At 69.5% G+C, this 57,671-nt stretch carries 38 protein-coding genes and 2 pseudogenes (2 of these 40 cut by a window edge); 20 read left to right on the top strand and 20 right to left on the bottom strand.

The annotated features are described in order from the left end of the window. From ACIQFZ_RS04380 to ACIQFZ_RS04355, 6 genes and pseudogenes are all read left to right on the top strand, one after another. Positions 1-1,064, top strand: a pseudogene (locus tag ACIQFZ_RS04380) (ComEC/Rec2 family competence protein) (its annotated part extends 796 nt beyond the left edge of the window); the annotation flags it as partial. 197 nt (positions 1,065-1,261) lie between these two features. After that, positions 1,262-2,686, top strand: coding sequence for an integrase (locus tag ACIQFZ_RS04375; protein WP_402690585.1), 1,425 nt, complete (start codon positions 1,262-1,264; stop codon positions 2,684-2,686). Between the two features lie 236 nt (positions 2,687-2,922). After that, positions 2,923-4,431, top strand: coding sequence for a hypothetical protein (locus tag ACIQFZ_RS04370; RefSeq protein WP_402690584.1), 1,509 nt, complete (start codon positions 2,923-2,925; stop codon positions 4,429-4,431). Then, a complete protein-coding gene (locus ACIQFZ_RS04365) occupies positions 4,428-6,524 on the top strand; it encodes an integrase (RefSeq protein ID WP_402690583.1) in 2,097 nt (698 codons plus the stop codon). Before ACIQFZ_RS04370 ends, ACIQFZ_RS04365 begins: the two co-directional genes overlap by 4 nt. Beyond that, positions 6,521-6,940 carry a hypothetical protein gene (locus ACIQFZ_RS04360; protein WP_402690582.1) on the top strand — a complete coding sequence of 140 codons (420 nt, stop codon included), beginning with the start codon at positions 6,521-6,523 and terminating at the stop codon, positions 6,938-6,940. Before ACIQFZ_RS04365 ends, ACIQFZ_RS04360 begins: the two co-directional genes overlap by 4 nt. 72 nt (positions 6,941-7,012) lie before the next feature. Beyond that, positions 7,013-7,333 carry a hypothetical protein gene (locus ACIQFZ_RS04355; RefSeq protein WP_402690622.1) on the top strand — a complete coding sequence of 107 codons (321 nt, stop codon included), beginning with the start codon at positions 7,013-7,015 and terminating at the stop codon, positions 7,331-7,333. Between the two features lie 28 nt (positions 7,334-7,361). Here ACIQFZ_RS04355 and ACIQFZ_RS04350 read toward each other — a convergent pair whose 3' ends face one another. Further along, on the bottom strand, positions 7,362-7,916 hold the full coding sequence (locus ACIQFZ_RS04350) for a hypothetical protein (protein ID WP_402690581.1): 555 nt from the start codon (positions 7,914-7,916) through the stop codon (positions 7,362-7,364). Between the two features lie 588 nt (positions 7,917-8,504). Here ACIQFZ_RS04350 and ACIQFZ_RS04345 point away from each other — a divergent pair. Both ACIQFZ_RS04345 and ACIQFZ_RS04340 read left to right on the top strand, forming a co-directional pair. Next, a complete protein-coding gene (locus ACIQFZ_RS04345) occupies positions 8,505-9,047 on the top strand; it encodes a hypothetical protein (RefSeq protein ID WP_402690580.1) in 543 nt (180 codons plus the stop codon). A gap of 125 nt (positions 9,048-9,172) precedes the next feature. Next, the gene (locus tag ACIQFZ_RS04340) at positions 9,173-9,646 is read left to right on the top strand and encodes a hypothetical protein (protein ID WP_402690579.1); all 474 of its coding nucleotides are present in this window, start codon (positions 9,173-9,175) and stop codon (positions 9,644-9,646) included. Between the two features lie 307 nt (positions 9,647-9,953). Here ACIQFZ_RS04340 and ACIQFZ_RS04335 read toward each other — a convergent pair whose 3' ends face one another. The 10 genes from ACIQFZ_RS04335 to pglW form a co-directional block, all read right to left on the bottom strand. Then, a complete protein-coding gene (locus ACIQFZ_RS04335) occupies positions 9,954-12,128 on the bottom strand; it encodes a DEAD/DEAH box helicase (RefSeq protein WP_402690578.1) in 2,175 nt (724 codons plus the stop codon). Further along, positions 12,125-13,468 carry a BREX system ATP-binding protein BrxD gene (gene brxD / locus ACIQFZ_RS04330; protein ID WP_402690577.1) on the bottom strand — a complete coding sequence of 448 codons (1,344 nt, stop codon included), beginning with the start codon at positions 13,466-13,468 and terminating at the stop codon, positions 12,125-12,127. The genes ACIQFZ_RS04335 and brxD overlap by 4 nt, the downstream gene beginning before the upstream one ends. Then, positions 13,465-16,245, bottom strand: coding sequence for a BREX-2 system phosphatase PglZ (gene pglZ / locus ACIQFZ_RS04325; protein WP_402690576.1), 2,781 nt, complete (start codon positions 16,243-16,245; stop codon positions 13,465-13,467). The genes brxD and pglZ overlap by 4 nt, the downstream gene beginning before the upstream one ends. Further along, a complete protein-coding gene (locus tag ACIQFZ_RS04320; RefSeq protein ID WP_402690575.1) occupies positions 16,242-20,159 on the bottom strand; it encodes a hypothetical protein in 3,918 nt (1,305 codons plus the stop codon). The genes pglZ and ACIQFZ_RS04320 overlap by 4 nt, the downstream gene beginning before the upstream one ends. Before the next feature lie 172 nt (positions 20,160-20,331). Next, a complete protein-coding gene (locus ACIQFZ_RS04315; RefSeq protein WP_402690574.1) occupies positions 20,332-20,781 on the bottom strand; it encodes an ATP-binding protein in 450 nt (149 codons plus the stop codon). Positions 20,782-20,812: 31 nt separating this feature from the next. Beyond that, entirely contained in the window at positions 20,813-24,646 is a 3,834-nt protein-coding gene (pglX, locus tag ACIQFZ_RS04310; protein WP_402690573.1) for a BREX-2 system adenine-specific DNA-methyltransferase PglX, read from the bottom strand. Positions 24,647-24,762: 116 nt separating this feature from the next. Then, positions 24,763-26,253, bottom strand: a complete 1,491-nt coding sequence (locus tag ACIQFZ_RS04305; RefSeq protein ID WP_402690572.1) for a hypothetical protein — start codon at positions 26,251-26,253, stop codon at positions 24,763-24,765. After that, the gene (locus ACIQFZ_RS04300) at positions 26,250-27,665 is read right to left on the bottom strand and encodes a KGGVGR-motif variant AAA ATPase (RefSeq protein WP_402690571.1); all 1,416 of its coding nucleotides are present in this window, start codon (positions 27,663-27,665) and stop codon (positions 26,250-26,252) included. The genes ACIQFZ_RS04305 and ACIQFZ_RS04300 overlap by 4 nt, the downstream gene beginning before the upstream one ends. Beyond that, on the bottom strand, positions 27,662-28,183 hold the full coding sequence (locus ACIQFZ_RS04295) for a hypothetical protein (protein WP_402690570.1): 522 nt from the start codon (positions 28,181-28,183) through the stop codon (positions 27,662-27,664). The genes ACIQFZ_RS04300 and ACIQFZ_RS04295 overlap by 4 nt, the downstream gene beginning before the upstream one ends. A 79-nt stretch (positions 28,184-28,262) precedes the next feature. Further along, positions 28,263-32,687, bottom strand: a complete 4,425-nt coding sequence (gene pglW / locus ACIQFZ_RS04290; protein ID WP_402690569.1) for a BREX system serine/threonine kinase PglW — start codon at positions 32,685-32,687, stop codon at positions 28,263-28,265. Positions 32,688-33,996: 1,309 nt separating this feature from the next. Here pglW and ACIQFZ_RS04285 point away from each other — a divergent pair. Then, the gene (locus tag ACIQFZ_RS04285; protein WP_402690568.1) at positions 33,997-34,305 is read left to right on the top strand and encodes a hypothetical protein; all 309 of its coding nucleotides are present in this window, start codon (positions 33,997-33,999) and stop codon (positions 34,303-34,305) included. 512 nt (positions 34,306-34,817) lie between these two features. Here the strand turns inward: ACIQFZ_RS04285 and ACIQFZ_RS04280 are convergent. The 4 genes from ACIQFZ_RS04280 to ACIQFZ_RS04265 all read right to left on the bottom strand — a co-directional run bounded on the left by ACIQFZ_RS04280 (position 34,818) and on the right by ACIQFZ_RS04265 (position 39,324). Next, the gene (locus ACIQFZ_RS04280; protein WP_402690567.1) at positions 34,818-35,357 is read right to left on the bottom strand and encodes a hypothetical protein; all 540 of its coding nucleotides are present in this window, start codon (positions 35,355-35,357) and stop codon (positions 34,818-34,820) included. Positions 35,358-35,437: 80 nt separating this feature from the next. Next, entirely contained in the window at positions 35,438-37,420 is a 1,983-nt protein-coding gene (locus ACIQFZ_RS04275; RefSeq protein ID WP_402690566.1) for a hypothetical protein, read from the bottom strand. Further along, positions 37,417-38,580: a purine phosphorylase gene (locus ACIQFZ_RS04270; protein ID WP_402690565.1), complete on the bottom strand. Its 1,164-nt coding sequence runs from the start codon at positions 38,578-38,580 to the stop codon at positions 37,417-37,419. The genes ACIQFZ_RS04275 and ACIQFZ_RS04270 overlap by 4 nt, the downstream gene beginning before the upstream one ends. Continuing rightward, the gene (locus tag ACIQFZ_RS04265) at positions 38,581-39,324 is read right to left on the bottom strand and encodes an NrtR DNA-binding winged helix domain-containing protein (protein WP_402690564.1); all 744 of its coding nucleotides are present in this window, start codon (positions 39,322-39,324) and stop codon (positions 38,581-38,583) included. A 145-nt stretch (positions 39,325-39,469) separates the two neighbouring features. On the opposite strand from ACIQFZ_RS04265, the gene ACIQFZ_RS04260 reads away from it, so the two are divergent. Beyond that, a complete protein-coding gene (locus ACIQFZ_RS04260) occupies positions 39,470-40,225 on the top strand; it encodes a hypothetical protein (protein ID WP_402690563.1) in 756 nt (251 codons plus the stop codon). A gap of 20 nt (positions 40,226-40,245) precedes the next feature. Here the strand turns inward: ACIQFZ_RS04260 and ACIQFZ_RS04255 are convergent, their stop codons facing one another. Beyond that, positions 40,246-41,727 (bottom strand): UvrD-helicase domain-containing protein, encoded by a 1,482-nt coding sequence (locus ACIQFZ_RS04255; protein ID WP_402690562.1) that lies wholly within the window; start codon positions 41,725-41,727, stop codon positions 40,246-40,248. Positions 41,728-41,951: 224 nt separating this feature from the next. Next, positions 41,952-42,215: a helix-turn-helix transcriptional regulator gene (locus ACIQFZ_RS04250; RefSeq protein ID WP_402690561.1), complete on the bottom strand. Its 264-nt coding sequence runs from the start codon at positions 42,213-42,215 to the stop codon at positions 41,952-41,954. 410 nt (positions 42,216-42,625) lie between these two features. Between ACIQFZ_RS04250 and ACIQFZ_RS04245 the strand changes: the two genes are divergently transcribed. From ACIQFZ_RS04245 to holA, 5 genes and pseudogenes are all read left to right on the top strand, one after another. After that, complete coding sequence (locus tag ACIQFZ_RS04245; protein WP_402690560.1) at positions 42,626-42,823, top strand: hypothetical protein; 198 nt, start codon at positions 42,626-42,628, stop codon at positions 42,821-42,823. A 501-nt stretch (positions 42,824-43,324) separates the two neighbouring features. Beyond that, positions 43,325-44,065 (top strand): annotated as a pseudogene (locus tag ACIQFZ_RS04240) (ComEC/Rec2 family competence protein); the annotation flags it as partial. A gap of 207 nt (positions 44,066-44,272) precedes the next feature. Then, entirely contained in the window at positions 44,273-45,154 is an 882-nt protein-coding gene (locus ACIQFZ_RS04235; RefSeq protein ID WP_365422270.1) for a YceI family protein, read from the top strand. 68 nt (positions 45,155-45,222) lie between these two features. Then, positions 45,223-45,468 (top strand): hypothetical protein, encoded by a 246-nt coding sequence (locus ACIQFZ_RS04230; protein WP_365422268.1) that lies wholly within the window; start codon positions 45,223-45,225, stop codon positions 45,466-45,468. A 288-nt stretch (positions 45,469-45,756) separates the two neighbouring features. Next, positions 45,757-46,746, top strand: a complete 990-nt coding sequence (holA, locus tag ACIQFZ_RS04225; RefSeq protein WP_365422265.1) for a DNA polymerase III subunit delta — start codon at positions 45,757-45,759, stop codon at positions 46,744-46,746. Positions 46,747-47,006: 260 nt separating this feature from the next. On the opposite strand, the gene rpsT is transcribed toward holA, so the two are convergent. Continuing rightward, the gene (gene rpsT / locus ACIQFZ_RS04220) at positions 47,007-47,273 is read right to left on the bottom strand and encodes a 30S ribosomal protein S20 (RefSeq protein ID WP_141361020.1); all 267 of its coding nucleotides are present in this window, start codon (positions 47,271-47,273) and stop codon (positions 47,007-47,009) included. Positions 47,274-47,493: 220 nt separating this feature from the next. On the opposite strand from rpsT, the gene lepA reads away from it, so the two are divergent. The 4 genes from lepA to hemW all read left to right on the top strand — a co-directional run bounded on the left by lepA (position 47,494) and on the right by hemW (position 55,003). Beyond that, a complete protein-coding gene (gene lepA, locus ACIQFZ_RS04215; RefSeq protein ID WP_365422261.1) occupies positions 47,494-49,362 on the top strand; it encodes a translation elongation factor 4 in 1,869 nt (622 codons plus the stop codon). A 271-nt stretch (positions 49,363-49,633) separates the two neighbouring features. Further along, entirely contained in the window at positions 49,634-51,508 is a 1,875-nt protein-coding gene (locus tag ACIQFZ_RS04210; protein WP_376650726.1) for an AMP-dependent synthetase/ligase, read from the top strand. A 229-nt stretch (positions 51,509-51,737) separates the two neighbouring features. Beyond that, complete coding sequence (locus tag ACIQFZ_RS04205) at positions 51,738-53,690, top strand: SpoIIE family protein phosphatase (protein ID WP_402690559.1); 1,953 nt, start codon at positions 51,738-51,740, stop codon at positions 53,688-53,690. Between the two features lie 80 nt (positions 53,691-53,770). Beyond that, complete coding sequence (hemW, locus tag ACIQFZ_RS04200) at positions 53,771-55,003, top strand: radical SAM family heme chaperone HemW (protein WP_365422253.1); 1,233 nt, start codon at positions 53,771-53,773, stop codon at positions 55,001-55,003. 34 nt (positions 55,004-55,037) lie between these two features. Here the strand turns inward: hemW and ACIQFZ_RS04195 are convergent, their stop codons facing one another. Continuing rightward, positions 55,038-55,844 (bottom strand): DUF3097 domain-containing protein, encoded by an 807-nt coding sequence (locus tag ACIQFZ_RS04195; protein ID WP_402690558.1) that lies wholly within the window; start codon positions 55,842-55,844, stop codon positions 55,038-55,040. 32 nt (positions 55,845-55,876) lie between these two features. Next, a complete protein-coding gene (locus ACIQFZ_RS04190; RefSeq protein ID WP_402690557.1) occupies positions 55,877-56,533 on the bottom strand; it encodes an MBL fold metallo-hydrolase in 657 nt (218 codons plus the stop codon). A gap of 320 nt (positions 56,534-56,853) precedes the next feature. Here ACIQFZ_RS04190 and hrcA point away from each other — a divergent pair, with 320 nt between their 5' ends. Then, positions 56,854-57,671 carry the 5' portion of a heat-inducible transcriptional repressor HrcA gene (hrcA, locus tag ACIQFZ_RS04185; RefSeq protein WP_383056970.1) on the top strand. Its footprint extends 199 nt past the window's final position, so only the first 818 of its 1,017 coding nucleotides appear in the window; its start codon is at positions 56,854-56,856; the stop codon falls past the right edge of the window.

Genomic DNA, 57,671 nt, shown 5'->3' with positions numbered 1-57,671 from the left:
AGCCGTCCGCGCCACAGCGGCTGGCGGGCCGGCTGCGCGCCGGGCTGCGGGCGGCGACCGACGGCCTGCCGGCGGACGCACGGGCGCTGCTGCCGGGCCTGGTCGTCGGGGACACCTCGCGGATCACCCCCGAACTCGACGAGGCGTTCAAGGCGACGGACCTCACACACCTTCTGGCCGTCTCCGGGAGCAACCTCACCATCCTCCTCGTCCTGCTCCTGGGGCCACCGGGCCTGGCCCAGAGGGTGGAGCGCCGCGGCCTGGCCCCGCGGCTCGGCCTTCCCCTGCGCGGCACCGCGCTGTTCGGGGCGGCGCTCACCCTGGGGTTCGTGGTCGTGTGCCGGCCCGACCCGAGCGTGCTGCGGGCCGCGGCCTGCGGAGCGGTGGCGCTGCTCGCCCTCGCGACCGGGCGCCGCAGATCGCTGCTCCCGGCTCTGGCGACGGCCGTACTGCTGCTGGTGCTCTACGACCCGTGGCTGTCGCGCAGTTACGGCTTCCTGCTGTCGGTGCTGGCCACCGGAGCCCTGCTCACCCTCGCGCCCCGCTGGAGCGCGGCGCTGCAGCGGCGCCGGGTCCCCGCCCGGGCGGCCGAGGCGCTGGCAGCGGCGGCCGCGGCGCAGGCGCTGTGCGCGCCCGTCGTCGCCGTGTTGTCGGCCCGGGTGAGCCTGGTGGCGGTGCCGTGCAACCTGCTCGCGGAGGCCGCCGTCGCACCCGCCACCGTGCTGGGTTTCGCGGCGCTGACGACGGCACCGTTGGCGATGCCGGTGGCGAAGGCGCTCGCCTGGTGCGCGAGTTGGCCGGCCGGGTGGATTGCGGACGTGGCCCGGACCGGGGCGGCCCAGCCCGGCGGGGGAGTGGACTGGCCGGACAACTGGACCGGGGCGCTGCTGCTGGCCCTCGTCACGGTGGCGGCCGTGCTCGTGGGCCGATGGCTGCTGAGGCACCCCTGGCTCTGCGGGGTCTGTGGGGCGCTGCTCCTGCTGGTGGTCGTGCAGCCGCCGCCGCTGACCCGGGTGATCACCGGCTGGCCGCCGCCCGGCTGGCGGTTCGCGATGTGCGACGTGTTCCCTATTGAATCGGTGTGTTGAAAACGATCTGACAGGGTGGCTCCATGAGTAAGTGGCGTGTGTTTTGGGTGCCCACGATGGCGATGACGGGGTCTCCTGGACCAGCGTTGGCAGGGTGGGCTGATCTTGCGGAGCGAGAGAAGTCTGTGGGGGTTCGTCCCGGAGATCCGATCCTCCTGGCGCCGGACTACCGAGTGGATGAGCTGTTCAGTCTCTACACCCTCAGCAGCCCCTTCCGGGGGTACACGGCAGAGACGAAGCGGAACTACACCACGGACGACTGTTTGTTCTTCAATTTCCTTTGGCTGCGCGGGAAAATATGGACGCAGGCAGTGGAATCCGATGTGAGTGATTTCCAGTACTGGCGTCAGGACTCGCCGGACAATCCTGTTCGTGTCGGCGGGGATAAGTGGGGCCGCGAGCTGGCAGCGCTTATGAGCCTGTACAAGTGGGCAGCGAAGCCGGGGAACGCGTTCGTGCCGCGGAATCCTATTCCCACTCACCAAGTGACCGGCCGCAATGGGCAGATCATCGAGGTCCCGGACGATAAGGCGAAGGACACCAAACCCAGCAACGTGCACTGGCTGACCCCTCGCACGTTCCGGCTCTGGGTGGATGTCGGGCTGCGAGGATGTGGGGCTGACGGGCTTCGCGCTCCCGACTGGGTGGGGCGGCTGGAAGACCGCAACGTCGCATTTGTGCGCTTGCTGACCTCGTCCGGACTGCGGCGGCTCGAAGGGGCCTCGCTGCTGACGTTCGAGGTCCCGTCACTCCAGCTCGAAGGCGGGCGCTACTACACGGGGCGGCTGGCAGCGGCGGTCACTCGATCCAAGAGGGCCCGCACGTACTACGTCGCCGCGGGCGTGGTCGGCGACATCGAGAATTACGTCGACTCCTCTCGGGCCGAGGTGATCCGCAAGGCCCAGGCGAAGGGGCGCTACGACAGTGTGAGAGGCATGCGTCTGGTCACGAGGGTGACTCGCGGCCCGAAGCCGATCGTGCACTGGCGGGACCGCGACGGTGTCATGGGCCGCGTCGCGCTGACGGACGCGCTCGCCGAAGAACGAATGACTTGGTACACCGAAGGGCCGAACGGGCCCGAGCCGTTGTGGTTGTGGCTGAACGAGAGGGGCTTGCCGTTTCAGCCGCATTCGTGGGAGAACGTCTTCACTTCTGCCAACAAACGGTGCCAGGCCGTCCTGGATCCGCAGCCGCAGTGTCGGCTGGACCCCCACGGCAGTGTGGCTCCGTACGCGACTCCGCATTCCTGTCGGCACAGCTTCGCCCTCTACATGCTGGTGATTCTGCACCATCTGCTTGATCAGCGGATGGGCCTGACGCCGGAGGAACGGCGGGATTACCGGCTTCTCTACGGAGATCCGTGGCGGATGGTTCAGGACCTGCTGGGCCACTCGCACATCGAGACCACCCGGGAACGGTATCTGGCCCCTGTTGCAGATCTTCAGCTGAGGTCGCTGCTGGCCACCGCTCCGGTGGTCAGGCAGGGGGAGCAGACAGAGCAGGAGATGGATGATGTGTTCGCGCGTCTGGCGCGCGAAGCCGAGGGAATCCAGGACATCGACGCGAAGATGCGGGTTCCGTCGAAGGCGGTGGCATGAGCCGGCGTGGACGGACAGCATCGCTCCCGACAACTCCCCTGCACAGGCCTCCGGTTGTGGTCTCCGACGGACTCGTCGTTGAACACCGTGACGGCAAGGGGCATGTCGAGGTCTACGATTTCCGGGCCTTGCCGGTCCCCGACACCATGCGCCGGTCGCTGGCACGGCTGTTCGCAGCCCGCTGCGTTCCGAGCCGGTGGGCCTCTCACCTCACCAGCAGACACCACTGGGTCCACTTGGAGACGTTCGCCGAGCACCTGTCCGCGCTCGAGGAACCGGTGGCGGACCTCGATGTCTTGACCGCAGCGGTTTGGAAGGAGTGGGAACTCAGCCGCAGGAGCACGCAGACGATCGGCTACAAGGAACTCACGGTGGTGAGCGGCCTGCTGCTGGACGATCCGCGGCTGACGGCCGAGGCTCGCGAAGCTCTCTCCAAGCGGATACCCCAGCCGAAGGTGACGGAGACGTCCTTCGAGGACGGTGAGTTCGCCGCGATCACCTCGCAAGCACGGCGAATATTCCGTTCGGCACACCTGAGGATCACGGAGAACGCCCGGCACCTGGCCGACTGGCGATCGAATTCCTTCGCTCGGGACAGCGACGAATGGCTGCTGGGCGAGGCACTGGACTGCATCGCCCGAACCGGGGAGCCCCCTTGCTATGAGACAGAGAACCACGGCAGCCGGATCATCTTCCGCTACATGAAGGTTCTGGGCGGCGAGAGTTCGCGGCACACATGGCAGAGGCTCTTCCTGACTCGCATGGAAGCGGTTGCGCTCGGAGTGCTGCTGATGGCCGAGCACGGGTGGAACCTCTCGGTGATCAGTCGTCTTGCGGTGCCACGGGCGACGCCGGACGCCGGCAGGGACGGCAAGCGGATCTACCGCGTCGAACTCGAGAAGCACAAGCGGGGCACCGGACGGTACTTCGAGACGCGCAACCTCACCGATGACGGGGCGGACACCCCGGGCCGGTTGATCACACAGGCCCTGGAGGCCACTGTGTTCGCACGGGCAGCTGTCCACGAGCTCAGCCCCGGCACGGATCGCCTCGTCATCTGGCGAACTACCAGGCCTGACAAGGCGGATGCTCCCGAAAAGAAGAAGCGGGACAGCGTCGGCTTGTTCCGGTTCGGGATCACTGGAGGCGCCGCGAAAGAGTGGTCCAAGGAAGAGGGGTTCGCGTCTTCGCCGTTTCGCAGGGGGCGTCGGACAGTGAACGTGGTGCACCGCAGGGAGCCCGGACAGAACAGCCAGGGCACCCACGACAGCACCTACGTCCTGACCGACCCTCGGGCCCAGGAGGCCGCGGTTCCGGTCATCGCCGCGGCGGCCGAGTCGGTCGTCACCAAGGCCCGTGAGGTGACGTTCGGCGCCGAATTGCGCGAGTCGGCCGATCCGGCAGACCAGCCGACGGCCACCGCCGACTGCCATGACTACGAGAACAGTCCCTTCTCCAGCACCGACGAGGGTTGCGGGGCCTCGTTCCTCATGTGTCTGGCCTGCCCGAACGCCCGAGTTCATCCCGCCCACCACAGCCGCCTCACCCATCTTCACCAAGCTCTGAACAACCTGCGGTCCGTCATGGACCCCGGCCAATGGCAGAGCGACTGGGCGGATGCATACGCCCGCCTGGAGCACCTCAAACGCCTCCTCGGAGCCGACTGGGACAAGGCACTGACCCAGGTCACCGCCGCCGACCGTGAACTCATCGACTACCTGCTCAACGGAGACCTCGACCAGTGACGGCTACCGCAGCCCTTCAGCCTCCCACCCTCCCCGGGCCGGACACCCCAGCCATCCCCGCCCACCGGATCATCGACGGCTACACGGGGCCGATCGCGTGCTTCGCGGCGCCGTCCTGGCCCCTGATTCCCATGAACGGCAATCCAGGCGTCACCCAGAACACGATCCACATGGCGTCGTTCCCCGAAGTGCTCCGCGAGGAAATGCGCCTCCTGGTCTGGATGTTGATCAACTATGAGCTGTCGTCTGTCTTTCTGCGCGAACGCAGCCCCTCCTGGCGATCCCAGCAGGGCCCGCAGTCGACCAGCAAGACCGTCGGGGTCTGGGCCCGGCTGGCCGAGTGGCTCACCGAACGCGGCATCACCGAGGTCAAAGACTGCACTTCGCACGTGCTGGGTGAGTACGGCTACAAGCTGCGTGACAGCGGAGCCTCCCGCATCACCGTGCACTACATGCTGGCTTCCCTGACGCGGCTGTGGGCCTTCGACCAGCTCAGCAGCCGGCCCAGCGGGATCGGCTGCCCGCCCTGGGAGATCGAAGGAGTAGACGACTATCTACCGCCGGCCACCGCGGGGGGAGAGAACACCACGGAGGCGATCGCCGAGCAGACCATGGGGCCCCTGCTGATCTGGGCCATCCGCATGGTCGAGGATTTCAGCGACGACATCCTCGCCGCCAGGGCCGAAGTGACGAGCCTGCGCGTGTCCGCCGCCGCCAACAAGTCCACGCCCGCCTCGCTGGCCTCGCTCAAGGCCTTCATGGAACCGCTTCTTGCTGGTGGCCTGCCCATTCCGGCGGCGAACTGGCGCGGCGAACCGACGCTCGCCCGCACCTACATCGCCGCGATCACCCGGGCCTCGCACAATCAGGTCACTTCGACATCCAAACGGCTGGGCTGGAGGCAGGCGGCCCTCCAGCGCCCTGGCCCCTGCCCCCTGGACATCCCCGTCACTGGCATGCTGGGCGGCAGACCGTGGAGAGAAGTCCTGGACTATCACGAATGCGCTTCTCTGATGCGCCATTTGGGCACAGCTTGCTTCATCGTCATCGCCTACCTGACGGGAATGCGACCTGGCGAGGTCGCCGGCCTTCGCAGCGGAAGCTGTCCTGATCCCGAGCCGGACGGCAAGGGGCAGACGGGGCGGCATCTGATCACCAGTGTCGTTTACAAGACGGCGCGGGACGAGAACGGCAACCATCGATCCGAAGGCGAGCTTCGCGATGTTCCCTGGGTGGCCATCGCCCCGGTGGTGAACGCTATTCGAGTCCTGGAGCGCATGGTCCCAGCCGGAGCTCTGCTCTTCGCCCACGATGCCCACGACTCGCGTTCTGGCACGGGTGCACTCACCGTCTCGACGATGGGAGACCGGGTGGAGGACTTCGTCGCCTGGGCCAACAAGGAGGCCACCGCTCACGACCTGCCCAAGGAAGTCATCCCGCCGGACCCGCACGGCAACATCGGCACCGCGCGATTCCGACGCAGCCTCGCCTGGCACATCGCCCGCCGTCCGGGCGGACTGGTCGCCCTGGCGATTCAGTACGGCCACCTGCGAACTTCCGTATCTGTTGGATACGCCTCCCGCAGCCGTGACGGGATCCACGACCTCCTCGACGTCGAGACCGCCCGGGCCACCATTGACACCGTCGCCGACCTGCACGCCGACCTCGAAGACGGCCTCGGTGTCTCGGGGCCTGCCGCCCGGCGGGCTATCACGGCCGCCACTACCGCAGCGCAGTACAGCGGCACGGTCATCAGCCTGCGTCAGGCCCGACAGATCGTTGCCAACCCTCAGCTGGCCGTCTACGACAACCCCAATGCCCTGCTGATGTGTGTCTACAAACGCGAGAAGGCTCTCTGCCATCGCGGCATCAAGGACACCCCAAGCCTCGACCGATGCGTCTCCGGCTGCGGAAACATCGCCCGCACCGATCAACACATCACCAAGATCCTTGACCGCGCTGACTTCCTCGACAGCCGAGCGGCCCGTGTCCCCGGCCCGCTCGGTGACCGTTTTCGCCGGAATGCCGCCCGCCTGCGCGACCTCGCTGAGGCCCACCACCGCACCCGAATCACTCTCGAGGACGCCGTATGAGCCCCGCACTCGATGAACGCGACCGCATCCGCGCGGCCATGGACCGCATCCTGGCCGGGGCGCCCGAGCGCTCGGACGGCGCCCTGACCATTAAGTCCCTGGCTGCCGAGGCAGACGTTCCCCGCAACGCTCTCACCCAGCGCCACCTCGACCTGAAGAACGCGTTCTATGCCAAGGTCAAAGAGCGGGGCCAGCCGACCGACGTCGAAGTGCGGCTGCGCAAGCAGATCGTCAAGCTGAAGGAACTCCGCGCGGCCGACAAGGACGAACTCGCTCAACTCCGTGAAGACCGCGAAGGCCTGGTCAGGGTCGTCAATCAGCTGACCTTGGAGAACCGTCAGCTTCGCCAGCAGCTGACGGTACCCAGTTCCGTGGTCCGTCTCTTGCCCACCCAGCCTCAGCCGCCTACTGGATGAGGTTCAGGCGGCGACACCGAGTTCCTTTCGAGTTCGGTCAACTCATCCCTGCAGATCTACCCCGCGAAGGGCATGACCTGCGTCTTCTCCGCGCCGGTGACACGCTGTGAGCTCGAGCCATCCCTCGATGACGCTCGGTTCACCCCGGACACCGATGGCTGCCATCCAGCCTGCGTCAACACCTGCCGCACCGAGGGAGCCATCGACGAACTCCTCTCCGAAGCAGTGGACTTGAGGATCAAGGTCGCTGACGAAGCGACCCGTCGATCCGCTGACGGCGCGCACACACGCGAGCACCTCGACACAGTCGCTGCCGAACTCAACAGCCGCCCACGCAAGGCGCTCGGCTGGGAAACCCCAGCCGAGCGCCTGCACAAAATACTCGCCGCCTGATCAGACCCATCACGTATAGCGACGATCGCTAAAAACCGCGCTCCCTGCCCCTGCGCGGCTTACGTGGCGCCTTCCCCCAGGGTCCGGCAGGCCGTTCCTGCCGGACCCTGGCCACAAATTCGGTACGGGTCGAAACGGCCCGTGACTGCGGGCGCAGGACCGACTCTGCGTCCCACGGCTCGACATCCGTCCATTCGAACCTGAGGACGATCTCGTCGAAGACCGGTGCGAAGTCCGCACCGACCAGGTCCGGCATCTGGTAGCGCAGCCCTCGAACCCGGGCAACGAAGGTTGCGGGCAACAGCACGTGATACGCCTCCAGATAGTGCGCAAAATCCGCGCGCCACACCCACATGCCATCGGTTACCAGCGACGAGCAGCCGGACGTGTGCCGGTGAACCTTTCCCGTGACGACATCGACCCCCGCCTCCATGAAGTACGTGAGTTGATGGCCTACGTCGAGATACTCCACGATTTCAGCTTCATCCGGCTCGCCGGACGCTTGCGCCTGAGCCCCCAGCGGTCCCGCAGCCAACTCGCTCGAATAACCGAAGTCATCGAAAAAGCCGAGCAACCTCAGCACGCGCACCCCCTCTCAGCCTCTCTGAAGCAACATCGAGGCGAGCATACGCAGGCTCGAGGGCCCCCAGTCCGGCCCATGCGTGACCGCAGCCGCCCGGCCGCGTGATCACGACTGAGCGACTGCTCTCACCGGCCGGGCCCTACGACAGACGCCACCGGGAACGCCACCGGCCCAAGCCCTCAAGTGGGTTGAGCAGCCTGGGTCGGCCGGGGTGAACTCCATGATGGACAGAAACCCGGACCGGGCCGTCGACAAAGAACCCCCGGGTCTCTGACCTGGGGGTTTCTCATGGAGCGGGTGACGAGAATCGAACTCGCGCTCTCGGCTTGGGAAGCTAGGGGCGTTTAGGGGAGGCTGCCGGGCTGACCTGTGGCGACGCGGTGTCGGAGCTCTGATGGCCGTCCCCCTGATCCCCAGTGTTCCCCGTGGTTCCCCGCACGACCTGGCACGGGTCTGGCACGGCCTCTTCGTCGAGCAGTACGGCTAGTTCCCTCAGGTCGTTTGCGACCTCGCATGCCGACTCCAAACACGCATGCGACGGGCTATTTCACGTGCGGTGAAGCTGGTGGCAGTGCACACTTCTTCGCCGTGGAGATCATCACGGGCGAGCTTAGGCGTCTTCGGTCTGGTCTCGGACCTGATGACGGTCAACAGAGGCCCTTTCTCGTGCGGGTTCGGTTCACCGCCGAGAATCCGGCGCGGGTCATCGCAGATGCCCGTGCCGTGCTGACGTCTGTGGTCGCTCGGACGGACGACTGGCCCGCCTTCGAGCGGTGGCCGGAGCTGCTACCGGCGTGGTTCGTGCAGCGGTGCGCGCCGGAGAACGCAGAGTCGCGGGCTGGCCTGTCATTCGACGCCCAGGCTTGGCTCCGGAAGTGGCAGGCGATGGCGCCCGAGCAGAAGGCGGACTTCAGCCAAGGACCTTGGACGCTGTCAGGTTGGCTCTACTACTTCGACCCGACCGAGGAGGGCATGGGCGACGACCGCAGCTGGTGGTGGTGGGACGCGGGGGCAGACGAGCCGGGCAACGGCTGGGTTGAGGTGGCCACCACTGGTTGGCCATTCGGCAGCGGTTCGCTGTCTTGGCTGATCAAGGCCAGCGGGGGTAGGGATCTTAGGCAAGGGGCATGAGCGTCGGGGCCCCGGTGGTGGTAGCTCCTGTACAGAACTCGCGTTGACCACCGCTTTAGGAGTTCGATCACCGCTCAGCGGATCCTGCTGAATCACGACGTGGACGCCGAGTTAGTAGTCCCCCCGTGGGTGGCTCCACCCGCAGCCGACCGATGGCGTTGATGTCATCCGGCGATGTCGGGTTGGATGATCGGGTGAAGCAAATCGACTCGGCTGAAGCTCCGACAGCGCCCCCGGCCCTGAAACTCGCTGGGGGCTGCCTGGCTGGGGTCCTAGTCCTGCTCGCCGGGCTGCTGATTGCGCTCAGCTTTGGAAGCACCGTCGAGATCGAGTCACCTGACCAGTTTGCAGGGTTGAGGGACAACGACAGCAGCGTTGCGCTGGTCGCCCTGATCCTGGGTGTTGTCGCGCTGCTCGGAGGACTGGCCATAGCCATGCGGACGTCGCGCGTTCTGCTGGCTGTCGTCGGCGCGGTATGTGGCGTCCTGATCGTCGCAGCCGGCTACCGGGGATACACGCTCTCGTCGATGCTGAAGTGTTGGGATCATAACGCCATCGCTCAGAACACAAACGGCTCGTACACGTGTTACGACCGGTGATGCCCGGCGCAGATCGGCTCATTGCAAGGTCCGAAGCTGCGACCACGGCTCCGGAGGGCGCTTCTCGATGCCGCGAAATAGCAGGTCGGAAGCTACGTCGTCCCCATGACTTCTTAATCTTGTCCACGGATAGTCCACAGGCTAAGGCTGATGAACCTGCGCCGCTTGGCAATCCAGTGCGCGGGCCTCTAACGGCATCGGACCGGTGGCAACAATCGGAATAACACAGCGAAGGCGCTCATGGCGACGAATGATGCTGTGCCTGCATGCTTTGTGGCATCTATGGGTGCGGTGTGTCGCCCCACCGTCACATTTTGCGCAAAAGAGTGGTGAATCGTACGGGCTCGGCAAGTGTGAGGCGGGCACCTTCCTCGTCCGCGGTACGGGCGGCAAGAGTGGCCTCCGCTAGCCTAGGCGGAAGGGCTTCGCTGAACTTAAGGCCTCGCAGGGCCTGCCCATCGACCTCGGGCAGGCTCAAGCCGTCCTTCGTGTCTGCCACGGCGATCACCCAATCCTGACGGGTGAGATCGTCCCGTAGCCGGATGTAGTGGGCATGGGTGCGCTGCTGTGGTGAGACCACGGGGGCCAGAGTGGCGGCGAGGGTGGAGTTGGCGCGGTGACCGGCCCAGGTCCACCAGTGGACGTCACCGTCCGGACGGCGGGTGATGACCGTCCCTCCGGGATGTACCGTGTTCACGTGTGCCTCGCGGGCCTGGGCGAGGCGTGCGGCGGCCCGCCCGGTCAGGCGCACGGGTGGATCCTCTTCGAGGAGGACGTCGCGTGCGGCCCGGGCGAGTTCGAAGGACAGAATCCGTTCGGAGCCGAAGCCGTTCCACCGGGCCCGCCCGCCTTCGTCCACCGGGGTGACGAAGCAGCGGCGGCGACGGAAGTCGATGTGGGTGACCTGCCAGCTCCGCCCGGCGAGCAGGAGCCTGCGCGGACCCTGGACCTGTGCGGTGAGCAGGTCGGGGTCGGTCCGGCCGATCTCGGTGCGGCCGTTGAGGACGGTGAACTCGGGTGGTGCGGTGAACACCGCCATCAGATTCATGAAGTGCCGGTGACCGTAACGCTGTTCGGCCTGCGGGCCGATGAATAGCAGGCCCGAGTCCTGGTCGAGATAGCCCTGTTCGACCAAGTGGCGGACCACAGGGTCCGCTCCAGGGCCGAAGGGACCGAGACCACCCCACCACTGCTCCCACAGGTTCTCGCCGACCTGGTGTTCCTGGAGGCAGAGCGCCAGCAGCTGCTGTGCGACGAGGTGACGCGGCTCGGGGGGCGGAACGACCGGTTCCACCCAGTTGCGCGACCACTGCAGCAGCAGGGCGGCCGAGGCGAGGAGCCCGTCGTCGTCCAGGGCGAGGAAGAGACAGTTGCGGCTGGTGCCGGGTCGGCGTCCCGTGCGGCCGAGCCGTTGGAGGAACGCGGCGACGGTGCGGGGCGCGTCGAGCTGGATGACCCGGTCGAGGTCGCCCACGTCGATGCCGAGTTCCAGGGTGCTGGTCGAGACGATCACGCAGTCCCGCGCTTCGGCGAATGCCGCTTCGGCCTGTCTGCGTTCGTCCACGGAGAGCGATGCGTGGGAGAGGAAGGTGGTCACGCCACGCAGGCGCAACTGCTCGCCAAGTTCCTCGACCGTGCGGCGGCTCTCGCAGAAGACCAACCGTTTCTCACCGCGGTGCAGGGCGGCGATGACGATCGAGGCGTTGGCGACGGAGCCGACGTAGTCGAGTTCGACGTCCCCGGCCGGATGGGCCCTCCCTGTCGCCGGGGACCGCTGACCGGAGTCCGGGGCGATGACGCGGCCGGGACGGCGTGCCTGCTCGGATCCCTGGAGCCATTCCAGCAGTTCGGCGGGGTTCCCGACGGTCGCGGACAGTCCGACGCGTTGGAGGGGATGGCCCGCGACGCGTGCCAGACGCTCCAGCACGGCGAGCAGGTGCCAGCCCCGGTCGTCCCCGGCGAAGGCGTGCACCTCGTCGACGACGACCGTGTGAAGTCCGCTGAAGAAGGAGCGGTGGTCGACATGGGTGCTGACCAGCATGGACTCCAGGGACTCCGGTGTGGTCAGCAGGATGTCGGGGCGCTGGAGGAGCAGGCGGTGCCTCTGGGCGGTGGTGACGTCACCGTGCCACAGGCCCGTACTGCGGCCCAGCCAGCCCGTGTAAATCTCCAGGCGGGGGTGCAGGTTGTTGAGTAGGGCCTTGAGCGGGCACACGTACAGCACGCTGGTGCCCTTCCAGCCGCGCCGGTTCATCCGACTCAGGAGGGGGAACACGGCCGCTTCGGTCTTGCCGCCCGCGGTGGGGGCCAGCAGCACGGCGTCCTCGCCGTCGAGGAGCGGGGCGACCGCTTCTTCCTGCAGCGGTCGCAGGGTGTGCCAGCCGAGGGTGTTGACGACGTGGTGCCCGAGCACGGGGTCGAGGAGGTCGAAGGCGTCGGGTGCGGGGCGCCCGGAGGGCGGTCCGGGGGTGTCCTGCCTCACGGCAGGTCCAGCGGGACGTCGGCTGCCCCGGTCGCTGTGCCGGCCGCCGCGTTGCGCTCGGTGTCGCTCAGTTCGGCCACCCGCAGGGTGAGCGCGTAGTGCCTGCGCGGGTCGAAGTCCGCGAACTCGTCGATGCGGTCCAGCACGTCGGCGATCAGCTTGCGCAGGTACAGGCGGGGCGCGATGCCGACCTTGCCGCCGAGCGCCCCGGTGACGGCGCGGGCCAGCTCGTCCAGGTAGGCGTCGTCCGCCCGCGTCGTGAGCCGCTCGGGGTGCCGGGCGTCGGCGGCGTAGATGTCCCGGGCCTTGCGCCCCAGTTCGCGGAGCGAGGTGAGGTCGAAGCCCGGCAGGCGCAACTGGACCGCCCGCGGGGAGTCGAAGCGCACGTCGGTGGTGAAGTCGGTGGCGAGGCGCTGGGCGAGGGGCGCGAGGCGCTGGACGCCCTGCTGCCCGTCGTAGAAGGCGGGGGTGCCGGTGATGACGAGGAACAGGCCGGGGAAGCGTCCGGTGTCGATCTCGTCGAGGAGCTGGCGGAGCGCGTTCAGGGATTTCTCGCGGACGTCGCTGCGGACGCGCTGCAGGGTCTCGACCTCGTCGAGGACGAGCAGGAGCCCGGGGTGTCCGCAGTCCCGCAGTACCGTGAGCAGCCCTTGGAGGAAGCCGAGGGCGGCGAAGTGGTCGAGGTCGCCGCGGAGTCCGGCGGCCCGTTTCGCGGCGGCGGCCACCGACCGCTGTCCGCCCAGCCAGGCGATCAGGGCCTCGGCGAGGGCACTGTCCCCCGCGGCCACGGCCCGTCGGTAGCCGCGCAGTGCGGCGGAGAAGGCGGGGGTGGTACGGGCGACGGCGGCGAGCCGCTGTTCGAGGAGTGCGTCGACGACGGCCGCCAGCGTCTCCTCGTCGTCGTCGGCGACGTCACCTCCGGCCAGTGCCTCCTCCTCCAGGGCGTAGAACCAGGAGTCGACGACGGCGCGCAGTGCGGAGGGCTGGTGGGAGGCGGTGGTGAGCCGTTCGGCGAGCCTGCGGTAGACGGTTTCCAGGCGGTGCAGCGGGGTCTCGGTCTCGGAGATCTGGACCTCGCTGACGGCGAGTCCGCGCCGTTTCGCCCGCTCGGCGAGCCAGCGTGCGAAGAACGTCTTGCCGGAGCCGTACTCGCCGCGCAGGGCGTGGAAGGCGGCCCCGCCGCGGGCGACGGTGGCCAGGTCGTCGTCGAGGGCGTCCTCGAAGCGCTCCAGCCCTACGGCGAACAGGCCGAGCCCCGCCTGCGGGACGGTGCCGCGGCGCAGCGCGTCGACGACGTCGCGGCGGCGTGCGGCGCTGATGTCGAGGGCCGGGCGGGTCATGCGGTGCCTTCCGGGGACGGGAACTGCTGGGCGAGGAGGGCCCGGTCGAGGTGCACGGTGCGTCCCGACTCGACCAGTTGGAGGACGGGGTAACCGTCGATGTTAAGCAGCCGCTCCAGCATCGTCGCGAAACGGGCGGGGTTGCGCTGCGACTTGCCGGTGGCGGCCTGGGCGGCCGCGGCGACCGCTCCGGGCGACAGCTTCCCGCCCGCCGCGTCCAGGGCGTCGAGCGCCGCGGCGACGGCCTTGTCGGCGGGCGCGAGGCGGACGAACTCGCGCTGTGTCCGGTACGGCGCACTGCGTACGGTGCGCTCCCCGAGGGTGGGCTCGCCCGCCACCTCGGCGCCACGGGCGGGCGGATGCCGCAGTGGCGCGGTGGGGGCCTGCCCGGCCGGTTCCGCTGTTGCCGTCGCCGTTGCCGTCGTCGGTACGGCCTCGACCTCGGCCCAGTCGGACGTCGTCGTGTTCCACCAGGACTGCTCGCTCGACTCGGGCGGCAGCAGTGTCCAGCCCGACGGCACGGTCCCTCCAGCCGGGACCAGGGTGATCACCGGAACGGTGACCTCGGCGAGCGAGGCCCCGCCGTGGTAGCCGCCCTGCCGGGCGGTGTAGCGCAGGTCGTCGCGCCAGGCGGCGACGATGTGCTTGCTGTCGGTCAGCACCCGCGGCCCTGTCAGCCGGACTTCGCCGTCGCCCGGTTCTCCGGTGCGCCAGCGGGCCCCGCGCACCCCGGGGACGTCGGCGGGCTGGTGACCGCGCTCGGTGCGGTCGACGACGTGTCCGTGGTCGGAGACGAGCACGACCGGACGCCCGTAGTCACGGGCGGCGTTGAGCAGGTCGGGCAGTTTCCCGATGTCGGCCAGTCCCCAGCTTCCGGTGGTTCCCTCCCGGCCGTCGGCCAGGGCGTCGTCGATGGTGTTGACGACCACGCCCACGACGTCCTCGGAGGCGAGGGCCTGGACGACCTCCGGCGCGAGCCGGTGTCCGGGCGGGCCTTCGTATCCGCCCTTGTGGAAGAGGTGCGCGCCGCGGTGGCGCTTGCGCCAGAAGGCGGCGAACCCGGTGCGCTCGGCGGCCTGTCCCCCCTCGGAGGGGCGGCCGCACAGTAGGGACGCCCGGCTGACCCGGGTCACCGACGGCAGCATGGACACGGCCGCCTGCCGGTGGGGCATCGCGCCCTTCGCGGAGCCCGGCACGATCTCCGTCCACGCCCGCCGGTCGAGTTCCCCGGCGATCCGGACGGCGATGTCCGCGCTCATGCCGTCGAGGACGAGCACCAGGGGACGGCCGCCGCCCTGGGCGAGCGGGGCCGCCGCCTTGGCGAGGACGTCCTCGATGAGCAGGGCGCCGCCGTTCGCCTGCTGGCAGGCGGTCTCGGACCAGGAGGCCAGGAGGTCCGCGAACCGGGCGTCGAGAGCGGCCCGGCGCTCCCGCGCCGCTCCTATCAGCCGCCGGTAGGCCTCGCCGACGGACGTGTCACGCGAGGCGTCTCCCTGTGCGAGGACGCCGATGGCCAGGTCGGCCCAGCCCGACGAGGACATGTGGTCCCGCACGGCCTGGCCGACGGTCGCGGGCCAGCCGGGCTCGGTGGCGAGCCAGCGCATCAGGCGGACGGCGGTGCGGGCGGTCTCGGTGGACTCGCCGTGCAGCGCGGCGAGTTGGTGCGCGCCCAGGTCGCGCAGCGCGGACTCGGCGAGTGCGGGCGCGCCCTCGCCGCGGCTGCCGAGGCAGGCGGCCAGGGCCCGCAGCCGTCCGATGTAGCCGGACGGGAGCAGCCGGTCGCCCCGGACCAGGTCGGTCAGGCGGGCGTCGGCGGCGAGCAGGTCGGCGCGTTCGAGGACGGCCAGTACCCGGGAGCGGGCCGGCCCGGACGGTGATCCGGTGCCCTCGGCCTGGGCGATCCAGCGAGTGAGGACGCCGGTGGCGGCGTCGGCGAAGGGTCGCAGTGTGTCGAAGGACGCCAGCGCCTGACCGAACAGGGTGCCCAGCGCGAACCCCGCCGCCTCCGCCGACGGCGAGCGCAGCGCGGCGGAGGCGAGGATTCCCAGGGGCAGGGCTTCGTGACCCCGGTTCTCGGCTGCGAGTGCGAGCAGCGTGGGGGCGGCGGGCCCGACGGTCCGGGCCAGCCACGTTTCCAGGCCGCGCTGTTCGTCCTTCGGCAGGGTGGCGTAGAGGGCAGGCCCGGCCGGGGTGCGGGTCCAGGCGAACAGGGTGTCGGCGTCCAGGTCCAGGGTGTCGGACGCGGGGTCGCCGAGCCCGAGGCGTGCCCCGATCAGGGCGCGGACCGCCCGGTCACGGGTGAGGACGGCGCCGACCCGGGGCCAGCCGTCGAGGGGCTCGGCCTGGAGCAGTCCGTCGAGCAGCCATTGCTCGCCCAGCATCCGCCGGTCGAGATCGGTGGCGCCGAAGAGCTGGGTGACGATCTCGGCGCGGTCCACGGGCAGCGGATGCCGGTGCACGGCGTGGGCCCGCAGGTCCAGACCGAGCTGGTCGGGGGGCACGGTGCCGGTGACGACGAGGACGCTGTCGTCCTCCCAGGCGGCGCCACCCGCCAGGTGGCGGTGCCAGGCGTCCGTGACGCCGAGCGGGGAGTGCTGGTCGCTGACGACGACGCGGCGGCGCCCGCCGCCGACGGCGACGGTGAACTCGCTGTCCTTCTCCTCGGGGTCCCAGACCGCGTCGACCAGCACGAGCCGTCGGTCGGGCGCGTTCTCCAGCTCGGTCCGCAGCAGGACTTCGATGGCGCGTCGCCCGGCGACGGGCCGGGTGCCCGTCACCGCCCCTCACCGTCCGGTTCGGCCCGCCAGGAGATCTCGACCGGGGTGTCCGGGTGGAGGGCGCGGAACGCCTCGATCTCCTCGCGTATGGCGGTGAGGTCGGCGTGGAGGGCCGTGGTGCCCGGCGCGATGACCCGGCGGGCGCCCCGCCGCGGACCGGGGCCGCAAGCGGGCTCGGGCTCCCAGGACAGCGGCTCCTGCGTCGGCGCGGCCGCACCCGCCGGATCCGAGGGGGCCGGGTCCGAGGAGACCGGCGGGACACCGTGCCGGGACAGCGGGACGTTCCCGGCGGCCGTCACCGGGTCCGGCTCGGCGGGTTCGCCGGCTGGTGCGGCGGGCCGCTCCAGCCGCAGCGCGGCGTCCAGCAGGGCGTGCCCGGCCTCCCGCACCTCGCCGAGTACGGGCGCCAGGGACCGCTCCCGCTCGGGGGCGCGCGCCGCCTCGCCGATGCGGTCCACGAGCCGCTGGGCGCGGTCGCCGATGCTGTCGTCGCGGCCGGTCAGCGCGCGCACGCTGGACAGCAACCGCCAGTCGGTGCCGTCCAGCGCCGCGAGCACGGCGGCGGCGCTGTCCATGGCGTGGGACAGTTCCCGCGCGGGCGTCTCGTAGGAGACCGAGGCCAGCTCGGTCACCAGCCCGGTGGCGTCGTCGGTGTGACGCACCAGGCGGGCCAGCAGGGCGGCGGCCTCGCGCAGCACGGCGACGCGCGGCGCGGCACTCTCCCCGGTCGTCTCCCCATCGAGCCCGAGGAGCGCGGCGTGCCGCCGCAGCGCGGACCGCACCCCGTCGACGTCCCGCTCGTAGGCGGTCGCCCTGGCCAGGACGTCGGCGGCGAGCCGGCCCACGTTGCGCGCGAACAGGCCCGGCTTGCCGGCGACACCGAACAGTGCCCCGGCCCGCTCCCGGGCGGTGGCGTACTCCTCGGCGGTGGGCAGCTGCTGGGCGCGGAGCTTCCAGCCCAGGCCGATCTCCGACAGGGGCGGAGGTGTGGTCTCGGTGCCGGAGTACAGCGCCCAGGAGCGGTCGTCGAAGAGGGCGTAGGCGGCGATGAGCAGGCTGGAGACGTGCTTGTCCAGACCGCGCAGGCCGAGGTCGTCCCTGATCCAGTTGCGGATGTCTTCCACCGACAGCTCGCCGTGCTCCCCGTGGGCGGCGGCGGCCTGGTTGATCCGCGTGCGCCACTGGTCGCTCTTCACCACGAGCGGACCGTCGTGGACCGTGCCCAGCTCTAGGGGCTCCAGGACGCGCTTCACGGTCCGCAGCTCCTTCGGGTCGACCTCGACCCGGCCGCCCTCGTCCATGGCCAGGGTGAGCCACTTCAGTGCCGTGGTCAGCTCGCCCGGAGTGACGGCCTTGGGCGTGCTGCTCGCTCCCGGACCGAAGTCGGGGTGCTTGTCGTAGAGGGCGGAGAGCAGCCCGTCGGCGAGCAGGACGACGGCCTGGTCGAACGGCTTGCTGCCCGCGGGCTGCGGACGCGGGAACTCGGGCAGCAGCGACAGGACGTGCCGCCCGTCGGGCACGTCGGCGCCCAGCGTGTCCTCTCTGGCCTCGGCCAGCCCGTACACCTCGCGCAGCGAATCGACCAGGGTCTCGGTGAGGTTGTCGCGCGCGTGCTCCAACTGGCGGCGGGCCTTGAGACGGTCGTCCGGCGGGAAGTTCCGGGAGTAGTCGGACAGCCGGTCTCGCTCCAGCAGGAAGTTGATTCGCATCAGGCGGCCCAGCTGGGCCTTGCGCTGGTCGGAGAAGTGGTCGCACAGCCACACCAGCACGGGCGCGCCGGGATGGGACTTGCCCAGCCCGGTGACGCGGCGGAAGGAGTCGTCGGGCGACCGGCCCGTCTCCTCGTCGAAGGGGCAGTCGAGGATGATCCGCAGGTTGCCCTTGACGGCCGGCTCGAAGGCCTCGTCCAAGAGCCGGCGCGAGTTGCCGACCGTGTCGAACACGAACTCCACGGTGCGCTCGGAGCCCCGCCACACGATCTTCTTCTCGTCGATGAGCTGCCCCTGCCGGCCGGTGAGGCCCAGCTCCTCCCACAGCCGCTCGCGCAACCAGGAGCGCCGCGCACCGGCCGTGTCCTCGCCGGCGACGGCGTCGAGGATCGGGTCGATGGACACCTCGGACAGGTGCAGCGAGAAGACGGGGTCGTCCTTGCCCTCGGAGCGCAGCTCGCTGGGGAACTCGCCCTGCAGCGCCCGCATCCGCTCGACGACCTTGTCCTTCACGGGCACAGCACGCGAGCGCACCGAACCGTGGTTGAGGGCGGCGAGCCGGGAGGCGGTCAGGCGGCGCAGTGCGGGCACGTCGGGGGCGAGGGAGGCTAGCAGCAGCGTCTTGACGAAGCGCTCGTCGGCGATGAAGTCGGGGTGGTCGGCCCGCTGGTACCGGTCCAGGAGGAAGCGGCGGGCCTTGGCGTGGAACCGGCGTGCGGTGTCCGACTCTTGCTGGAGCTTGACGGTGAAGGCGGTGCTGGTGTTGTCGACGAGGACGTCCCACAGGTCGCCGAGCGGGATCAGCCGGCCGATCTCGGCGTCGGCGTGCCGCTCCAGGAGCTGCTGGACGAGCTTCAGGCCGGTGCGCTCGCGCTGGAGCGCCCCGGACAGGGCGACCAGCACGTTCAGCAGGGCGGGGGAGAGGGGGTAGACGGCCCGGAAGTCCTCCCAGTCGGCGCCGGTCGCGCCCTCCCCGTCGAGCAGTACGTCCTTGACGACCTGGCTCGCCCTGTCGACCCCGGTGAACGCGGCGTCGAGTACCTGCTCCTGCCCGGGGAGCGGCTTGAGGACGCGCTCCTTGATGATCTCGGGAAGGTTGCGGTCCTCCAGGTCGATGACGGTGACGCGTTCCTTCAGGTACTCAAGGGCCTGCTGGAGGTTCTCCACGTCCGAGCCGAGGATGTCGGATCCCACGAGCTGGGACAGGTCCCGCTGGCGCGAGATGAACGAGATGATCGGCACCGGCCGGTCGGGGTTGCTGGACTCGATCAGCTTGACGAGCTTCTGGATCTGGTCGTTGATGAAGGTCCGGTCGGACATCCTGGCCTGGAGCCACAGCACCAGCTCGTCTAGGAACAGCACCACGCCGTCGTAGCCGAGCCGGTGGGCGTGCTTGCTCATCTCGCTGAGTCCGTCGTCCAGCGACACGTACGCGGCCGCGTCACCGCTGACGGTGTCCGCGTAGTGCTTGTTGGGGCCCTTGAACAGGGCGGTCAGCAGCTGGTCGCGCCGCGGGTCGCCGGCCGGGGCGTCGAAGGCGTCGTCGAGTCCCGCGCCGGTCCAGCCGAGGGCGGGGGCGGCGCCGATGGGCTGGAGCTCGGCGTCCTCGTCGTCCGCGTCGTCGTCCGTGTGGACCGCACTGCCGGATGCGGGGGCGGCCGCGGCGGGCTCCGGGAGCAGCCCGATGAACGCCTCGTCGCCGATCTTCGCGCGCAGCTCACGCGCGTCCGCGAGCAGCGAGTCGGCCCGGAACACCAGCGGTGTGGACGCCTCGGGCCGCTCCCGGCGCACAGTGTTCACGTACCCGCCGAACAGCGCCGACTCCAGGCTGGCGGCGCCCACCAGGTGGTAGGGCACCATCAGGAAGTTCTTGCCGGGCAGCCAGTCCTCGTGCTCCGCCACCACCTCGCGCAGCCGCGGCTTGTCCTGGGCCGCCGCATCCCCGTTGAGCACGGCGTGCAGCACGGTCAGGAAGTGGCTTTTACCGGCACCGAAGGAACCGTGCAGATACGCGGCGTGCGAGGCGTTTTTGCGCAGGGCTCTGCCGACGAGCTTCAGGGCCTTGCGGAACTCCCCCTGGAGCTGCTCCGTGACCACGTACTCGTCGACCGACCCGGCGTCCCGGCCGGTGAACCCCTCGGACAGGGCAACCTTGAAGTCACCGGAGAGCATGTCCTCCTTGATGTCGAGGACGTCCCTCAGCACGGTCCCGCCGCCTCGCGCCATAAGCTGCTTCCGCTCCCCACACCCTCGTCGCACCCGGCTGCCGAGGCCGGGCTCCCGGCGGGGCACCGGCCTTCACCCGCGTCCCGCACACACCTGCCTGTCTATCCTGCCAGGGGCGCGGGCAGGGGCGGGACGGCCCGGAAGATCGGCGTCAGGACGGCACGGCAGGGAGCACCGCCCACACCGTCTTGCCCGGGCGCCTGTGCGCGGCGTCACACCCCAGGTCTCGGCGAGCGCCTCGACGATCAGGAGGCCCCGGCCGGTCTCCGCCTCGGCGTGCGCGTCCGCCGTGCCCCGGCCAGAGGGTGGGGTGGCACTCGTCGAGGGTATCGGTCACCTCGATCTGCAGCCGTCCATCGGTCTGCGTCAACCGCAGCAGGGCGTCCCGGCCGGGTACGCGGCCGTGGGTGACGGCGTTGGCGGCGAGCTCGGCGACGAACAGGGCGGCCGTCTCGTTGGCCTCGGAGTCGTTCGGGTGGCCCCAGATGTCCAGGCAGTACGAGGTGAGCCGACGGGCGAGGCGGGCGCCGCGTGGGGTGGCGGTGATGCGCAGCTCGAAGGTCGTGGGGGTGGGGGTCGTGCTGTTCGTGAGGGGTGACATGCGTCGACGGTGGCGCACATTGGAGGCCGTCCTATTTGCTCGCCCTGCCCCGCTTCTTCTCGGGGCGCCAGGCGGCGAGGTCCTCCCGGGAGAGACTCCGTCCGTACATGCCGGCGACGAGGGCGCTGTTGAAGTCCTCGGCGGGGTTTCCCTCCCAATCCTCGTCGTACTCGTCATGCCACTGCTTCACCCAGGGCATGACCTCCGCAAGCCCGGCGAGGAGCGGGACGAAACGGGGGTCCTCCTTGGGCCAGCCGTCGACGTTCAGACGGTCGTTGAGGAGGTTGACCAGGGCCTCGGCTTGGTGACGGTGGTTCCAGCCGGCCCAGCCGATGAGGAGGGAGGGGTCGTTGTCCGGGCCGGAGCCGGGGTAGGAGATGAACCTCTCCTTGGGCACGTCCAGCTTGCCGCGGTGCGACCAGTAGCTGTGCTTGAGGAAGTCGGCGGACGTGTACTTGGGCGGCACCTTGATGTCCCGCCGCTCCCCGTCCTCGTCCTCCTTGCGCTGCTCCTCCCAGACCCGCTCCCATTGGGCGCGCTTGCGCAGGCCGGACTCCTTGTAGCGGAGGGCTGCGAGATGAGGGACGTGCTCGGGCTCGATGATGGCGTTCAGCACGGTGGACAGCGGGGCGTCGCGCTTCTTGAGGTGCTTGGCGGCGTAGAGGTCGGCGACGTCCCGGACGGCATCGTTGTGACGAAGGGCGTCGGCGAGCTGGTAGACGGTGAGTGCACGGGGGGAGTCGATCCCGTCCCGTTCCTCGAACCACAGCTCCTCCCGCTCGGTGGCGTTGAGTAGCCAGACCCGCAGAGCAGCCTCCTCGCGCTTCTCCCAGGACGCGGTCAACCAGCGCCTTTTGAAATCGGGCCGTTCGAGCAGGCGGATGTCCTTGTTGTCAGCAATGAGTTCGAGCCGCGCCTGAACGATCCGGCGGTAGGACTCGGGCCAGCCGCGGGTGGGGACTTCGGTGGTGCGGTTCTCGGTGGAATCGTGCCGTTCGAACCAGGCAGTGTCGGCACCGCTGCGGGCAAGGGCGATCTCGAACGCCCGCTGCCCGAGCTTGAATCCCTCGGGTACGTCGGCGTCAGTGAGCTCGGTCAAATCACCGGGCAGCGTGGTTCGGGCGACCTCGGCAGGTGTGAGCAGCCCGTACAGCCCGTACACGGTCCAGTCCAGCTCTTCCTGGAGCAGGATCATGCGGGCGCGGATGCGTCTCTGTGCCGCCTCAGCGGCCTTTAGGGCTTCGTGGGTGGGGGGCGTGGTTGGGGAGCTGGTGAGGGCGGTGGGCTCGTGAGCAGCCAGCTCTTGGGCGAGAGTGTCGAGTTGGCGTGCTAGAGCGAGGGGGAGTGCGGAGGGGAGAGGGAACTCCTGTAGCCGGGTTCCGTTGAACGCGAAACGGTTTTCCCAGGCCTCATCCTGGACTCCGCGCCCAATACCGCTGCCGCCCTTGACGTGGCTGACCTGTTTCATCCAGAAACAGCCGGTCGACGAGTTCAGGACCCCAAGTAGCTCAATGTGCTGCTCCGTGCTCGCGGTCTCTGGCAGTTTGATCACCGGCGCGGTCTGCTTAAACACCTTCCCGCCTCGGTCAAGCACAAAGTGGTTGTGCGTGGCGACCTCACCGTAGGTGATCGTCAGAGGCGTCCGGTACCGATCCGCCACCCACCGGTACCACGTCCACCAGGGCTCATCTGACTCAGCTCGTGTCTTGCCGCCGAAGCCCGTAGTCGACCCGAGTTGGGTCCGCATGGTCCAAAGGTGGCGCCCCCAACTGGTCTGCGGCTGGTAGGCGACGGGCTCGTTCGCGGAGTCGTAGGGCACCAGAGCGGGCACATCCGCGTCGATGGCCCAGTCTCGCACCACATCCCCAGTCACAAGGAAACGCTGGAGCCTCCGTGCGTCCGGTCGCTGACGGAACCAAGAGGCGGGCAGAAAGAAGACTTCGTCTTGCCCCGGAAAACTAGCGAACCCAATCTTCCCGTCAAGAAGATCCCCCAAAGATCGGGGGGCCTTCTCCACCCTGCTCATCAGTCCGGATGCGCCACCCCCGGAAAGGCTCCATGGGAAATCGGCCAGACTCAGCCGGGGCAGGTCCTCCACGGTCACCCATGTCTCAGGCCCTACCCCCGGTTTCCGCCACTGAGAGGTGATCGCCTTCCAAACCTCCCCCTGCGCCGGATCACGAGGCTGCTGCGGCTCCCCCCGCACCCCCAGCACCGCCCGGATCGGCTGCTTCTGTCGCGCCACCTGGTTGCGGCCCACCAAAATCACCGTCGGCGTGCCGTGCCCCGGAATGAACGCCCCGGACGTGTCCAGCACATGCGTCAGCTCGACCCCGGGGTAGACGTCAAGGCGCCGCGTCTGCGGGTCCTTGTACGGCCCCCCGTGAAAGAACGACTGGATCAGCGTCGCCCCGAACTCCCGCTTCATGAACGAGTTCGCCGTGATCTGCCCGGTGAAGCCGCCGTTTCGGTGGTCACCGCTCGCCCGGACTGCCAGCTCGAAGATCCGCTGCGCGAACGGCACCGACAGCGCGTACTTCCCGGAGCACGCCCAGTAGTTCTTGCGGTAGTTCTCGTTCTCCGCCTTGTCCTTGACCGTGATGTACGGCGGGTTCGCCACGACCACGTGGTACGAGCCGCGGCCCAGCAGGTCCACTTCCTTCACGTACCGCGTGACGTCCTCCGTGCGATACGTGAAGATCTCGCCCCGCTCGGCGTCGTCGAGGGTCGGGTCGGTCTCGCGGCCGGCCTCTCGTCCGTGGAGCAGCGAGTCGGCGACCGCGATACGGATCGGCATGGACGGAGCCGCGGAAAGACGGTCGACCCTGCACTCCTGGAGTGTGGCGACCAGCAGGCGGAACCGGGCGATGGAGACAGCGAAGGGGTTCTTGTCGGCGCCGTGGACGGACTCCAGAGCGCGGCGGACCAGCAGCCAGTTATCCGCGCCCCGCTCGGCCTCCCGCCAAGCGGCGAGAATACGCTTGAAGAGCCCGAGCAGGAAGTGACCGGAACCACAGGCTGGGTCGATGCAGCGCAGGCCCTGGACGACCGCCACCTCGTCGCCGTTCTCGTCGATCTCCTCGTAGGTCTCACCCTGCCAGCCCTCGGGGCGGTACTTCCACTGCGGGTCGAGGCCGAACTCCTCCAGAGCCGGGTCAAGCGTCAGGTCGAGGATGAAGTCCTCGATGAACTCCGGGGTCTGGAGCAGCGCGTACGTTTTGCGGGCGTGCTCGGAGAGGTGTTGGTAGAGGTCGCCGAGGAAACGGGTGTTGAGGTCCGGGTCGGTGAAGTCGTGGCGGATGCGGCCGTCCGCGCCGCGTTCGCGCCAGAACGCCAGCAGGCGGGCCGCGGTGTCGTAGGACGGGTCGAGTTGCCACAGCGGGTTGTGCGCGGGGTCGAACAGCCCTTCGGCGACCTCGTGCTCGCGGCCGAGGGCGCGGAAGGACTCCTTGAGCCAGTCCCGGTCGTTCAGCTCGGGGTGCTCGCGGAAGAACGCGTCGTGGTTGTCCTGCGCCTCGGCGAGACGCTCACCGGGGCCGGAGATACGGGCGTCCGGCACCAGGCCGGTGTCCTCACAGAAGCGGACGAAGACGCAGGCGAGGACCCAGGCGGCGGCGATCTGCGTCACCCGCTCCTCCAGCCAGCTCTCCTCACCGACCTCGGTACGGCCGGCGCTTTCGGCTCGCCGGTACTCGGCCCTGAGGGCCGCAGCCTGTTCACTCTCGCCGTGGGCACGCTCGCGCAGGTCGGCCTCCAGGAGCGCGACCTGCTTCTGGAGGTCCTTGAGCAGCACGTCGTGATCCAGCGGCGCGACGGTCTGCGCGTCCGTCGCTTCGGTGGTCGTACGGGCTTCCTGGGAGGGCACCGGGGTCGTTCCTTCGCTTCGTGGTAGCGGCGCGCGCTCTCGCGCCGGTCCGCCCATCCTGCCAGGCCGGACGGCGCGGCGTGCCCTCCAGGTAGGGCCTCCTGCCCTGGCCGGGTCTACCGTCCGGCCAGCGGAATCCCGCCGAGGCGGCCGAGCCCGAAGGCGAGGCGGTAGATGTCGGGCAGGTCCAGGAGCGAGAAGTCGTCGACGTTCTGGTCACGGCGGCGCAGCACGCCGAGGTCGATCAGCTCCTGGACGAGCCGGGGCAGGTCGTCGGGATGGCGCGGACCGGTGTGGACCAGTTCGGGGCGGTCGGCCTGGGCGTAGCGGGCCGAGTCCTCGCGCAGGAGCGACGGCAGGTCGCGCTCCTTCCAGATGTTGATGATCTTCCCTTGGGCGATCGGGACCTGGCAGCCCTTGAGAGGCTCTATCGCCAGCCGCACCCAGGGTGTGTCCTCGACGATCTGGTCGACGCGGACCGTAGACGCCTCACGCACTCCGCTCCGGATCGCGTCGTGGTGCAGGGCGCGGGTGTGCGAGGGCCGGGTGCGGTGGGTCGTCTCGGCGGCCTCGGCGACGGCCTTGAGGAAGCTGCGCGGGCTGATCCGGTCGTTGCTGTCCATGAGGTGGTTCGGCAGCCAGGTGTAGGGGCGGCCCTGACGGACGTTGGTGCCCATGAAGGGATCGGCGATCCGCTCGAACAGCAGCCGCTGCTCCTTCTCGTCGTTGCGTAGGGCGGGCGGGGGCGCGTACCGCGTGAGGGCGCCCGTGTCGGACGGCGTCCAGCCGCCGGTGAAGCGGCGGAACCGCTCCGCCGCCTCGTCGTCCTCGTTGCCCAGATGGTGGAAGAGCAGGCCGTACAGGTCGGTCTGGGACCACAGCAGGCGTGCCGCGTTTCCCGACAGCTTCGACGCGTCGGGGAAGAGCTGCTTGGCCGCCTCGAACATGTCGGGGCGCAGGAACACCTTCAGGCGGATGTTGCGGGTGCCGAAGCGCATCCGCATCGCCGTGCGGAGCAGCTCGGCGATCATCCGGTTGCGGGTCTCCCAGTCGGTGTGCAGGTGCTCCAGGCCGTCGAAGACCAGCAGGTGCACCATGTCCTCGGCGGCAGCCCTGACGTCGGCCTGCGCGATGGCGGCCTCCGCCACGTCGCGATGCGTCCGCAGCCAGGCGACCCGCTCGGCCCAGCCGGCGGTCCCCTGCGGCCAGGGCTGCTCCAGCGCGCTGAGGAGGACGGCGTACCAGATCTCCTCGGGAAGCGCGCCGCCCGTGAGGAGCGAGGGCAGCACCAGGGGTCCCGGGTAGTGCGGTGACCCGATGTCCATCCCGAACCCGGGGGTGACGTGCAACTTCAACAGCCGCGAGATGCGGTACTCCGCCGCCGCCGCCTCGCGCAGCCCGGGATCGAGCAGGGATCGCGCCCAGAACGTCTTGCCGACCCCCCGGTCGCCCTGCACCACGGTCTGGTCCACGTACAGCGCGGTCCGGTGCGCGTCCAGCATGTACAGCGTGTGCGCGGTGGGCGGCCGGGTGTCCGCGTCCACGGTGCCTTCCAGCGCGCGCGACAGCAGGTCGCGGTACTCGCCGGGGGTCAGCGGCTCGCTCATCGGCGCTCTTCCTCGGACTCGGTGCTCTCGGCGGATGCGTCAGACTCGGCGTCGGGCTGCCCTGGCGGCCCCGCCATGATCAGCGGGATCGCCGTGTCCAGGAAGTCACGGTACGCGGCCTGGACGAAGGGGCGGTCCTGCCAGTCCGGGGAGTTGGGCACGTTCATGCCGATCAGGCCCGGCTCGAACAGGATGGGGATCGCGTAATGCGGCGCGGAGTCGTCCGTCACGTCGGGAACGCCGTCCGAGGCGCTGGCGATCTCGCCCGGGGCGAGGGACTCGTAGAGGACGCTGAAGACCGCGTGAGCGTTCCTGCGGAGGGAGGCGAGGTGGACCTCCCTCGAATAGTGCGCCGAGTCCGGCACCATCGACGCCACCATGCGAAGCTTCCTCCGGATGGCCGGGGCTTGCCCGGACGCGGCCCAGGCCTCGAACAGGTCCCGGTAGCCCTCCCACGTCTGGTCGCTGTCGGCGCCGAACAGCAGCGCGTAGTCGCACAGGTGCGAGATGGTGACGGCGGCCACGTCGTGGATGCCCGCCCGGCTGTCGAGCAACACCACGTCGGGCAGGCGCCCGCTGTCGCTGCGTTCCACGGCCCGCTCGCAGGCCTGGACGGTGGCGGCCAGCCGGTCGGCGAAGCGGCCCCCCTCGGCGTCGGCGTACACCCGGTTGAGCTTGTCCACGAAGCCGTAGGGGACGTCCTCGGTACCCGCCCCGCGCGCCGGGGCGATCCACAGTTCACCCTGATTGCGCGGGGTGTACCCGGAACGCGTCACGATCTCCAGACCGTCGGCGTTGCCAAGCGCCGACTCCACCAGATGGTCGATGACGCCGTACCGGGACAGGTTCCCGCCCGCGAGCAGGAGCGGACCGACGCCCGGCGACTCCAGATCGAGGTCGACGACGAGCACGATGTTGCCCTCGTCGGCGATCCGGCGGGCGAGCACGGCGGTCGCCGTCGTGCGGCCCACACCGCCCTTGAACCCGTACAGGGCGGTGCGGCGGGTCCGGGGCACCTCGGCCCCCGCGGCGGAGAAGTCGGTGACATGGGACCAGTCCTCGCCGACGACCGTGTTGTCGAGAAACCGGACCGAGCCCGTGGTGGGCGTGGCGGCCGCGACCTCCAGCACGCGCGGTGAGGCCGTCAGGCTTCTTGGCAGGCGCGTGACCGACGTCAGCGTGAGGGGGCGCTCTCCGCAGTACCGGCCCAGCCGGGCGATGAGCGACTCCCGCCAGCGGTCGGCCTGTTCGCTCGCTCCTTCCCCTCCGTCGTCGTCCACCACGACGGAGAACCGGCCCAGAACATCCCGCACCAGGAGGACGTCGAAGCCCTCCTCGGCGACCTCGCGGGCGATGGCGAAGGCGGCAGGGCGTGCCTCGTCGAAGCGGACCGGGGACTCGTAGAAGGTCATGGCAGCTTTCCGGTGAGCTGGACGTGCAGATGCAGGTCGTGGGTGAGGACCGCCGCCTCCTGACGGCGGATCAGCAAGGGCTCGTCCAGGTGAGTTCCGTCGGTGTAACGGTCATCGACGAGCCACTGCTCGTAATCGGCCGTCACCCGGGTCAGGGCCTCGGTGAGAGCAGGGCCGGGGCGTCCGTCGAGGAGCAGGGGCAGCAGATGGCGCATCTTGTTTATGTGACTCACCGGGTGGCTCTTGTTGGTGTCCGGGTCCTTCCACCAGAGCCGGTCACTCTGGTTTCCGCCCTTGTCCTTGCGGGACACCCCCGACGCCCCGGCGAACCGCTCGAGCAGACTCTTCATCAAACACTCCACGGCAAGGCCGAAGAGGTGGTCCGCGTTCAACAGACGACCGCGCCCGTAAAGATGGGAGCCGTCGGCGAAGTGGCGTTCCCCGGCACAGGCGTAGTCCGTCGTGGATGTCTTCGGCTCGTCGCCTAACGCGGCGCCCGTGGTCTTGTCGTCCGGCACGAGCCGATCATAAGCCGCACGACTGCTCCGAAGAGGTGAATTCGCTCCCGTTGGGACTCGGCTGACGGCGCGTCACTTGTTAGCTCGCCTCCGGCAGCGCGGGAAGCTCCCGCAGGAACTGCCCCTCCAGCACCTCCCACTCGCTCACCCGGTCCACCACGTCCACCGGACGGCCGTCCAGTGCCGGAGTGGCCTTCGGGTCGTCCATGGGTACCAGCAGCCACAGACCGTGCGGCACAGCGGCCGAACGGCGGGCCGCCTCCTGGAGGGAGACCAGCAGTTCGCGGCCCCCGGCCTCCCAGTAGCGGGCCGCGAGGGAGGCCCGGTGCGCGAGGAGCACCGTACGAGGGCCCGCCTTAGCGGCGAGGGCCGTGCAGCGGTCGGCGACGCGCTCGGCGGCCAGCCTGGTGTAGGACGCCAGGGCGGCCCCGATTCTGCCGGTGGAGGTGAACTTGGCGTCCGCCTTCAGCAGGGCCCCCCACCTCACCTGCTGTTCCTCCGCCAGCTCCCGCAGGGCCGTCAGGAAGAGCTCGTCGACGTCGACCGGCAGCACGCCGAACCGGGCGGCCAGACGGTGTGCCGTGTCGGGCAGGTACAAGCCCTTGACGGTCAGGGCGAGGAAACCGCCCCGACGCAGCGTCTCCCTGAGTCGCAGCTCCGCCAGACGGCGCGGGTCACGTCCCTCCGCCAACTGGCTCTGCGCGGCGTCGTACCAGGCACTGGTGCTGGTCACCACGGACCCGCTGAACGCCGGACGGCTGTGCTCGGCGTCCCGCGACGGCGGGAAGAAGCGCCCGGTCTCCCACTCGTACACCAGCGGGAAGCCGGCCTGGGCCAGCGCCTCCTCCAGCTCGACGTAGGTGATGTCGGCGAGCGCCGTGAGGCCCGGAAAACGGGCCTTCACCCGGGTCAGCAGAGCGTCCGCGTCGATCCCCGTACCGGACCGCACCCCGGCGGCCGCCTGCGAGATCCGCAGCGCCCGGTCGAGCCCCAGGTCCAGCGGGAAAAGCTCGAAGCGCGGAGTCACACCGGTACCGCCCGCTAGGGCGGCGGCCAGGGTCAGCAGGCGGGTGTCGGCCAGCGGGGCCATGCCCTCCGGAGCGGGGACGGCGCGCAGCTCCCGCAGGACGGTGCCGCCGCCGGGCAGGGGATCGCGGGCCGCTAGGTCCTCGGCGGCCCGGCCGAGCAGGGCCGCGTACTCGGCGAGCTCCACCGGGGTGGGATCGTTGCTGCCCGGAAGGTCCACCAGGGCCAGCAGCACTGCGCTGCCGCGGCGCATCACGGCGAACCGGGAGGCGCCCTCCTCGCCGCCCTCACCGAGGGCGTCGTCGTCGCGGCGGTCTTCTACCTCCGCGGCCGCCCGCACCACGGCCAGGGCCTGCGCCTGGAGATCGGCCCGGTCCTCCCTGTCGTCCTCGTCGTCCGGGGCGTGCCGCACGCGCAGCTCGGTGGCCAGTTCCTGCGCCGTCATCGCCCTGCCCTGCTCGGACAGTATGGTGACCAGCTCGTCCCGGATGTCCTTCAGCCACGCGAAGGCGGACCATTGCTCGATCGCCGCGCCCAGGTTCCCCGAGACGGTCGGCTGGCTCACGTCGAGGGCGCGGGCGATCGCGGACTGCGAGGGCCACGGGGGCAGCGCCTCGGCCGTCTCCACGCCCGGGAGCCCCAGCGTCGCCAGGACGATGTCCCGCCGGGGGCGGGTGCGGGCACCGCCTTCGACCGGAACCAGCCGGGCCGCGAGGATCTCGACCGACTCCAGGATGTCGCCCGGGGTGTCGGCCGGCACCTGCACGGGCTGCTTCAGCGTGACCCGTCTCCGGAGATCGTGGGTCCACTGGCGGTGGCGCCGGTTGAGTTCCTTGCGGATGACGTTGCCGGCGCCCCGGGCACGGGAGATCGAGTGTGGGGGGACGTCCAGGAGCTGGCCCACGGTGACTGCTCCGAGGCCCGCCGCCACCGACACGGCGCGCGGCGACAGCCCCGCTGCGTCCAGCGGGGTCGTCAGGTCCGCGGCGGCGGCGGCCTGTTCGCGTGCGTCCTCGACGTCCGCCGCCTGCGCGTCGACCGTCGCGGGCGTGGTCGGCGGGCGCGTGGAGTCCGCCCGGCGGAAGACCCTGCGCCAGGCCTCCTGCATCTGGCGGAGACTGTCGTGGCGCTTCTCCACGTCGCGGTGGAGGGCCCGCTCGAAGAAGTCGGTCAGACCGTCCGCCAGCGCCGGCTCGAACAGTTCGCGCGCCACGTAGAGCTCGGCCTTCGGAACGGTCAGCGGATCGCCCTGGCCATCGCCCCACACCGGACGCTCGCCCGACGCCATCTCGTGCAGGGTGACCGCGGCCGCGTACCACTCCGCGTGATCGTCGAAGCGGGCGCGGCGGCTACCGCCCAGGAAGGGGTCGAGGTAGCCGCGGGTGCCGGCGTGGAGATCCTGGTCGGGGGCGTCGGCCAGGGAGAAGTCGAACAGCATCAGCTGCCAGGAGCCGTCGTTCCGTTTGAACAGGCCCAGGTTGTCCGGCTTGATGTCACGGTGGCGCACCCCGCGGGCGGCGAGACTATCCAGGGCCTCGAACAGGTCGTTGCCGAAGCGCTCCAACTGGGCGTAACCGAGCCGGCCCTCGCTGCGCAGCCGGGACCCGAGACTGACCGGCTCCCGGTCGTCGGCCGGGCGGAAACCGCCCGCGTACTCGATCTCCAGGACGGTGTGTCCGCCCACTTCCCGGGGGGCGGCGAGCAGCTTGACGATGCGGTTGCCGCCCACCTCGCGCAGGGCCTTCGCCTCCGCGTACAGCCGCGCGTCCTTCTCCCGGTCGAGCGCCACCTTGAAGACCCGCAGGGACGCCGGATCCGGCACCCCTTCCTCCAGGCGGCGCACCAGCAGGGCCCGGGCGGTCGCACCGGTGCCCAGGACCCGCACCACCTCCCACTCCGCGTCGAGGCGGCGTCCGGCCTTGGCCGTGAGGGGGTCCTCCACCTCGACGGCGCCCCGTCCGCCCGCGACGGCGTCGGCCTCCGCGGCGTCGAGCAGCCGCAGGAACTCCTCGGCCGACGACAGCCGGCTCTGCACGTCGGAGGCGGTGGCCCGGAAGACGAGGTCGTCCAGTGCCGCGGAGACGCTGTCGGAGGCGGCGTACGGGTGGAGACCGCCCTCCGTGGCGAGCCGATCCACCAGGGCGCCCCGGGCGTCGGCGGGCGGCTTGCCGGTGAGCAGCAGATAGGAGAGGGCGCCGATGCCGAAGAGGTCGAGGTCGACCGGGTCCGCGAGCTCCCTGGTGGTCTCCGGCGCGAGGTACACCTGGGCGATGTCGGCGACCAGACCGGAATCCAGCGGGGTCTGTCCGAGCGTGAGGTGCGAGGTGGTGTCGAAGTCCCGTGCGGCGGTCTGCCAGTCGGCGATCCGCAGCACCGGTTCCGTGCCGTCCTCGCACGCGGACACGTACACCGAACGCGCCGACAGGGCCCGGTGGTACAGCGAACGGTTGTGGGCGTACCGGACGGCCTCGGCGAGCTGGCGCACCAGGTCCAGCCGCACGGTCGGCGTGAGCCGGCCCCCGTACGCGTCGAGGTACGCGTCGAGCCGCAGATCCGACTCCTCGTGCCGGAACAGGATCGCCGGGCCGCCCTGGTGCTCGCGGATCTGCACGGCCTGCACGATGCCGCGGTGGTTGATGCCCTGGAGCACCTGGTACTCGCGCAGAGCGGCCCGGTCCACCCGGGCACGCTGCTCCGCCGACGCGGCCTGACCCGACAGATAGATCCGGACCCTGCCGTTCTCCTTGACCAGGCCGTCGTCGCGTACGGCGAGCCGATCCTCCCAGCCGGGGCCAGCGTCTAGGGCACGCGGGGCGAGCAGCCAGTCGTCCCCGAAGCGCAGGTGGGCGGTGGAGTGGCTGATGCCGATGCGCTTCATTAGCATCTCGAGCCGCTGGCTGTCCTGCGGGGTGACGCGTTGGCCCTCCCGTTCCGGGGGCAGCCCGAGCAGGCCGTCCCAGATGCCCGGCAGACCGCTCGTGCCCCCGTCGCGCCCGTAGACCGACGTGCGCTGGAACTCGTCCAGCTCGCTCACCAGGTCGGGATCGTGCAGGAAGACCGCCGGCTTGATGAAGGGGATCTTCGCTTCGGGGATACCCGTCGCCCGCGCAGCACGCTCTAGCTGGGCCTTCAGCTCCTTGGCCTTGAGATCGGTAAGGTGCAGCGGGTTGCGCAGCGTCCGCACCCGGTCGTCGTGGAACTGCCAGGTGTCCCCGCGGTTCACCACCCGGCCCGGATGCCCCTTTAGCTCCAGTAGATAGACGCCCCCGGGCACAGCGATGAGCAGATCGCACTCGTTGACTCGCCCTGTGACGCCGGTGAACCGGAATGTGGCCCAGGCTCGGTACGGCTCGGCGTTCGGCATCAGCTGCCGCACGTGCTCCAAGCCCTCCTGCTCCCACCGGAAACCCGACCGACGAGGCTGGAACCAGCGTTCACGCCGTGAGGGAGGACCGGGCTTCGCAGCGGTCGGCGTCACTTGGAGTCCTCCGGTATCGGGTGGCGTCGTGCTGGGACAAGCCTAGCGACGTCACCCGAAGAGCCAGGCGGCCCGAGGCCTATGGGAAGCGAGGGAAGGCGAACGGTTTCTCCAGGGGATCGGCTTTCGTATGGTCACACCAGGGCGGGCACGTCGGGTGTACGTCGCTGAACGAAGATCACTGAGAGCACGAAGACTACTTCTTCTTGCCCTGGGTCTTGCCGGGGATCTTGGTGAGCTGGGTTTTTCCTGGTTAGGGGAGACGGGATCGTGCGCCTGGCGGTCGGCGTTGGTCGTCATTGGCCGCTGTTGAGCAACCTCGGACGGCCCAGAGACGGCCCAGCTTCGGCCCGATCAGCTGGTGGCCGGGACGTTCGGCACGCCCCGTCTGAACCTCAGCCGACGACAGTCAGCCACGAGGACGGGTGCGCCGACCGACCACGCACGCGTATGCCTCGCTCCGCCCCCACGAGCCTCAGCCACGCCGTCGGTGTCGTCGACCAGAGCAAGCCGTGTCGGTCGGCCCGTGACGACAGCGCCTGAGCCCTCAGCTTGGGAAGCTCAGGTGATCTAGCGCCGATTGCCGTGTGGACCTGCGGCGGAGTGTTGTCGGCGTCCGACTGGCCGCTGTCTCAGTTCCCGGGATTCCCCGCTGTTCCCCGCCCGATCTGGCACGGATGTAGCACGTCCGTCCGTCGGGGCAGCCAAGGGGGCGGGCCGGATGGCAGTCTCCGGACCTGCACGGTCCCGGGACGACGGATGGCTCCATGCCCGACCCCATCCACTCTTCTGATCCGTAGCCCGCAGAGATCGGTCAACGGGGGCTACAGAAGGCGCCCGGCGGTCCCTCAGAGTGGCTGTCGGCCATGGTCGGTTGCTGTGTTGCTGTACTTCGCTGCTGTGCCGCAGCCGGGCTTCGTCGCACCCACTGCGCGCTCTGGGGGCCGCCACCTGAGACGGCCGGCCGCGGCTGCAGCTCCCGGGCTGCGCTGATCTACCAGCACATGACCAGCGACCGAGACCGGGCCATCGCCGACCGGCTCGGCGCCGTGATCCGGAGTGATAGGTGAGCGGCCTCCGACGCCTCCGGCGAGGACCCAGCCTATAGTGGCACGTCTGTAGCGCGACCCCTGAAACGCTGAAGGGCCAGCCCGCGAGGAAACCCCTCTTGAGCTGGCCCTTCTCTCTGTGCCCCGGCAGGATTCGAACCTGCGTTGGCATCGAAGTCACGGCTCGCCTTTTTCCTCCGATTCGCCCGCGACGACGGCACGGACATGGGAGCCTATGAGCGGCAATGAAAGGACCGGAGATGCCCATTCTCTTCTTCGCCGCCGCTGGTGCCCTCTTTGCAGGCGGATTTGCAAGTGGAGTCGGCGGAGGGTGGTACCTGTGGAGGCGTGGTCAGCAGGAAGCGGCCAAGCGGCTGCAGCATCAGGACGCCGAGGCCGCGAAGCAGGCGCTTAGGGATGCCATCGACCTCGCTGAGCTGCGTAGCAAGGCGCAAGAGGCAGGCTTGAACCCGGATGAGGTCGTTGCCGGATACGAGAAGTTGCGAGACTCACAGTTGTCTCCTGAGGACGTGCTCAAGAGGCTGAGCCGGGCTGCCATCACCGGCTGAACAACTTCGCCCCGCCGTACGGATCTCCCGCATTCCGCGAGGTTCGTGAGTGGCGGTCATTCACGCGGCGATCATGCTCATCTGGGCCCCGGCTGGTCGGCTGCGGATGCTTCCGACCCGTTGGTGTGTACTGGCACGCTTGTGGCACGACCCCTGAAACGTCGAAGGGCCAGCATGGGAGGGAATCCCTCCTAAGCTGACCCTTCTCGCTGTGTCCCGGCAGGATTCGAACCTGCGACACCCGCTTTAGGAGTTTCCCGTGAGCAGGTCTGTGACCTGTGGAAACAGCGGTCGCAGGGTGCCTGGCCTGGGAAAATACCCCTCCGCAGTTTTCATATGTTCGCGGGGTTTCCCGGCCACATGTGTGCTGAATCCGTTCCGGACCGACTGCAGGGGAGACTTCAACGTCACCCCGGTCGAGACCAGAACTCTGATGACGCAAGACCTCGCCCCCGCAGCGTAACCATCCGCTGTCCACGATCCACGGGGAATTTCAGGGCGGCGGAGCAGCACTACCGCTCCGCATAGCGCAGGAACTGCCAGCCCAGTACGGCCAGGGCAAGTGTCTGTGCCAGGGAGACGATCACGAGTAAAGGCTGGACGACGGGAGAGCACCAGAATGCAGTCACGCAGATCATCGGCAAGGCCAAGTACGTGAACAGATCCACAGCGGTCTGTAGTCGCTTGCGCGTGGTGTGGCTCGCATCGTCGCGGTGGTAGGTCTCCCAGCCGAACACTGCGCCATTGGCGCCGCTGAGCTCAGCCAGCCGCGGTCCCAGCTGGTCGCGGATGTAGCAGCCGACCGCCGAGATCTTCTCGTCGTTGACCAGGTAGGTCCAGCCCAGGACCAGGCAGATCACAGGGACGGCGAGCAGCAGTTGAGCCTGCCTGCTCTGGACGGTGATCGCCAGGACCGCTGTGGAGGCGGCGAGCGTGAAGTAGAGCAGGTTGTCACGGAATCCTATGCGGGTTTTCTGCTCCTCCTTGATGCTGTCGTACTCGGCCAGCAGCAGTCTGCTCTCGGTGACGTCTTCTGTAGCGGCCACGGCCATTCCTAAGCTTGGGTCCCGGCTGGGCTGATGAGTGGGCGGGCAGGGCTCCGGCCCCTGCCCGCCCTGAAGGCCCGGAAGACTCAGTCAGCAGCACGGAAGGACGGCAGGTTGTTAGGGTTGTTTCGTTCGAGCCAACCCTTTCCGTCCGCCGCGATTCCTTCCAGGAGGCGGAAGGTGTGGATGAAACCAGCCGAATTGAGGTTGATTTCGGCGATTTCCTGGGCGTTTTCGTCCGGCGCCAGTTGATGGGTGTCGGCGTCTTTGACACGAATGTTCCTGGCCGGCCCGTTGGTGAGTACGAGTTCCAGGTCGTAGCCGACATGGGTGCGTTCCGTGACCTGTACGGAGGACAACGCGTCGAACCGGTAGTTGCTTCGCTGCTCGTTCCCACGTTTTGCGTCGCTGAAATCGAATTCCGTACTGATTTCACGAATGCCATCCTGTGTGACCAGGAAAAGACGGAAGCTGTAGCGCGAGTATCGCCAAGGACCGCCCTTCACGCGCCCTCGCTTGTAGGGGCGTGCGGGTGTCATCAGGATGGTGTGGGTGATCAGGTCGCGCCAGGTGAGCTGGTAGTGGCGGAGTGCTTCGTCGACGAACAGCGTCTTGTCGCAGGTGAGCCAGGTCTCCATTTCCAGCTCACTGGGTCGCGTGCTGTCCAGGAACGACTTCCAGTTCTGGTACGCGACTTGCCGCGCGGTCAGCCGCTCTTGATATTCCTGGGTTTCCTCGGCCAGTCGGTGCTCTTCACCCCGGGCCTCCAGCCACGAGGACGCAGCCGCGCATCCGGACCAGACCGCACCGCTTAGGGCCAGGATGGCCAGCAGCATCTGCGACGCGTCGGCACCTGCGGCCACTGCTCCGAGCAGGGCCAGAGTCGTGATGCCGAGAGCGATGAGGGCGGCCACGCACAGCACCTTCGCCGCTGCCGGCGTCTGGTTCTGGTGGCGGTGATCGAACAGAGTGCCTTTGTTGTGGCGGTCTCGGGCATCCTCAGCGAGATAGCGGATCAGCCAGTTGACCCGGTCCACGTTGATCCGGCTCTCGCGGTAGAGAAGCGCGATCTCGGCGACGAGGCTGTTGCGGATGTGGACGGTATAACCGAGCCATTCGTGCGGGGCGAATCCGTAGGGCACGCGAGTACTGAAATAGTGATCGAACGAATGGCGGACGCGGTTGGTGAACCCGTCTCCAGTAGAGGCGGGATCGCCCCAGTGCCGGATGTGGGACTCACGCTTCTTGGCCTTCAGTTGATGTTCCTGGTACCACCATCGGCGGCCGAAGTGAGCGGCGGTCAGGCCTGCGCCGAGCGCCACCACTAGCTCGATGGCTGCCGCAGCCGGATCCGCGACCAGCGCCAAGATCCAGAGGAATGCGGTGACGGCGACGAACAGGCCGGCTCGGACTCGGAGGGCTGCCTGGGCGGCAGCAGCGGTGCTCGGACGGGGCGGCAGGGCCCGTGGCCCGATGGGGTCGGGTTCGAAATAGGCCCAGACCCGTTGGGCTCGGTAGTTGTCGAAGCGAGCTGCCTCGGCCCGCTCGCGGTACTCGGCCCACAGGCTGTCCTTCAGCCCTCCGGTGAGTACGAGGTCGAGGTGGCGGAGGATTACGCCACTCTGGCGAGGTGGCAGGGCGCGCAACTGCTCCAGTACGCGTCCTGTTTCGCCGTCCGCGGTGCTGAGCATCTCCAGCAGTTCGAAAGCGACGCGCAGAGCGTCTTTCCACTCTCCCTCGGCGTAGGTCTCTATGAGTCCGGAAGCATGGTGCAGCCGCTGGAGTTCTTCGGTGCTGAGGTCGTGGTAGGCGCGTGCACTGAGCATGGCAAGCACCCAGTGGAAACGGACCTCCGCGTTGTCGTGTCCGTGGGCGATCGCGTCACTGATCATGTCGCGAGCACGGCTGGGAACGCCGTCCTCCAGGAACCGCACACCGACCTTGTACTTTTCCTGAGGCGATGCATCCGGATGGACGTTAACGGTGGAGTTGTGTACGACCTCGGCCTGGATTCCGACGGTTGAGCCGTATGCAGCCGAATTGTGCGTGACACTGCTGCCGTCGTTCATGACAAGTCACCCGCCGCAACAACCAGTGGTGCCAGCCTGGCCACCAGCTCGGGAAACTCTGCGATCAGACCGCGTAACCTCTTGAGTGCCATAAGCGTCCTCTTGGGCGATTCAGGAGTATTCTCCCTTGCTGCCCGGCGGGCAGAGCCCAGCTCGGCCAGTGCCTCTCGGTAGGTGTCGTCGTCGAGGGCGCCCTCGGCGTGGTGACGCTTCAGGTGCTCACGGAAACCGTCCAGTTCCGCGACCAGGTCTGCCGGACTGGTCACCTTTGGGTCCGCGTTCAAGTAGACGCTGCTCTCCTTGACTGAGCCGGCCATGATGCCAACGGTGCTGTTATGGGCGGTGTTGCTCACGTGTTTATTGAGTCTGTCGGCCGTATGGGCCCTGTCTGCCTGGGACATTGCGATCTGCTCCTGTTCTCCCACCAGTTCCACGGCCAGCCGTGTGGCGAATGCCGCCGCGTTCGCCGCGGCTCGTGGTTGCCAGTTACGGTCCTTCGCGCTGCTCTTCGTACCGTCCGCTCGGTCGCTGATTCCCCGGATGATGGCCACCGGTGCCCCGTTGAGATGACCGGCCTGCGCCACACCGGCGGCCTCCATCTCGATTGCGAGCGCGTCGTTGTAGTGCTGCCGGATCCACTGGGCCTCGGCCGAGATCTTCGAGTTCTGTACGACCTCGCCTGCGGCGATCGCGCCGAAGCGCACCTGCGGCGCGCGCCCATGACCGGGCGTGTCGTCGGCCCAGTCGTTCACGCGAGCCAGGTGCGAGCCGAGTTGGCTGATACCGTGCGCCGCCTCCCACACCCTGGGACGGGCCTTGAGTCCGTCGTCCTCGCTGGTCCCGCCGTGGTAGGCGTACACATGTGTCGCCATCACCACGTCGCCTAGCCTGGCGGTGTCCCACAGGGCACCGGCGACGCCGACGAACAACACGGCCACCGGCGAAAATTCCTGTATCGCGCGCTCAGCGATCACCGCGGCGGAATGATTCCCTTTGTTGGTCAGACCGAGCGCGACACGACATGAAGTTCCCTGCACGGTTCCCACCTCGAACCGCGTCCCACGCTCATGACGGTGCACCTGTGGGCCAGTCAGTTTCAGCCGCACGGCTTGGTATTCGAGATTGAGGGCGGTGAGAATCACCACCAGGTCTTTCGACATCTATTCCCCTTCCTCTCTCGTGTCCTCTTCCGTCGTGGACGGCACCAGTCGGATCAGCGGTGGGGACAACACCGTCTTCGGCCCGGCCCGGTACAGCCGCGCTGGCCGTCCTCCCGTAGTCCTGCGTCCCGAGCCGGCGGGGATGATGAATCCCTTTATGGCCTGGACTTTCCGGTAGAAATTGCGGGTGTCGAGTTCGGTGCCCCAAACCGCCTCGTACACCTGCTGCAACTCGGCTATGGTGAAGAGTTCTCCGCAGAATGCCGTGGCCAGCGCCGAGAATTCGAGCTTGGTGCGCGCGCGTTCGATTCCGTCCGTCACGATCCGGCGGTGATCGAAGGCCAGTTCCACCTCACCGGACAGGACGGCTTCTGCGGGAACCCACGCAGCATCCATGGCATCCGTTCCCGCGACCGGTTCGGGGAGTCCCGGCGCGATCGCCAAGTGGGCCACGGATACGACTCGTCCCCGTGGATCACGGCCTGCGTCCCCGTAGGTGGCCAACTGTTCAAGATGCATCCACCCGGCAACCAGGGCGGTTTCCTCACTCAACTCACGGTGGGCGGCGTCCAGGATCTCCTCACCAGCGTGATTGAGGAATCCGCCAGGCAGAGCCAGCATGCCCTGAAAAGGATCTTCACCCCGCTCCACGAGCAGGACACACAGTTTCCCCTCACGCAGCGTCAGGATCACGAGATCGACCGTCAGTAGCACCGGCGGAGGTGACCATACGTCAACTTGCATGTTTCTTACGGTACTTCGGTTCCTGTCACTTTAACAAGAAGTGTGACATGGAGGCGGCTGGTGCTGTATGGCGGAGGCGCTCTGAGCGGTCAACTCGTCGTCGGCTCCGCAGCCAGGCGTGGGTCGATTTTGGCCTGCTGGTTCGGTGTTGCCCCGTAGCGGCTCGGGAACCGACGACACCGCCCACTGGCTGCATTCAGCCCAGCAGGCGGTTGGCACTCGGGCGGCGCAGCCCGGCGCCGGCGCGGACACCGCTCTGTATCAGCAGGCAGCCGACCTGGTGGACCAAGCCCAGGACTGCCTGGCCGCCGGTATCAGCCCGGCCACGTTGATCGGCGACAGAGACAGCGACACCGCCACCGGCCTCGACGCCGAGGACGCAGAACCGTCGCGCTACAGCGGGGGGCCGACCGGATCCGTGCCCTATGGGCGGCCGAGGCGTGTCGTGGCCAAGCCGACGGTGCCGCGGTATGTCTGGCTGCTTCTCACCGCTGTCAGCGCCGCCTACCTGGTGGCGATCACCGCTGCCACGGTCGGTGTCGCCTACTCCGGAGGACTGGGCAATGGATGGGTCGGCTGGTTCTACCTCCCGGCGCATGTCGGATTCAGCGTGATCGTCGCCGCGTACTGGGGCGGCGGTCTGGTGAAGTGGACGGCCGGGGCCACTTGGATCGGCCCTCCGCTGGTCTTGCTGATGGATGTCTGCATGGGAGCCCTGTTCCATGACGCCTGGCCGCTGCCCAGCTACTTCCCGCCCGCATGGCTGGTGTGGCTCGTTTTCTGCATCCCCGGGCTGGTGAGCCTTCCGTTCGCCTACCGCATCTGGTTCGGCAGGCTGGAGCTGGCTCCAGCTCAGTACGGTCGGCTGTCGCCCGCGCCGGACCGCATCGCCGATGACTGACGTTGTCCCCGGTCAGGGTGTCAGGCGTGGAGCCGGCCGGGGTTGTCGGGGTGGTTGGTGATCCACGCCAGCCCGGCCGGGTCGAGGTGGTGGCGCGCTCGGGTGACGGCGACGTAGGCCAGGCGTGCTTCGGCCTCGTCGACCGGTTCCGGGACTGGCACTCCCGCGGCGTCGAGTTCGTCGGTGTCTGGGGGCGGCGTGAAGTCGGGTGCGATACGTACCGTCGCCCATTCGCGGCCTTTTGCCTTGTGCGCGGTCGAGACGGTGACCTGGGCATCGGACTCGCTGACGAGTCGGTCCACGGCGTTCAGAATGGCGTCGGGGCCGTGATCGTCGACGAGGTTGGCGAACGGCTGCAGGTCACTGCCGGAGGGATCGTGCTCGGCGTATTCCCGCAGTGCTGCCCAGCTGGTGAACAGCACGAGTTCCGGGTGATGGGTGCGCCGTCCCTGGATCAGATCGCGGGCGGCCTGAGCCAGGCCCCGCAACGCCTCGCCCCCTCCCACCAGCGCCGTGGCGATGCCGCTCGACAAGAGGGCCAAGATCTCGGTGACGGCTCCGATGTTCGTGCGGCACAGTACGGCATCGGGGCGGCCCGGTCGTGGGCCGACGGTGGTGGGGATCGCGGGAGATCCGGCGAGCTGGATCGGCGCCTTGCTCAGGGCGAGCCACCGGTTGGCTTCCGCGGCCAGCTCGGGGCCGAAGCGGAAGGAGCGGGTGAGGGTGAGGTGGCGCGCCTCGAAACCTGTCATCACATCCCGGGCGCCGCGCCAGCCGTAGATGGCCTGGGCGGAGTCGCCGACCATGACGATCTGCAGCCGCTCCTTCTGGGCCAGGACGATGTGCTCGAGGACGGGGTTGGTGTCCTGGGCCTCGTCCAACAGGAGGAAGTCGCCGCTGAGTACGGGGTCTGTCAGCGCCCACATCTTCAGGTAGTGGTCATGCTCGAAGCGCACCATGCCCGCGTGCGGATCCTGCAGGTCAGCCCAGGCTTTGACGGCGTACGGTAGCAGCAGATCGACGAGGTCGTCGTGTGCGTCGTCATCGAAGCGGCGCAGCCGCGGGACATGCTGGTAGTCCGGCTCGCGGTCGGCGGACTGGCAAAAGCGGGTCACCGTGCGCAGCACCGTATTGGACAGCGTCGCAGGCATCACGTCCAGGCCACCGATGCGGGCCGGGGTGTGCAGCCCGAGGTCCTGGCCGATCTGCCAGCCAGGACGGCGCGGACTGTTGAGCCGGCCGCGATAACGGAACCCCAGAGCACCGTAGGCGAGGGAGTGGGCGGTCTTGCACATCACGGAGGCGGGGAACCGGGCTGCGGCGTCCTGGGCGATGGCACGGTTGAAGGCGAAGTAGTGGCCGCGGCGCGCGGCTTCCTGTTCGGCCAGGAAGGCCAGGGTGGAGGTCTTGCCGGCGCCGGCGCCGGACTGGATGGCCAGGTGATCGCCGTTCCGAAAAGCCTCACTGGCAGCGGCTTGTTCGTCGGTGGGGGAAAGGGGCATGGCAGTGTCTCCGAAAGCCGCAGCGGCACGCCTGGAGGGGCGGGCACAGAACAGACCTGCGTCAAGGCAGGCTCGGGAACAAAACTGCCAATCGACACGCCCACCACCCTTACGCGCGCCGCCCCATTGCCTCCTGCCGGTGACCTGCGGGGAACGGGTACTCGAATCTGGAGCATGAGAGCGAGAGTTCCGCCCCCTTCGGGTGGGCGCTGTGGCTGTAGGGATCAGTGCTCGGAATCTGGCCGTTCGTGACCGGTGCACAGCGGGTCCAGCAGCTCGCCCAGCGGAAGGCCGAAGGCGTGGGCAAGGGCGTGCCAGGTGCCCAGCGATCCGATCGTGCGGCCCTGCTCGACTTCGATGAGGGTGCGGCGGGACAGGCCGCTGCGGGCGGCGAGCTCGTCATAGCTCCAGCCTTGATCGGCACGTAGCCGGGCGAGAGCCTGCCGGAGTGCCGTCGGGTCGGGGTCCGGCGGCGGAAAGATCGTCACCCGACCATCGGACGGTGCAGACCCCTGCCCTGACAGTGCAGACCTCTGCCCTATTTGCGGTGGATTGGAGGTGCACGCCAGGGCAGAGGTCTGCACTACTCTCGCGGGGGTGTCGCCCCCGAGCCGAGGGCCGACGGCAACCGACGACGGCTAGGAGAGACCCGATGGCCACCGCCCCGCCTGCGCGCGCCTGGACCATCACCATCAGCAGTCCAGCTGGGAGGCCTCTGCTGATGTGCAGCGCCTGCTCCCGCCCGAACCCCATGACCGGTCTCCCGTGCGGTACGGAGATCCGACGGCATCTGGCACACCACGTCCTTCAATCCCGGATGCCGCCCCACCTGCGCACATGTCAGTGCCGCGAGAGGTCCTGCGGATGGCATCGCCGTCGGATTCCGTGCGCCGGCGCATTGCGGCTGGTGCTGATCCGGGCTGACCATGGCCGCACCTGGCATCTCGCCGACACCTGCACCGCTTGTGCCACCGCGATTCCCCAGGCAGCGACCGTCCCGGAACCCCCGCTGCGCGACACACCGGTTTCACGTCTGCCGCTGCCGGTGGGCCTGCATGTTTCGGACGAGCCCGTTGAGTGGATCGAATCCCTGTGAGCACTGTCGCATCGCGGGTCCGAGGACGTCTCGCCGCCCTCGTCCACTGAAGCACTACCGTGGTCGAGACGCTGAGGGCCGTGGGCTCTCAGAAGCGAGACCCCTAGAGCCCACCGAATAGCCCACTCAAGAAGTGCCGACTCCGGCGAGAACTCACGAGGAGCAAAACTCCCCCGAACGACTCGGCGAGACCCTCCGCACTCCCTGCCGCGAAATGCGAGCTGCTGGCAAACACCTTGGGGAGGAGTCCAGCGTGGAACTGGGCATCTGCGATCGAATGCCTGAATTACATCGGGGACATGCTGGAGGATGAGACTCCCAAGTTTCTCGACTTCGTGGAGGCCAACTACATCGCACTCGACAGGATGCCCAAGCCGCATGAGGCGGGACTTCGAAGCGCTCCAGTTGGCCTTCGACGCCTCAAGGGGCGCTCATCGACGCATGAGCGCGCAGCAACTACCGGCAGGGCCGAGATCTCAACACGCAGAACTTGACAGGGAAGACGTGGGCCAGGGTGACGCGACGGTGCTCGCGGCGGGCCGCGATGCCGGTGTGGTCGTGGACGCCGGACCCGACCCGGCGCTGGTGGACCACTGCCTGCGCAAACTCGGCGTCACCAGGGTCCCGCTGGTCGTACTGACCCACTTCCACGCCGACCACGTGGCCGGCCTGCCGGGTGTACTGCGCGGACGGGCGGTGGGCGCGATCGAGACGACCGGGTACGAAGAACCCGCGCAGCAGGCCGAGTTCGTACGGAAGGAGGCGGCCCGCCGCGGCATCCCGCTCACCCGCGCCGGTGCCGGGGAGCAGCGCGGTACCGGTGACCTGACCTGGGAGGTGCTGTGGCCGCCACCGTCCCCCGCACCGGACCCGGACGGACCCAACGACGCCAGCGTCACGCTGCTCGTCCACTCCGGCGGACTGCGCCTGCTGCTCCTGGGCGACCTCGAACCCCCGGCCCAGCAGGCTCTGTTGGACTCGCCGATGAGCGCGCGACTGGCGGGCGTGGACGTGCTCAAGGTCGCCCATCACGGCTCGGCGTACCAGAGCCCGGACCTGATACGCGTGGCGGCCCCGCGCCTGGCCCTGATCTCGTGCGGCGCGGACAACACCTACGGGCACCCGGCTCCTCCCACCGTCGCGGCCCTGCGCGCGTTGGGCGCGGTGGTGCTGCGCACGGACCGGGACGGGGCGCTCGCGGTGACCGGGGCGGGTGCGGGGGTGCGTGTGGCGCGGGACTGAACGCCGTGGATGTGTGCCGACTGTGAGGGAAGTGAGGTGAAAATGTTCATTTTCTGTCAATGAAGGGCCAGTTGATGCTCCTTGTGTGCAGTCCCACGACATGTGCCGGATTCTCGCGATGTGGGCTCGTGTTGCCTGGAATGCCCTGTTGGTGATCGAATACTTCTTCGGCAATGAAGATGTCGAGGCATGCATGGGGTGGCGTAGATGTTCGGCCGCTGGCTAGGAAACCGGACGAACCGGACGCAACGGGCGAGTCCGCTCGCGGCGGTGCAGACCCCGCCCGACGCGGGGGTGTTGAGCTGCCGGGTGCTCGATCCGGTCAACGAACCGGTGACGCATGCCGAGTTCACCGTCAGCGACGCCATGGGGCGCACGGTGGTCGGCGGCGGCACGGATCCCTACGGGTTGTTCCTGGCGACGGTGCCGGCGGGGGAGTACCGGCTCGCCATCTCCGCGGAGGGGTACACACCGCACCGGGCGACCGTGTTCGTCAGCGAGAACTCGCTGGCCCCGTTGGGCGATGTGACCCTCCAGGTCGCCCAGCCGCCGGAGCTGCCGGCGCCGGGCGACTGGGAGATAGAGGCGACGCACTCCTCGATCGGCTTCACCGCCCGGCACATCGGGCTGGCCCGGATCCACGGGCGGTTCAACTCCTTCGCAGGAGTGGTGCGGATCGCCGATCCCGTGGAGCGGTCCGCGATGCACGTGGTGATCGACGCGGCGTCCATCGACACGAACGTGCGGATGCGCGACGACCATCTGCGCTCGGCGGACTTCCTGGACGTGGCGAACTTCCCGACGCTCGAGTTCTACAGCGAGCGGTGCGTGCACAGGGGCGGCAGCCGATGGGCTGTCACCGGCGCGCTGTCGCTGCACGGGGTGACGCGTACGGTCACCCTCGACATGGAGTACCTCGGGCTCGGCAACGGCATAGAGGGCGAGGTGCGGGCGGCCTGCCGGGCCACCACCGAGCTGCACCGTGACGACTACACGGTCAGCTGGCAGACGATGCTGGCGCGGGGGATCGCCGTGGTCGGACCGACCATCCAGGTCGCCCTCGACGTGCAGCTCGTCGCCAAGAGCTGACAGCCGGCCGGGCACAGCCGTCGGGCGCCACCGGCCGACGCCACGGCGGGGTGCCGGACAATGGCCCCGTGAGCGATGTGAGACACGTGCTGGTGCTGCCCGACCGCGATGCCGCGGAGGAGGCGGCGCAGGCGCTGGCGGAGCGGTTCGCGGTCGACGAGGAGCCGCGGATCGTCCGCGACGCGCTGGCCGGTGAGGACGACGCCGAGGACGCGCAGTGGCTCGTCGTCCTCCGGGACGAGGCGGAACGACTGGATCCGGCGGAGCTGGACGCGTTCGCCGGGGAGTGGGAGGGCTGGCGCGAGGAGCCCTAGGGCCTCTCGTTTGGATCAGGCCGGGCTCGCGGGCCCTGGCACCGTGCCTCGCCGCGTTGTCGTCGGTTGGCAGGGCTCCGCCCTGCCGCCCTCCTCCGCCTTGCGATCCTCCCCCACTGCCTGAACGGCGTGGGAGGTGCCCCCATCACCAGACCCCGCTCCCTGATCCGGCCTGATCCAAACGAAAGACCCTAGCCCCGTGGGGACCAGGCGCGAACCGGTGTGGTCCGCGTCGACCGGTGCCATGTGCCGGGGGCGTTGTCAGTGGTCCGTGGGATGCTTGTCGCGATGGCCAGGAAGACTGCGAACGACGACCCTCTCGCCCCGGTGACGCTAGCCGTGGGGCAGGAGGACCTCCTGCTCGACCGTGCCGTGCGGGAGGTGGTGGCCGCCGCCAGGGCCGCCGACGCCGACACGGACGTACGGGACCTCACCCCCGACCAGTTGCAGCCCGGCACGCTCGCCGAGCTGACCAGTCCGTCGCTCTTCGCCGAGCGCAAGGTCGTGGTCGTACGCAACGCGCAGGACCTGTCGGCCGACACGGTCAAGGACGTCAAGGCGTATCTGGGCTCGCCCGCCGAGGAGATCACGCTGGTGCTGCTGCACGCGGGCGGCGCCAAGGGCAAGGGCCTGCTCGACGCGGCGCGCAAGGCCGGTGCGCGCGAGGTGGCCTGCCCGAAGATGACCAAGCCGGCCGACCGGCTCGCCTTCGTGCGGGGCGAGTTCCGCGGACTCGGGCGCTCGGCCACACCGGAGGCGTGTCAGGCGCTGGTCGACGCGATCGGCAGTGATCTGCGGGAGCTGGCGTCGGCGGTGACGCAGTTGGTCGCCGACATCGAGGGGACGATCGACGAGGCCGTCGTCGGCCGCTACTACACGGGGCGGGCCGAGGCGTCCAGCTTCACGGTCGCCGACCGGGCCGTCGAGGGGCGGGCGGCGGAGGCGCTGGAGGCGCTGCGGTGGTCGCTGGCCACCGGCGTGGCACCGGTGATGATCACCAGCGCGCTCGCCCAGGGCGTGCGGGCGATCGGGAAGCTGTCGTCCGCGCGCGGCGGCCGTCCGGCCGACCTGGCGCGGGAACTGGGCATGCCGCCCTGGAAGATCGACCGCGTCCGGCAGCAGATGCGCGGCTGGACCCCGGACGGCGTGGCCGTCGCCCTCCGCGCGGTGGCCGAGGCCGACGCGGGCGTCAAGGGCGGCGGAGACGACCCCGAGTACGCCCTGGAGAAGGCCGTGGTCACCATCGCCCGGGCGGCCCGTTCCAGAGGACGCGGCTGAGACGGCCCGAGCCACCCCACGTCGAAGGTCCCGGCCGCTCTTCACGCTTCCGCGACACGCCGAAGGCCCCGTCGCTCTCCCTGGGGAAAGGGAGTGCGGCGGGGCCTTCGGTTCACGCCGTTCGGTTCCGCGCCCGCGTGGCGAACGCAGGCCGCGCGCGGATCCGGGGGTGCCGGTCGGGGGCGGATGAGAGAGGGCCCGCCCTCAGTCCTTCCGGCCAAGTCGGATCACGGAGGATCCGTTCAGATCAAGGAAGGGGCTCAGCCCTTGAGGGCCGTGACCTTGGTGGCCAGCGCCGACTTCTTGTTGGCGGCCGCGTTCTTGTGGATGACGCCCTTCGAGACGGCCTTGTCGAGCTGACGCGCGGCAGCGCGCTGGAGCTCGGTGGCCTTCTGGACGTCACCCGCGGCAGCGGCCTCGCGGGCCTTGCGGATCGCGGTCTTCAGAGAGGACTTGACGGCCTTGTTGCGCAGCCGGGCCTTCTCGTTGGTCTTGTTCCGCTTGATCTGGGACTTGATGTTCGCCACGAATGAGCCTTTTCAGGTTCTGGTACGGGGCCGCACGGGTCCCGCACCGGTGATTTCTTGAGTTGTGCCTCGCGCGTAGAGGGCATGAGACACAGTCGCCCAGGCTACCAGCGGCCCGCTGGACGGCCCAAACCGGCCGCCGGTCCCCGCCCGTGGGACCATGGAAGCTACGTATCGTTCCGACCCGAGGCATAAGGCGCCTCAAGAAACAGGACCCTGCGTGCCCGCGACCCCTGACAACGTGCCCGAGCCGAGCCGTACCGCCCCGGCTCTGATCCGCAACTTCTGCATCATCGCGCACATCGACCACGGCAAGTCCACGCTCGCCGACCGGATGCTCCAGCTGACCGGGGTGGTCGAGCAGCGGCAGATGCGCGCTCAGTACCTCGACCGTATGGACATCGAGCGCGAGCGCGGCATCACGATCAAGTCCCAGGCGGTGCGCCTGCCGTGGGCTCCCACCCACGACCCCGGCAACACGCACATCCTCAACATGATCGACACCCCCGGGCACGTCGACTTCACCTACGAGGTCTCGCGGTCGCTCGCCGCCTGCGAGGGGACCGTCCTGCTCGTCGACGCGGCCCAGGGCATCGAGGCCCAGACCCTCGCCAACCTCTACCTGGCGATGGAGAACGACCTCACGATCATCCCGGTCCTCAACAAGATCGACCTGCCGGCCGCGCAGCCGGAGAAGTTCGCCGAGGAGCTTGCCAACCTCGTCGGCTGCGACCCCGACGACGTGCTGAAGGTCTCCGCCAAGACCGGCCTCGGCGTCGACGCGCTGCTCGACCGGGTGGTCAAGGAGATCCCGGCCCCGGTCGGCGTCGCCGACGCCCCCGCCCGCGCGATGATCTTCGATTCCGTCTACGACTCCTACCGCGGTGTCGTGACCTACGTCCGTGTCATCGACGGTCAGCTCAACAAGCGCGAGCGGATCCGGATGATGTCCACCGGCGCCACCCACGAGCTGCTGGAGATCGGCACCAACTCCCCGGAGATGCTGCCGGCCGACGGCCTCGGCGTCGGCGAGGTGGGCTACCTGATCACCGGGGTGAAGGACGTCCGCCAGTCCAAGGTCGGTGACACCGTCACCAGCCAGCACAAGGGCGCCGAGGAGGCGCTGGGCGGCTACAAGGACCCCAAGCCGATGGTCTTCTCCGGCCTGTATCCGCTGGACGGCTCCGACTACCCCGAGCTGCGCGAGGCGCTGGACAAGCTCCAGCTCAACGACGCCGCCCTGGTCTACGAGCCGGAGACCTCCGCCGCCCTCGGGTTCGGCTTCCGCGTCGGCTTCCTCGGCCTGCTCCACCTGGACGTGATCCGCGAGCGACTGGAGCGCGAGTTCGGGCTCGACCTGATCGCCACCGCCCCCAACGTGGTCTACCGCGTGCTGATGGAGGACGGCACCGAGCACACGGTCACCAACCCCAGCGAGTTCCCCGAGGGGAAGCTCGCCGAGGTGTACGAGCCCGTCGTGCGGGCCACGATCCTCGCGCCCACCGAGTTCATCGGCTCGATCATGGAACTGTGCCAGACCCGCCGCGGCACGCTGCTGGGCATGGACTACCTCTCCGAGGACCGCGTCGAGATCCGCTACACCCTCCCGCTCGCCGAGATCGTCTTCGACTTCTTCGACCAGTTGAAGTCCAAGACCCGCGGCTACGCCTCCCTCGACTACGAGCCCACCGGTGAGCAGAGCAGCTCCCTGGTCAAGGTCGACATCCTGCTGCACGGCGACAAGGTGGACGCCTTCTCGGCGATCACCCACAAGGACCAGGCGTACGCGTACGGCGTCCGGCTCGTCGCCAAGCTCAGGGAGCTGATCCCGCGGCAGAGCTTCGAGGTGCCCGTCCAGGCCGCCATCGGCTCCCGGGTGATCGCCCGCGAGACCATCCGCGCCATCCGCAAGGACGTCCTCGCCAAGTGCTACGGCGGTGACATCTCCCGTAAGCGGAAGCTGCTGGAGAAGCAGAAGGAGGGCAAGAAGCGCATGAAGATGGTGGGTTCCGTGGAGGTTCCCCAGGAGGCCTTCATCGCGGTGCTCTCCAGCGATGACAGCGCGGGGTCGGCCAAGGGCAAGAAGTGACCGCTCGGTAGCTCGGGACGTGCGGCCGTAACCCGGTGAACCGGGTGAAAAAGGGGCCCGTCGTGCGAAGGCGCGGCGGGCCCCCGCGCATTCACGCGGTAGCTCTCTGTGGGAAGTGACCGAGCGCTGCCTCTTACGCGGTGGCCGGTCGCACCTTAGTCTGATCCTGCTCGTTAGTTACTCACGAGTTAAGCAACAGTCCGAACCACCACACGTGAGTCACCCCAGCCGCAAAGAGCCAGCCGCATTGTCGCGGGCCCCGGAGGATGTCGTGAGCGACGCACAGACCCTGATCGAGAACCGTCCGCCGTCCGTGGCGGCCCTCTTCCTGGAGCGTGTGGCGGCCACACCGGACGCCGAGGCCTACCGCTACCCCGTACCCGCGGCATCCGGCGCGGGTCCGGACGACTGGAAGTCGCTGAGCTGGGCGCAGTCCGCCGAGCGGGTCTACGCGATCGCGGCCGGACTCATCGAACTGGGCGTGCGGCCGGAGGAGCGGGTCGCACTCGCCTCCTCCACCCGTGTGGAGTGGCTGCTGGCGGACCTCGGCATCATGTGCGCGGGCGCGGCCACGACCACGGTCTACCCGCAGACCAGCGCCGGCGAGTCGGCCTTCATCCTCTCCGACTCCCAGAGCAGGGTGCTCATCGCGGAGAACGCCGAGCAACTGGCCAAGGCCGAGGAGAAGCGCGCCGAGCTGCCCGAGCTGCACCACGTCGTCGTCATCGACGCGGACGGCGTCGAGACCGGCGACCGGGTGCTCAGCCTGGCCGAGCTGGAGCGGCGCGGCGCCGCGTACCTGGGCGAGCACCCCGAGTTGATCAAGGAGCGGGTCGACGCGATCACCAAGGACCAGCTCGCCACCCTCATCTACACCTCCGGCACCACCGGCCGCCCCAAGGGCGTCCGGCTGCCGCACGACAACTGGTCGTACATGGCCAAGGCCATCGCCGCCACCGGGCTGGTCGGCGCCGACGACGTGCAGTACCTGTGGCTGCCGCTCGCGCACGTCTTCGGCAAGGTCCTCACGTCCGGCCAGATCGAGGTCGGGCACGTCACCGCCGTGGACGGCCGCGTGGACAAGATCATCGAGAATCTTCCGGTCGTCCAGCCGACCTACATGGCGGCCGTCCCGCGCATCTTCGAGAAGGTCTACAACGGCGTCGCCGCCAAGGCGCGCGCCGGCGGCCCGGCCAAGTACAAGATCTTCCAGTGGGCCGCCGAGGTCGCCCGCGAGTACGCCAAGGTCACCCAGGACAACTTCAGGCGCACCGGCACCCGCTCCGCGCCCTTCGCCCTGGCCGCCAAGCACAAGGTCGCCGACGCGCTCGTCTACGCCAAGATCCGCGAGGCCTTCGGCGGCCGGCTGCGCGCCTGCGTCTCGGGCAGCGCCGCCCTCGCCCCGGAGATCGGCTACTTCTTCGCCGGCGCCGGCATCCACATCCTGGAGGGCTACGGCCTCACCGAGTCCTCCGCCGCCTCCTTCGTCAACCCCGGCGAGGCCTACCGCACCGGCACGGTCGGCAGGCCGCTGCCCGGCACCGAGGTGCGCATCGCGGACGACGGCGAGATCCTGCTGCGCGGCCCCGGCATCATGGAGGGCTACCACAAGCTGCCCGAGCAGACCGCCGAGGTGCTGGAGGCCGACGGCTGGTTCCACACCGGCGACATCGGCGAGCTCTCCCCGGACGGCTACCTGCGCATCACCGACCGCAAGAAGGACCTCATCAAGACCTCCGGCGGCAAGTACATCGCGCCCGCCGAGGTCGAGGGCCAGTTCAAGGCGGTGTGCCCGTACGTCTCCAACATCCTCGTGCACGGCGCCGACCGGAACTTCTGCACCGCGCTGATCGCCCTCGACGAGCTCGCGATCATGGAGTGGGCCAAGGAGAACGGCCTGGGGGGCAGGCCGTACGCCGAGGTCGTCGCAGCGCCGCGGACGGTCGAGATGGTCGACGGCTACGTCAGGCAGCTCAACGAGGGCCTGCAGCGCTGGCAGACCATCAAGAAGTTCCGCCTGCTGCCGCGCGACCTCGACGTCGAGCACGGCGAGATCACCCCGAGCCTGAAGCTGAAGCGGCCCGTGGTGGAGCGGGAGTACAAGCATCTGATCGAGGAGATGTACGCGGGCGCGCGGGAGGCGTGATCGCTGAGGCGGCCCGGCCGGTGAACTCCCCGCGCGCCTCGGGCGCGCGGGGAACGATCACGAATGCGTTCACGGGCACTCGGATCTGTCCGTCTTTGATCACTCCGGTAGTGCAGTTCTCATACAAGGAGACACACTTCGGTAACTCCTTGCTTATGGGCGCGGTCGGTCTGTCACCCTGTCGGCGTTGACCGAAACCGATTCGTCCGGACCGCCCGGGGAGCCGCAGATGGGGGCCATTCCCACGCAGCGGGAGACCGCCTCCCGTGCCTCCGGGGTACCCGCGCACGCGTCCGGCGCGGCCGCGCACACCGCGGGGGCGTGCCCGTGGACCCACGCGGTACTGCCCGGGGGCTCCCTCGCGCCCCGCTCCGCCCGCGCCGTGCTGCGCTCCGCGCTGGCCGAGTGGACGGACCTCGGGTTCGAGATCGGCGAGCGACTGGCCGAGGATGCCCTGATCGTGGTCAGCGAACTGGTCACCAACGCCGTCGTGCACGCGGGCACCGACGTCGAGCTGACCTGCCGGCTGGAGCCGGAGACCGGCGCCTGCGTGGTCGAGGTGTGCGACCACCACCCCTCGCGCGCCCCCAGCGACCACGGCTCCGGGACACCGCACGAAACCCCGGAGTACGGCCGCGGCCTGCGACTGGTCGCGACGCTCTGCGAGGAGTGGGGCGTCACCTACCGGACCGGCACCAAGACGGTGTGGGCGCGGCTGCCCGCCGAGGCCGGCCCGGCGGAGGAGGACGAGGAGGCGGCGTACGGCGCGGAACGCGAGCTCGGCATCGCCGAGGTCCCCGCGCCCGAGCCGCAGCGCGCCGGGCGGGACCGGGACTGGCTGGGGCGCGGCGCGCTGTCCTTCCTCGCGGAGGCCTCCGACCTGCTCGCCGGACAGCTCGACGAGGACATGGTCGCCTCACTCACCGGACAGTTGCTCGTGCCCCGGCTCGCCGACTGGTGCGCGGTGTGGCTGGAGGACGAGTCCACCGGCCGGTGGGGGGCCTCGCGCTGGAGCGGAGGCGAGGGCGGCGGAGGCTGGAACGACGGGGCCGGCGCGGCCGGGCCGCGGCTCGCCCGTGTCTGGCACGGCAGCGAGAGCCGGATCGAGGAACTGCGGCGATTCCTGGAGAAGGACCCGCCGCGTCCCACCGACGGCCTGCGGTCAGGGCCCGCCTCCTATCCGTGGCCCGGGGAGGCCCTCGGCCCGTACGCGGCCCACGGCGCGGCGCTGGCGTACCGCCTGATCGCGGGCGGCCGTCCGCTGGGCACGCTGGTCATCGGGCGGACCGGGCTGCTCCGCTTCCCCGACGAGGTCACCGGGCTGGTCGAGGACCTCAGTCGCCGGGTCGCCCTCGCCATCGGTGCGGCCCGGCAGTACGCCCGCCAGGCCACCATCAGCGCCGTGCTCCAGCGCGGCCTGCTGCCCGGCGCGGTCGCCGAGATCCCCGGTCTGCGCAGCGCGCTGGTGTACGAGCCGTGCGACAAGGGCGGCCCGAGCGGCGACTTCTACGACCTCTTCCCGGCCGGCGACGGCCGCTGGTGCTTCGCCGTCGGCGACGTGCAGGGCAAGGGCCCCGAGGCCGCCGTGGTCATCGGGCTCGCCCGCCCCTGGCTGCGGCTGCTGGCCCGCGAGGGCTACGGCGTCGCCGACGTCCTGGACCGCCTCAATCAGCTCCTCCTCGACGATGCCACCGAGACCGCCGACGCCGCCGCGCGCGTCCTGGTGGCGGCCGGCGGACGGACGCCGGTCCCCGGCGACACCCAGACCCGGTTCCTGTCCCTGCTGTACGGCGAGCTGGTCCCCTTCGACGGCGGCGTGCGCTGCACCCTCGCCTCCGCCGGGCATCCGCTGCCGCTGGTCCTCGAGCGCGAGGGCGGCGTCCGTACGGCGGCCCGGCCGCAGGCGCTGCTCGGGGTGATCGAGGACGAGACGTACGCCTGCGAGACCTTCGAGCTGCGACCCGGCGACACCTTGCTGTGCGTCACCGACGGCGTCACCGAGCGGCGCTCCGGCTCCCGCCAGTTCGACGACGGGGACGGCCTCGCCGTGGCCCTCGCCGGCTGCGCCGGACTCGACGCGGAACCGATCGCCGAGCGCATCCGCCGCCTCGTACACGACTTCGGCACGGGCCCACCTGAGGACGACCTGGCCCTGCTGGTACTCCAGGCCGAACGCAACTGACAAAACACCGGCGCCCGAGAAACCGCCCGCCCCAGCCGCCGGGCCCCGGGCTTCGCCCGGGGTGCTGGACAATGGGAGGTATGCCTTCCGCACTTCCCGATGGTGAGTCCGTTCCCGATGACGGTGCGCTGCCTGTGGGCGCGCTCGCCGGGGCGGCCGACCGGCCTCTCGGGTTCTATCTGCACGTCCCCTACTGCGCGACCCGCTGCGGCTACTGCGACTTCAACACGTACACGGCCACCGAGCTGCGCGGCACCGGCGGGGTGCTCGCGTCCCGTGACAACTACGCCGGGACGCTGACCGACGAGGTCCGCCTCGCCCGCAAGGTGCTCGGCGACGACCCGCGCGAGGTCCGCACGGTCTTCGTCGGCGGCGGCACGCCCACGCTGCTGGCCGCGGACGACCTGGTGCGGATGCTGGGGGCGATCCGCGACGAGTTCGGCCTCGCGGCCGACGCCGAGATCACGACGGAGGCCAACCCGGAGTCGGTCGACGCCGCCTACCTGGCCACGCTCCGCGAGGGCGGCTTCAACCGGATCTCCTTCGGCATGCAGAGCGCCCGGCAGCACGTGCTGAAGATCCTCGACCGCACGCACACGCCCGGCCGCCCCGAGGCCTGTGTGGCCGAGGCCCGCGCCGCCGGCTTCGAGCACGTCAACCTCGACCTGATCTACGGCACCCCCGGCGAGTCCGACGACGACTGGCGGGCCTCGCTGGACGCGGCCCTCGGCGCCGGCCCCGACCACGTCTCGGCGTACGCCCTCATCGTGGAGGAGGGCACCCAACTCGCCCGCCGGATCCGGCGCGGGGAGATCCCGATGACGGACGACGACGTGCACGCCGACCGCTACCTGATCGCCGAGGAGACGCTGACCGCGGCGGGCTTCGAGTGGTACGAGGTGTCCAACTGGGCCACCTCGGAAGCCGGCCGCTGCCTGCACAACGAGCTGTACTGGCGCGGCGCCGACTGGTGGGGCGCCGGACCCGGTGCGCACAGCCACGTGGGGGGCGTGCGCTGGTGGAACGTGAAGCATCCGGGGGCGTACGCGGCAGCCCTGGCGGCCGGCCGCTCCCCGGGCGCAGGAAGGGAACTCCTCACGGAGGAGGACCGCCGGGTGGAGCGCATCCTGCTGGAACTGCGGCTGCGGGAGGGCGTCCCGCTGGACCTGCTGCGCCCGGACGGACTGGCCGCGTCCCGGCGCGCGCTGTCCGACGGGCTGCTCCAGGAGGGGCCGTACGAGGCGGGGCGCGCCGTGCTCACCCTGCGGGGGCGGCTGCTGGCGGACGCGGTGGTGCGGGACCTGGTGGACTGAGTCGCCCGGAGCACCCGGAGCCGGACCCGAGCGGCTACTCGGGCTGGACGGTGACGAAGTCGATCAACTGCTCGACCCGGCCCAGCAGCTCCGGTTGCAGGTCCTTGTAGGACCGCACGTGGGACAGGATCCCCTTCCAGGCCGCGCCCGTGTTCTCCGGCCAGCCCAGGGCGCGGCACACGCCCGTCTTCCAGTCCTGGCCGCGCGGGACGCGGGGCCAGGACCCGATCCCGAGCGAGGACGGCTTCACGGCCTCCCAGACGTCGATGTACGGGTGGCCGACCACCAGCGCGTGCTCGCTGGTCACCGACTCGGCGATGCGCCACTCCTTGCTGCCGGGGACCAGGTGGTCCACGAGGACGCCGAGGCGGGCGTCCGGACCGGGCGCGAACGCCTCGACGATCGCCGGCAGGTCGTCGACGCCCTCCAGGTACTCCACGACCACGCCCTCGACGCGCAGGTCGTCGCCCCACACCTTCTCGACCAGTTCGGCGTCGTGCCGGCCCTCGACGTAGATGCGCCCGGCGCGGGCCACGCGCGCGCGTGCCTCGGGCACGGCGACCGAACCGGATGCCGTGCGGGTGGGCCGTACCGGGCCGGACGACGGTTTCACCAGGGTGACCACCCGGCCCTCCAGCAGGAAGCCGCCGGGCGCGAGCGGGAACACCCGGTGCTTGCCGAAACGGTCCTCCAGCGTCACCGTGCCCGCCTCGCAGCGGATCACCGCCCCGCAGAAGCCCGTCCCGGGCTCCTCCACCACCAGACCCGGCTCGGCGGAAACCTCCGGCTCGGTCCGCGGCTTCTTCCAGGGAGGAGTGAGGTCGGGCGAATACTGGCGCATTCGAGTGACGATATGGACAGGCCCGTGTCCGATCAGGGCGACACGCCGAAGCGCGCGGCCAGGGCGTCCCGCTGGGCGCGGACGAACGCGGCGTCCACCACCGCTCCGTGACCGGGGACGTACAGCGCGTCCTCGCCGCCGAGCGCCAGCAGTCGGTCGAGGGCGGCGGGCCACCGGGACGGCACGGCGTCCGGGCCCGCCTGGGGCTCGCCGGACTCCTCGACCAGGTCTCCGCAGAACACCACCGACGGCTCGCCCGGCACCACCACGGCGAGGTCGTGCGCCGTGTGACCCGGACCCACGTTCACCAGCAGCGCCTCCCGCCCGCCGCCGAGCCGCAGGGTCAGCCGGTCGCCGACCTCGCGGCCGGGGCGCACCAGCACGTCCGCCGCCTCGCGTGCCGCCCGCGCGTCCAGCCCGTGGCGCACCGCGTCCGCGCACAGCTCCTCGCGCCCGCCGGTGAACACCGCGGCCGCGCCCACGGCGGCGAACACCTCCGCGCCGGTGAACTCGGCCGCCCCGAAGACGTGGTCGAAGTGCGGGTGGGTGAGCGCGAGAAGTGTCACACGACCACCGGAGAGCTCCCGCGCCCGCGCGCACAACCACGCGCCCTCCGCGCGGCTCGACCCCGCGTCGACCATCAGCGCGGCGTCCGCCCCGACGACCAGCCCGGCCGTGCAGTCCCACACCGGAAGGCGGCACCGCCCGACGCCGTCCGCCAGCCGTTCCCATTCCAGCTCTTCGCGAGGCTCTTCCCGAGGTTCGTCCCGAGGCTCTTTACGAGGTTCTTCCCGACCAGCCGTCATACGGCGACGCTAGTGCTGCGACCGCGGCCGGGTACGACATCCCGGCCGATCCCGGGTGATCCTGGTCCCGACCTCGTAGTCCTTCGCGGCCCGGCCTTGCCGGGGGTGTACCCGGCGGCCGTACACTGGGCCGGGTAGAGCTGGCACTCGTATGCGCAGAGTGCCAGGCGGGTGGCCGAGGAACGACCCTGGAGGTGTGCGCGATGCTCAGCGAGCGGCGGCTTCAGGTGCTGCGCGCCATCGTCCAGGACTACGTCGGCACCGAGGAGCCGGTGGGCTCCAAGGCCCTCACCGAGCGGCATGGCCTGGGCGTCTCACCGGCCACGGTCCGCAACGACATGGCGGCCCTGGAGGACGAGGGCTACATCGCCCAGCCGCACACCAGTGCCGGCCGTATCCCCACCGACAAGGGGTACCGCCTGTTCGTCGACAAGCTGGCCGAGGTCAAGCCGATGACCGCGCCCGAGCGGCGCGCCATCCAGAACTTCCTCGACGGCGCCGTCGACCTCGACGACGTGGTGGCCCGCACGGTACGGCTGCTCGCCCAGCTGACCCGGCAGGTCGCCGTGGTGCAGTACCCGTCGCTGACCCGTTCGACCGTGCGGCACGTGGAGCTGCTGGCCCTCGCGCCCGCGCGGGTGATGCTCGTGCTGATCACGGACACCGGCCGGGTCGAGCAGCGGATGGTGGACTGCCCGGTGCCCTTCGGGGAGACCTCCCTGGCCGACCTGCGGGCGCGGCTGAACAGCCGGGTCGCGGGGCGCCGTTTCACGGACGTCCCGCACCTCGTGGAGGACCTGCCCGACGGCTTCGACGTCGAGGACCGGGGTACCGTCTCGACCGTGCTGTCCACCCTCCTGGAGACGCTCGTCGAGGAGAACGAGGAGCGGCTGGTCATCGGCGGCACCGCCAACCTCACCCGCTTCCCTCACGACTTCCCGCTCACGATCCGGCCCGTTCTGGAGGCGCTGGAGGAGCAGGTCGTGATGCTGAGGCTGCTCGGTGAGACGCAGAATCCGGG

Origin of the sequence: Streptomyces sp. NPDC093064 (assembly GCF_044754605.1) — a bacterium.
Taxonomy (GTDB): Bacteria; Actinomycetota; Actinomycetes; order Streptomycetales; family Streptomycetaceae; genus Streptomyces.
The sequence above is the reverse complement of the archived record's forward strand: the minus strand, read 5'-3'. Positions and strand labels throughout refer to the sequence as shown.

What these genes read in the sequence shown, in the direction of transcription:
- ACIQFZ_RS04360 (WP_402690582.1), top strand. Translation starts at nt 6,521, where the DNA reads ATGAGCCCCGCACTCGATGAACGCGACCGCATCCGCGCGGCCATGGAC.
- ACIQFZ_RS04355 (WP_402690622.1), top strand. Translation starts at nt 7,013, where the DNA reads ATGACCTGCGTCTTCTCCGCGCCGGTGACACGCTGTGAGCTCGAGCCA.
- brxD (WP_402690577.1), bottom strand. Translation starts at nt 13,468, where the DNA reads ATGACCCGCCCGGCCCTCGACATCAGCGCCGCACGCCGCCGCGACGTC.
- ACIQFZ_RS04315 (WP_402690574.1), bottom strand. Translation starts at nt 20,781, where the DNA reads ATGTCACCCCTCACGAACAGCACGACCCCCACCCCCACGACCTTCGAG.
- ACIQFZ_RS04305 (WP_402690572.1), bottom strand. Translation starts at nt 26,253, where the DNA reads ATGAGCGAGCCGCTGACCCCCGGCGAGTACCGCGACCTGCTGTCGCGC.
- ACIQFZ_RS04300 (WP_402690571.1), bottom strand. Translation starts at nt 27,665, where the DNA reads ATGACCTTCTACGAGTCCCCGGTCCGCTTCGACGAGGCACGCCCTGCC.
- ACIQFZ_RS04285 (WP_402690568.1), top strand. Translation starts at nt 33,997, where the DNA reads ATGCCCATTCTCTTCTTCGCCGCCGCTGGTGCCCTCTTTGCAGGCGGA.
- ACIQFZ_RS04280 (WP_402690567.1), bottom strand. Translation starts at nt 35,357, where the DNA reads ATGGCCGTGGCCGCTACAGAAGACGTCACCGAGAGCAGACTGCTGCTG.
- ACIQFZ_RS04275 (WP_402690566.1), bottom strand. Translation starts at nt 37,420, where the DNA reads ATGAACGACGGCAGCAGTGTCACGCACAATTCGGCTGCATACGGCTCA.
- ACIQFZ_RS04270 (WP_402690565.1), bottom strand. Translation starts at nt 38,580, where the DNA reads ATGTCGAAAGACCTGGTGGTGATTCTCACCGCCCTCAATCTCGAATAC.
- ACIQFZ_RS04265 (WP_402690564.1), bottom strand. Translation starts at nt 39,324, where the DNA reads ATGCAAGTTGACGTATGGTCACCTCCGCCGGTGCTACTGACGGTCGAT.
- ACIQFZ_RS04255 (WP_402690562.1), bottom strand. Translation starts at nt 41,727, where the DNA reads ATGCCCCTTTCCCCCACCGACGAACAAGCCGCTGCCAGTGAGGCTTTT.
- ACIQFZ_RS04235 (WP_365422270.1), top strand. Translation starts at nt 44,273, where the DNA reads ATGTTCGGCCGCTGGCTAGGAAACCGGACGAACCGGACGCAACGGGCG.
- holA (WP_365422265.1), top strand. Translation starts at nt 45,757, where the DNA reads ATGGCCAGGAAGACTGCGAACGACGACCCTCTCGCCCCGGTGACGCTA.
- ACIQFZ_RS04205 (WP_402690559.1), top strand. Translation starts at nt 51,738, where the DNA reads ATGGGGGCCATTCCCACGCAGCGGGAGACCGCCTCCCGTGCCTCCGGG.
- hemW (WP_365422253.1), top strand. Translation starts at nt 53,771, where the DNA reads ATGCCTTCCGCACTTCCCGATGGTGAGTCCGTTCCCGATGACGGTGCG.
- ACIQFZ_RS04195 (WP_402690558.1), bottom strand. Translation starts at nt 55,844, where the DNA reads ATGCGCCAGTATTCGCCCGACCTCACTCCTCCCTGGAAGAAGCCGCGG.